46 protein-coding genes and 6 pseudogenes (2 of these 52 only partly in view) are annotated in these 57303 nt (G+C 64.0%); 24 read left to right on the forward strand and 28 right to left on the reverse strand.

Annotated features, from left to right (window positions below; all coding sequences use genetic code 11):
* The 4 genes from AB8Z38_RS36260 to AB8Z38_RS36275 all read right to left on the reverse strand — a co-directional run.
* Positions 1-741, reverse strand: the 5' portion of a protein-coding gene (locus AB8Z38_RS36260) for an ABC transporter permease (RefSeq protein WP_369722321.1). 108 nt of this gene lie to the left of the window's left edge; the window shows 741 of its 849 coding nt (coding positions 1-741); the start codon lies at positions 739-741; its stop codon lies off the left edge, out of view.
* On the reverse strand, positions 738-1547 hold the full coding sequence (locus AB8Z38_RS36265) for an ABC transporter ATP-binding protein (protein WP_369722322.1): 810 nt from the start codon (positions 1545-1547) through the stop codon (positions 738-740). Before AB8Z38_RS36265 ends, AB8Z38_RS36260 begins: the two co-directional genes overlap by 4 nt.
* Complete coding sequence (locus AB8Z38_RS36270; protein ID WP_369726698.1) at positions 1544-2503, reverse strand: YVTN family beta-propeller repeat protein; 960 nt, start codon at positions 2501-2503, stop codon at positions 1544-1546. The genes AB8Z38_RS36265 and AB8Z38_RS36270 overlap by 4 nt, the downstream gene beginning before the upstream one ends.
* Before the next feature lie 217 nt (positions 2504-2720).
* Positions 2721-3902, reverse strand: a complete 1182-nt coding sequence (locus tag AB8Z38_RS36275) for an ABC transporter substrate-binding protein (RefSeq protein WP_369722323.1) — start codon at positions 3900-3902, stop codon at positions 2721-2723.
* 58 nt (positions 3903-3960) lie between these two features.
* Between AB8Z38_RS36275 and AB8Z38_RS36280 the strand changes: the two genes are divergently transcribed.
* On the forward strand, positions 3961-4533 hold the full coding sequence (locus AB8Z38_RS36280) for a DUF3280 domain-containing protein (RefSeq protein ID WP_369722324.1): 573 nt from the start codon (positions 3961-3963) through the stop codon (positions 4531-4533).
* Between the two features lie 192 nt (positions 4534-4725).
* Here the strand turns inward: AB8Z38_RS36280 and fghA are convergent, their stop codons facing one another.
* Together fghA and AB8Z38_RS36290 are read right to left on the reverse strand one after the other, a co-directional pair.
* A complete protein-coding gene (gene fghA, locus AB8Z38_RS36285) occupies positions 4726-5571 on the reverse strand; it encodes an S-formylglutathione hydrolase (RefSeq protein ID WP_369722325.1) in 846 nt (281 codons plus the stop codon).
* Positions 5572-5659: 88 nt separating this feature from the next.
* Positions 5660-6280 carry a response regulator gene (locus AB8Z38_RS36290; protein ID WP_369722326.1) on the reverse strand — a complete coding sequence of 207 codons (621 nt, stop codon included), beginning with the start codon at positions 6278-6280 and terminating at the stop codon, positions 5660-5662.
* A gap of 192 nt (positions 6281-6472) precedes the next feature.
* On the opposite strand from AB8Z38_RS36290, the gene AB8Z38_RS36295 reads away from it, so the two are divergent.
* From AB8Z38_RS36295 to AB8Z38_RS36305, 3 genes are all read left to right on the forward strand, one after another.
* A complete protein-coding gene (locus AB8Z38_RS36295; RefSeq protein WP_369722327.1) occupies positions 6473-7831 on the forward strand; it encodes a histidine kinase in 1359 nt (452 codons plus the stop codon).
* Between the two features lie 184 nt (positions 7832-8015).
* Complete coding sequence (locus AB8Z38_RS36300) at positions 8016-10427, forward strand: TonB-dependent receptor (RefSeq protein ID WP_369726699.1); 2412 nt, start codon at positions 8016-8018, stop codon at positions 10425-10427.
* A gap of 166 nt (positions 10428-10593) precedes the next feature.
* The gene (locus AB8Z38_RS36305; protein ID WP_369726700.1) at positions 10594-12021 is read left to right on the forward strand and encodes a TAXI family TRAP transporter solute-binding subunit; all 1428 of its coding nucleotides are present in this window, start codon (positions 10594-10596) and stop codon (positions 12019-12021) included.
* 39 nt (positions 12022-12060) lie between these two features.
* Here the strand turns inward: AB8Z38_RS36305 and AB8Z38_RS36310 are convergent, their stop codons facing one another.
* From AB8Z38_RS36310 to AB8Z38_RS36320, 3 genes are all read right to left on the reverse strand, one after another.
* A complete protein-coding gene (locus tag AB8Z38_RS36310) occupies positions 12061-12189 on the reverse strand; it encodes a hypothetical protein (RefSeq protein ID WP_369722328.1) in 129 nt (42 codons plus the stop codon).
* A gap of 66 nt (positions 12190-12255) precedes the next feature.
* A complete protein-coding gene (locus AB8Z38_RS36315) occupies positions 12256-13827 on the reverse strand; it encodes an adenylate/guanylate cyclase domain-containing protein (RefSeq protein ID WP_369722329.1) in 1572 nt (523 codons plus the stop codon).
* 64 nt (positions 13828-13891) lie between these two features.
* Positions 13892-14161, reverse strand: coding sequence for a twin-arginine translocation signal domain-containing protein (locus AB8Z38_RS36320; protein ID WP_369722330.1), 270 nt, complete (start codon positions 14159-14161; stop codon positions 13892-13894).
* Between the two features lie 528 nt (positions 14162-14689).
* Here AB8Z38_RS36320 and AB8Z38_RS36325 point away from each other — a divergent pair.
* From AB8Z38_RS36325 to AB8Z38_RS36345, 5 genes are all read left to right on the forward strand, one after another.
* Positions 14690-15439 carry a carbonic anhydrase family protein gene (locus AB8Z38_RS36325; RefSeq protein WP_369722331.1) on the forward strand — a complete coding sequence of 250 codons (750 nt, stop codon included), beginning with the start codon at positions 14690-14692 and terminating at the stop codon, positions 15437-15439.
* 52 nt (positions 15440-15491) lie between these two features.
* Positions 15492-16577, forward strand: a complete 1086-nt coding sequence (locus AB8Z38_RS36330; protein ID WP_369722332.1) for a calcium:proton antiporter — start codon at positions 15492-15494, stop codon at positions 16575-16577.
* A 180-nt stretch (positions 16578-16757) separates the two neighbouring features.
* Entirely contained in the window at positions 16758-17753 is a 996-nt protein-coding gene (locus tag AB8Z38_RS36335) for an efflux RND transporter periplasmic adaptor subunit (protein ID WP_369722333.1), read from the forward strand.
* Positions 17750-19543, forward strand: coding sequence for an efflux RND transporter permease subunit (locus AB8Z38_RS36340; protein ID WP_369722335.1), 1794 nt, complete (start codon positions 17750-17752; stop codon positions 19541-19543). Before AB8Z38_RS36335 ends, AB8Z38_RS36340 begins: the two co-directional genes overlap by 4 nt.
* Before the next feature lie 64 nt (positions 19544-19607).
* A complete protein-coding gene (locus AB8Z38_RS36345; RefSeq protein WP_369722336.1) occupies positions 19608-20804 on the forward strand; it encodes an efflux RND transporter permease subunit in 1197 nt (398 codons plus the stop codon).
* 74 nt (positions 20805-20878) lie between these two features.
* Here AB8Z38_RS36345 and AB8Z38_RS36350 read toward each other — a convergent pair whose 3' ends face one another.
* From AB8Z38_RS36350 to AB8Z38_RS36365, 4 genes and pseudogenes are all read right to left on the reverse strand, one after another.
* Positions 20879-23434, reverse strand: a complete 2556-nt coding sequence (locus AB8Z38_RS36350; RefSeq protein ID WP_369722337.1) for a cation-translocating P-type ATPase — start codon at positions 23432-23434, stop codon at positions 20879-20881.
* Positions 23435-23493: 59 nt separating this feature from the next.
* Entirely contained in the window at positions 23494-23805 is a 312-nt protein-coding gene (locus AB8Z38_RS36355) for a DUF3240 family protein (protein WP_369722338.1), read from the reverse strand.
* Positions 23802-26877: pseudogene (locus tag AB8Z38_RS36360) on the reverse strand (efflux RND transporter permease subunit). Before AB8Z38_RS36360 ends, AB8Z38_RS36355 begins: the two are co-directional and overlap by 4 nt.
* Positions 26877-27974 (reverse strand): efflux RND transporter periplasmic adaptor subunit, encoded by a 1098-nt coding sequence (locus tag AB8Z38_RS36365; RefSeq protein ID WP_369722339.1) that lies wholly within the window; start codon positions 27972-27974, stop codon positions 26877-26879. The pseudogene AB8Z38_RS36360 and the gene AB8Z38_RS36365 overlap by 1 nt, the downstream one beginning before the upstream one ends.
* A gap of 192 nt (positions 27975-28166) precedes the next feature.
* Here AB8Z38_RS36365 and AB8Z38_RS36370 point away from each other — a divergent pair, with 192 nt between their 5' ends.
* The 4 genes from AB8Z38_RS36370 (at position 28167) to AB8Z38_RS36385 (ending at position 30970) form a co-directional block, all read left to right on the forward strand.
* Positions 28167-28445 (forward strand): VOC family protein, encoded by a 279-nt coding sequence (locus AB8Z38_RS36370; RefSeq protein ID WP_369722341.1) that lies wholly within the window; start codon positions 28167-28169, stop codon positions 28443-28445.
* Positions 28355-28570 (forward strand): VOC family protein, encoded by a 216-nt coding sequence (locus AB8Z38_RS36375; protein ID WP_369726808.1) that lies wholly within the window; start codon positions 28355-28357, stop codon positions 28568-28570. Before AB8Z38_RS36370 ends, AB8Z38_RS36375 begins: the two co-directional genes overlap by 91 nt.
* A gap of 84 nt (positions 28571-28654) precedes the next feature.
* Complete coding sequence (locus AB8Z38_RS36380; RefSeq protein ID WP_369722342.1) at positions 28655-30115, forward strand: GH1 family beta-glucosidase; 1461 nt, start codon at positions 28655-28657, stop codon at positions 30113-30115.
* 552 nt (positions 30116-30667) lie between these two features.
* Positions 30668-30970, forward strand: a complete 303-nt coding sequence (locus AB8Z38_RS36385; RefSeq protein WP_369722343.1) for an HU family DNA-binding protein — start codon at positions 30668-30670, stop codon at positions 30968-30970.
* Positions 30971-31200: 230 nt separating this feature from the next.
* Here the strand turns inward: AB8Z38_RS36385 and lon are convergent.
* From lon to AB8Z38_RS36420, 7 genes and pseudogenes are all read right to left on the reverse strand, one after another.
* Positions 31201-33592: pseudogene (gene lon, locus AB8Z38_RS36390) on the reverse strand (endopeptidase La).
* 8 nt (positions 33593-33600) lie between these two features.
* A complete protein-coding gene (locus AB8Z38_RS36395) occupies positions 33601-33984 on the reverse strand; it encodes an Hsp20/alpha crystallin family protein (RefSeq protein ID WP_369722344.1) in 384 nt (127 codons plus the stop codon).
* 185 nt (positions 33985-34169) lie between these two features.
* Positions 34170-34736 carry a ferritin-like domain-containing protein gene (locus AB8Z38_RS36400; RefSeq protein WP_369722346.1) on the reverse strand — a complete coding sequence of 189 codons (567 nt, stop codon included), beginning with the start codon at positions 34734-34736 and terminating at the stop codon, positions 34170-34172.
* Between the two features lie 102 nt (positions 34737-34838).
* A complete protein-coding gene (locus AB8Z38_RS36405) occupies positions 34839-35180 on the reverse strand; it encodes a hypothetical protein (protein WP_369722347.1) in 342 nt (113 codons plus the stop codon).
* Positions 35181-35240: 60 nt separating this feature from the next.
* The gene (locus tag AB8Z38_RS36410; RefSeq protein ID WP_369722348.1) at positions 35241-35621 is read right to left on the reverse strand and encodes a glutamate-cysteine ligase family protein; all 381 of its coding nucleotides are present in this window, start codon (positions 35619-35621) and stop codon (positions 35241-35243) included.
* Positions 35510-35806: a glutamate-cysteine ligase family protein gene (locus tag AB8Z38_RS36415; RefSeq protein WP_369722350.1), complete on the reverse strand. Its 297-nt coding sequence runs from the start codon at positions 35804-35806 to the stop codon at positions 35510-35512. The genes AB8Z38_RS36410 and AB8Z38_RS36415 overlap by 112 nt, the downstream gene beginning before the upstream one ends.
* Positions 35803-36546, reverse strand: a complete 744-nt coding sequence (locus AB8Z38_RS36420) for a gamma-glutamyl-gamma-aminobutyrate hydrolase family protein (RefSeq protein WP_369722351.1) — start codon at positions 36544-36546, stop codon at positions 35803-35805. Before AB8Z38_RS36420 ends, AB8Z38_RS36415 begins: the two co-directional genes overlap by 4 nt.
* Here AB8Z38_RS36420 and AB8Z38_RS36425 point away from each other — a divergent pair.
* The 9 genes and pseudogenes from AB8Z38_RS36425 to uraD form a co-directional block, all read left to right on the forward strand.
* Positions 36494-36808, forward strand: a pseudogene (locus tag AB8Z38_RS36425) (MarC family protein); the annotation flags it as partial. The gene AB8Z38_RS36420 and the pseudogene AB8Z38_RS36425 sit on opposite strands and share 53 nt — an antisense overlap.
* Positions 36809-36966: 158 nt before the next feature.
* A pseudogene (locus tag AB8Z38_RS36430) lies at positions 36967-37062 on the forward strand (class II aldolase); the annotation flags it as partial.
* 29 nt (positions 37063-37091) lie between these two features.
* Positions 37092-38879: a chloride channel protein gene (locus AB8Z38_RS36435; RefSeq protein ID WP_369722352.1), complete on the forward strand. Its 1788-nt coding sequence runs from the start codon at positions 37092-37094 to the stop codon at positions 38877-38879.
* A gap of 92 nt (positions 38880-38971) precedes the next feature.
* The gene (locus tag AB8Z38_RS36440) at positions 38972-40312 is read left to right on the forward strand and encodes an alpha/beta hydrolase (RefSeq protein WP_369722354.1); all 1341 of its coding nucleotides are present in this window, start codon (positions 38972-38974) and stop codon (positions 40310-40312) included.
* A gap of 117 nt (positions 40313-40429) precedes the next feature.
* A complete protein-coding gene (locus AB8Z38_RS36445; RefSeq protein ID WP_369722356.1) occupies positions 40430-40822 on the forward strand; it encodes a hypothetical protein in 393 nt (130 codons plus the stop codon).
* A gap of 243 nt (positions 40823-41065) precedes the next feature.
* Positions 41066-41344: a hypothetical protein gene (locus AB8Z38_RS36450; RefSeq protein ID WP_369722357.1), complete on the forward strand. Its 279-nt coding sequence runs from the start codon at positions 41066-41068 to the stop codon at positions 41342-41344.
* Positions 41345-41434: 90 nt separating this feature from the next.
* Positions 41435-41848 carry a DUF3830 family protein gene (locus tag AB8Z38_RS36455; protein WP_369722358.1) on the forward strand — a complete coding sequence of 138 codons (414 nt, stop codon included), beginning with the start codon at positions 41435-41437 and terminating at the stop codon, positions 41846-41848.
* 1 nt (position 41849) lies between these two features.
* Positions 41850-42785 carry an allantoinase PuuE gene (gene puuE, locus AB8Z38_RS36460; RefSeq protein WP_369722359.1) on the forward strand — a complete coding sequence of 312 codons (936 nt, stop codon included), beginning with the start codon at positions 41850-41852 and terminating at the stop codon, positions 42783-42785.
* A 7-nt stretch (positions 42786-42792) separates the two neighbouring features.
* On the forward strand, positions 42793-43680 hold the full coding sequence (gene uraD / locus AB8Z38_RS36465) for a 2-oxo-4-hydroxy-4-carboxy-5-ureidoimidazoline decarboxylase (protein WP_369722360.1): 888 nt from the start codon (positions 42793-42795) through the stop codon (positions 43678-43680).
* On the opposite strand, the pseudogene AB8Z38_RS36470 reads toward uraD, so the two are convergent.
* Both AB8Z38_RS36470 and AB8Z38_RS36475 read right to left on the reverse strand, forming a co-directional pair.
* A pseudogene (locus AB8Z38_RS36470) lies at positions 43677-46404 on the reverse strand (molybdopterin-dependent oxidoreductase). The gene uraD and the pseudogene AB8Z38_RS36470 sit on opposite strands and share 4 nt — an antisense overlap.
* Positions 46401-47228 (reverse strand): FAD binding domain-containing protein, encoded by an 828-nt coding sequence (locus tag AB8Z38_RS36475; protein ID WP_369722361.1) that lies wholly within the window; start codon positions 47226-47228, stop codon positions 46401-46403. Before AB8Z38_RS36475 ends, AB8Z38_RS36470 begins: the two are co-directional and overlap by 4 nt.
* A gap of 150 nt (positions 47229-47378) precedes the next feature.
* Between AB8Z38_RS36475 and AB8Z38_RS36480 the strand changes: the two genes are divergently transcribed.
* Positions 47379-48728: an 8-oxoguanine deaminase gene (locus AB8Z38_RS36480; protein ID WP_369722363.1), complete on the forward strand. Its 1350-nt coding sequence runs from the start codon at positions 47379-47381 to the stop codon at positions 48726-48728.
* Between the two features lie 106 nt (positions 48729-48834).
* Here the strand turns inward: AB8Z38_RS36480 and AB8Z38_RS36485 are convergent, their stop codons facing one another.
* From AB8Z38_RS36485 to AB8Z38_RS36500, 4 genes and pseudogenes are all read right to left on the reverse strand, one after another.
* Positions 48835-49911: a BMP family ABC transporter substrate-binding protein gene (locus AB8Z38_RS36485; protein ID WP_369722364.1), complete on the reverse strand. Its 1077-nt coding sequence runs from the start codon at positions 49909-49911 to the stop codon at positions 48835-48837.
* 77 nt (positions 49912-49988) lie between these two features.
* Positions 49989-50905, reverse strand: a pseudogene (locus AB8Z38_RS36490) (ABC transporter permease).
* The gene (locus AB8Z38_RS36495) at positions 50892-51983 is read right to left on the reverse strand and encodes an ABC transporter permease (protein ID WP_369722365.1); all 1092 of its coding nucleotides are present in this window, start codon (positions 51981-51983) and stop codon (positions 50892-50894) included. The pseudogene AB8Z38_RS36490 and the gene AB8Z38_RS36495 overlap by 14 nt, the downstream one beginning before the upstream one ends.
* Positions 51967-53538 (reverse strand): ABC transporter ATP-binding protein, encoded by a 1572-nt coding sequence (locus AB8Z38_RS36500; RefSeq protein WP_369722366.1) that lies wholly within the window; start codon positions 53536-53538, stop codon positions 51967-51969. The genes AB8Z38_RS36495 and AB8Z38_RS36500 overlap by 17 nt, the downstream gene beginning before the upstream one ends.
* 582 nt (positions 53539-54120) lie before the next feature.
* Here AB8Z38_RS36500 and AB8Z38_RS36505 point away from each other — a divergent pair.
* Positions 54121-55227 carry a hypothetical protein gene (locus AB8Z38_RS36505; protein ID WP_369722367.1) on the forward strand — a complete coding sequence of 369 codons (1107 nt, stop codon included), beginning with the start codon at positions 54121-54123 and terminating at the stop codon, positions 55225-55227.
* 172 nt (positions 55228-55399) lie between these two features.
* Here AB8Z38_RS36505 and AB8Z38_RS36510 read toward each other — a convergent pair whose 3' ends face one another.
* Positions 55400-55885, reverse strand: a complete 486-nt coding sequence (locus AB8Z38_RS36510) for a nucleoside deaminase (protein ID WP_369722368.1) — start codon at positions 55883-55885, stop codon at positions 55400-55402.
* Positions 55886-55955: 70 nt separating this feature from the next.
* A protein-coding gene (locus tag AB8Z38_RS36515) for an ABC transporter ATP-binding protein (RefSeq protein ID WP_369722369.1) crosses the window boundary here: on the reverse strand, positions 55956-57303 show its 3' portion. Its footprint extends 185 nt past the window's final position; only the last 1348 of its 1533 coding nucleotides appear in the window; its start codon lies off the right edge, out of view; the stop codon is at positions 55956-55958.

The raw sequence follows: 57303 nt of genomic DNA on the forward strand, positions 1-57303 counted from the left end.
CGAGATCCAGTTGACCTGCCCGTAGAGCGCAAACCGGATCATCTCGACCGCATGGGTGAACGGATTTGCCTCGCAAACATAATAGAGATAGGGGCTGCCCTCCTGCACCCGCCACAGCGGGTAGAGCGCGGAGGATGCGAAGAACATCGGAAAGATCACGAAGTTCATCACGCCGGCAAAACTCTCGAGCTGCTTGATGCCGGAGGAGATCAGCATGCCGAGCGAGCCCAGCATCAGCCCTGACAGGATCAGCGCCGGCAGCACCGTGAGATAGCCAATCGGCGGAGGGGTGATGTCCCAGAACCAGGCGATCAGGAGGAATGCATAGACCTGAAGCAGCGAGACTGCGGTGCCCGCGAGCAGCTTGCAGAACAGGAGAAACCCGCGCGGTAGCGGGCTCACCAGCAGCGTGCGCATGTTGCCCATCTCGCGGTCATAGACCATCGAGAGCGAGGATTGCATGCCGTTGAAGAGCTGTATCATCGCGATCAGCCCGGGCGCGATAAAGACCTCGTAGAGAATATAGGTCTCGTAGGGCGGGATAATGGAGATGCCGAGCACCTGCCGGAAGCCCGCTGCAAAGATGAACAGCCACACCAGCGGGCGCACCAGCGCGGAGACGAAGCGCTCGCGCTGATGCAGGAAGCGCAGGCCCTCGCGCCAGACGATGCCCATGAGACAGGTCATGTACTCGGCAAACGAGAATCCGCGCGGTGTGTCACGGGCGGTGATGCTGCTCATGCGCCGCCTCCCGGCATGATCTGCGCGCCCGTCAGCCGCATGAAGGCGGTGTTGACGTCCTGCGCACCGGCTTCCGCAATGACGCGGCCGACCGGGCCCTTGGCCAGCACCTTGCCCTGGTGCAGCACCACGAGGTCGTCGCCCGCATTGATCTCGTCGAACAGATGCGTGGCCCAGAGCACCCCGATGCCTTGTTCGGTGACGAGCTGGCGCACATGGCTGATGATGTCGGCGCGCGCCTTGACATCGAGGCCGACGGTCGGCTCGTCCAGCAGCAGCAGTCGCGGCCGGTGCAACAGCGCGCGCGCGATCTCCAGCCGCCGCATCTGCCCGCCGGAGAGATCGCGCACCTTGCTTGCAGCGCGCTCGCCAAGGCCGATGCGGCCGAGCAACTCGGCAGCGCGCGTGGCGGCCTCGCGGCGGCTGATGCCGTGGAGGGCGGCGTGATAGAGCAGGTTCTGCGTCAGCGACAGATCGAGATCGAGCGTGCGCGGCTGGAACACGACGCCGAGCAGCCGCAGCGCTTCGCCGGGGCTATTGCTGATGTCGTGGCCGAAAATACCGACGCGGCCGGTCTGGATGCCGAACAGGCGCGTGATCAGCGAGAACAGCGTGCTCTTGCCGGCGCCATTGAGGCCGAGCAGCGCGGTGAAGCTCGCGGGCTGGACGTTGAAGGAGACGTCGATCAGCGCCCGGCGCGGTCCGTAGGCGTGGCTGACGCCGTCGATCGACAGCGCCGGCACCGCGGCCGGATCCGGCCTCAGTGTGGTCTCGCGTGGCTCGGCGATGGGGGCGGGGCTGGTCATGGCGCGATCGTGATGCCCCAGGGCAGCTCGCCCACCTGAATGGTCTTGATCACCTTCTGCGCGGCCACGTCGATCACCGAGACATCGTTGGAGACGCCGTTGGTCACCAGCAGGTATTTTTCATCCGGCGTGAACGCCATGTGCCAGACCCGCTGGCCGACCAGCAGATATTTCGTCACCTTGCGCGTGGCAGTATCAACCACCGCGACGCGGTTGGCGGGGCCGAGCGCGACGAAGGCGGTCTTGTCGTCCTTGGTCATGCCGATGCCGACCGGCTGGATCGCCTCGCGCCGCAGGCCCGGGATGTCGAACGTCACCTTGCCGATCACCTCGTGCTTTTTGGGATCGATGATCGACACCGTACCGCCGATCTCGGACGACACCCAGAGTTCTGAAGCGTCGTGCTTGAACTCGGCGAAGCGCGGGCGCGCATCGACCAGCACATTGGCGACGATCTGGCGCGAATTGGTATCGATGAAATGCGCCATGTTGGTCGTTTCCGACGTGTTGATCAGAATCTTGCCGTCGGGACTGACGGTCATGCCTTCGGGCTCGACGCCGACCTGGATGTCGCCGAGGCGGGCGCGCTTGTCCAGGTCGATCACCGTCACCGTGTTGTCGTTCTCGTTGGCGACATAGAGCGTCTTGCCGGTTGCATCCTGCGTGAACAGCTCGGGGTCGGGTCCGGAGGGCAGGGTGTCGACGACCGCTTGCGACTTGGCGTCGATCATCTGGATGGTGTCGTCATCGCCGACCGCGACCATCACGAACTTGCCGTCGCGCGTGAATTCGATGCCGCGCGGACGCTGGCCGACCTTGATCGTCTTGGTCACCGTCCAGCTCTCGGTGTCGATCACCGACACCGAGTTGCTCTTCTCGTTCGAGACATAGGCGATGAACGCATGGGCAGGCGTTGCCGAGAGCGCCAGTGCCACGGGCAAAGCTGCCCCGAGCATGCGCAAGGCTTGTCCGCGGGGCGCCTTCACCTCCCCCGCTTGCGGGGGAGGTCGTATCGCATCGTTAGATGCGATACGGGAGAGGGCTCTTTCACCTTGGGGACTCTCGCTCGTGGACACACCCTCTCCCCAACCCTCCCTCGCAAGCGGGGGAGGGGGCGTAGCGTCGTTGTGGTCGCAGCTCGAACTCATCTCACATAGCCCACTTCAGCTTGGCTCACTTCAGCTTGCATTTGCTCTCCGGACGGTCATAGCCGAGCGTGTCGAGCTCGGAGACCTGGTGCAAGAATCCCTCTTGCGGCGACACCGACACCACCATGCGGCCATCGACCAGCAGGATCGGTTGGCGGAGCTGGAGGTTCCAGTCGCGCAGCGTCAGCTTTGTGCCCTTGAAGGCGGCCACGGAGAAGTCCGGTCCCTTGATGAAATCGGTGACTTTCTTGACGTCCCCGGAATTGGTGCGCGAGGTGCCTTCGCCGACCATGCGAACCGCGGTCCAGGCCTGCATGTCGAGCGCGGTCATCCGCCGTGAGTTCAGCTTCATGAAGCGGTTCTGCATCTGGGTTGCGCCCCATTGGTCCTGGGCCGCGTCCCAGCTGCGCGGCACCAGACCGGCCGAGCCCGCGACGGGGCGCGGATCCCAGGTCCGGTAGGGCAGGTACGCGCCGAACACCTCACTCTCGTCGGCGGCGACCATTACGTCGTAAGCGGGGGCCTGCTGGGTGAACACCGGCATCTGCCGCTGGATCAGCGTCACGCCGCTATCGGTGCGCCGCGCGCCGCCGGTGTCCTCGAAGGTGCGCTCCTGCACGATCTTGGCGCCAAATCGGGTTGCGGTACGCCGGAGCGCGTCGGCAAACAGCTTGTCCGCGTCATGCGAGCCGACCACGAGCAGCCAGCGCTTCCACTGCTTCCACACCAGATACTGGCCGAGCGCGTCGGCCAGCATCGACCGCGTCGGTGCGGTGTGGATGACATTGGCGCGGCAATCGACCTCGCGCAGCCGCTCGTCGATCGCGCCGGCGTTGAACAGCAGCGTGCCGCGATCGCGCAGGGCGTCGGCGACCTTCAGCAGCGTGTCGGCGGGCAAGTCGGCAATGATGAAGCCGTTATGCGCGGCGAGATCGGTCGCGGCCTGGACCGCATCCTCGCCCTCCTTGACCCGGCGCTCTTCCAGCGCAAAACGCTGGTTGAGAAATTTACCGGTGGTGTTGTTGTCCTCGATCGCGAGGCGTGCGCCGGCGACGCCGTCATTCTCGGCGGGCTGCTCGACCAGCGACAGCGTCGACCTGGTGCCGGCGACACCGAGATAGCCGACGCCGATCTGCACCGGGTCCGCCGCGAGCACTTGGGTCGCCGCCAGACTCAGGCCGATCAGGCCGGGCAACCATCGGATCATGCTTCCTCCGTACGTCTCCCCGGCTTGACCGCCGATGGAGAATTGTCTCCACTAAAGCATGACCGATTTGTCAGGGCATGCAACCCCGCATTTCGTCCTCGCGTGTGCGCGGACTGGAATCACGATCATGCGAGCGCTGCTTTGCTTCGCCGCTTTGCTGTTGACGCCATCGGCAGCGTTGGCCGATCCGCCGAAACTCGCGGTATTCGATTTCGAGCTGATCGACACCAGCCTGCCCGGCGAGTTCTACGGCTCAAAACCGGAGGAGGCGCGGCTCGCGCAGATCAGCGAGCAGCTGCGCAAGGAACTGGCGGACTCAGGCAGGTTCCAGCTGCTCGATATCACGCCGGTCCGAGACGCCGCGAGTCACAGCAATTTGCAGGTTTGCGGCGGCTGCGACCTCAAGCTCGCGAAGCAATTGGGCGCCGATCTCGAGATCACCGGAATGGTACAGAAGGTCTCGAACCTGATCATCAACCTCAACGTCTATCTTCGCGACGTGAAGACCGGCAGCATGATCACGGCTGCCAGCGCCGATATGCGCGGCAACACCGACGAATCCTGGTCCCGCACCATGAGCTATCTGATCCGCAACCGACTGCTGGCGCCGAATTACGGGCGGCCGGAGTAGGGCCTTCGCCTCTCCCCGCGTGCGCCGCTGCACCCTCGCCCCTTTGTGGGAGAGGGTGGCTCGCCGCGCAGCGGCGAGACGGGTGAGGGGTTCTCTCCGCGTGCGAGTCTCTCGAGAGTGGAGTTCGAGGAGGTAACCCCTCATCCGGCGCTTCGCGCCACCTTCTCCCACAAGGGGAGAAGGAACAAACCCTCACGTCTTCAATCTCTCCGCATGCCAGTGCAGATGATCACTCATGAACGTCGAGATGAAGTAATAGCTGTGGTCATATCCCGCCTGCCGCCGCAGCGTCAGCGGGATGTTGGCCTTGCTGCAGGCGGCTTGCAGCAATTCGGGCCGAAGCTGCTCGTTCAAAAAATTATCGGCATCGCCGACGTCGACGAGAAAGCCCGAGAATCTCGCGCCGTCCTCGATCAGCGCCACCGTGTCATGGCTGCGCCAGGCCTCCTTGTTGGGCCCGAGATAGCCGGTCAGCGCCTTGACGCCCCACGGCACCTGTGAGGGCGCCACGATCGGCGCGAAGGCGCTGGCTGCGCGATAGCGGTGAGGGTTGCGTAGCGCCACCGTCAGCGCGCCGTGGCCGCCCATCGAATGGCCCAGCACCGATTGGCGTTTGGGATCGACCGGAAAATTCTCCGCTACCAGCTTCGGCAGCTCGTCGGTGACGTAGCTCCACATCCGATAGTTGCGCGCGAACGGCGCTTCGGTGGCGTCGACATAGAAGCCGGCCCCCAAGCCGAAATCATAGGAATTGTTGGGATCGCCGGGCACGTCGGGCCCGCGCGGGCTGGTGTCGGGCGCGATGAAGATCAAGCCAAGCTCGGCGCAGGCGCGGCGAAATTCGCCCTTCTCGGTCACGTTGGCATGGGTGCAGGTCAGCCCGGAGAGATACCAGACCACGGGCAGCTTGGCGCCCTCCGCATGTGGCGGAACATAGACCGAGAACACCATGTCGGTTCCGGTCGCCTGGCTGGCATGGCGATAGACGCCCTGCACGCCGCCATAGGATGTGTTGGTCGAGACAGTCTGCATGGTCATGCCGTTTTGCTCCGTGGCATCTCACCACATCTCTGTTGCAACGCCTATGTGACCGAATTCGTGCCGGTGCGCCACGTGCGGCGCAAGATCAGGCCATGCCGCTGTCGATCGCCAGCCGCACCAGTTCGACCGAGGTCTTGACTCCGAGCTTCTGGCGCATGATCGAGGAGGTGTTGGCCACCGTCTTGTAGGAGGATTGCACCAGCCAGGCGATCTCGGACAGGCTCTTTCCGGCGCTGAGCAGCCGCAAGATCTCCATCTCGCGCGCGTTCAGCTTCGACAACGGGTTCTGCGCCAGCGCTGGTCCCGCGAAGGCGATGCGGCGTGCGATCGCGCTCGGCAGATAGGTGCCGCCGCCGCCCACGGTGCGGATCGCTTCGACGAGGTCATCGGGGTCGCCGGTCTTGGAAACATAACCTTTGGCGCCGCACTCGATCGCGCGGGCGGCGAAAGCGGGGTCGTCGTTCATGCTGAACATGATGATACGGGCATCAGCCGCGCGCTCGAGGATGCGGCGGGTGAGTTCGAAGCCGGAAACGGTGGGCAGGTTGATGTCGATGATGCAGAGGTCGGGGCGCTCGACGATGAAGACGCATTCGCCGCTTTCGGCGTCGGCGGCCTCCAGAATCTCGATATCGCCGTCGTCCGCCAGCACGGCTCGGCAGCCGGAGGCGACGATTGGATGATCGTCGACGATCAGAATGCGCATGGGCGTTCCCCGCGTCAGCGCCTCGGCTTGTTGTGAGCCGCATGAGCCGAACAAGACAACGGCGTGTCTCATGTCAGCTCATGCAACCCGGCCAGGATTGCTGTACGCTTTCGATTAGATATCGGGCGCTTCGGGTCTGTCAACGCTATCGGACGGGCACGAGCAGAGCTTGGCGGGGTACGGACGATACCAATGTGGCAAAATCTATCCTTGCGCGGGCGCATCAATCTGCTGCTGGCGCTGCTGCTGGCGCTGGGGCTCGCCGTCAACATCGCCAGGCAGGTGGCGGAGGCGGCGCCGCGCGTGCAGGCCGAGGACCAGAGCGTGATCCGGCTCGCGCGCGAATTCATTGAGATGATCGTGGCGGATCTCAACGACGCCCCCGATCCGGATGCCAAGCTGAACCAGATCGCGCGTGACCTCAACCGTCTCCGCCACGTCAGTATCGCGCTTCATGATTCCGGCGGGATTCCGCTGACGCCGCTGCGAACCGCGGCCGATGACGATGCGCCCGGGCCGCCGGCCTGGTTCGTCAGTCTGGTTCATCCCGAGCAGACCGCGGTCAGCGTGCCGGTCTCGGTTCATGGCAAACCGGGCTCGCTGGTGATCACCTCGCATCCCACTGACGAGATCGCCGAGATCTGGGACGCCATCGTCACGCAGCTCGAGGTCGGCTCAGTCATCGCGCTCGCGCTGTTCCTGGTGATGATGAGGGTGGTGGGCCGGGCGCTCACCCCGCTGCAGTCCCTGGCGCAAACCATGGCCGAGCTTGAAAGCGGTCGCTACGACGCGCGCGTGGCGCCGGGCGGTGCACCCGAGCTGGCCGCGATCTGCACCAAGCTCAATCATCTGGCGGCGACACTGGGGGAGGCGGTCGAGGACAAGCGCCGGCTCGCCGAGCGCGCGGTCTCGCTTCAGGACCTCGAGCGCAAGGAGATCGCGCGCGAGCTGCATGACGAGTTCGGGCCGTATCTGTTCTCGCTGCGCGCACATGCGAGCGCGCTGGCGAAGCTTGCGGACGGGCGCGCCCCGAACGCCGATGCCGTGCGAAGACACGGCAGCGCCCTGCTGGAGCAGATCAACGCGCTTCAGCAATTCACCCGCCGCGTGCTGGAGCGCTTGAGGCCGGTCGGCCTCGCCGAGCTCGGCCTGAGTCAGGCGCTCGAATCGCTGTCGCGGCTGTGGCGGGAGTCGCATCCCGACGTCGCGATCGAAACCACGATCTCGCCCGCGCTCGGGCCGGTCGGCGAGACCGCCGATCTCACCATCTACCGCGTTGTGCAGGAGGCGCTCACCAACGCGTTTCGTCATGCCGGTGCGACCTCGATCAATGTCGTGATCGAGCCGGCGGAGTCGCCGGGCAGCGATGGCCGCGGCTGCGCCCGGGTGCGCGTCAGCGACAACGGCCACGGCATGGAGCCGGGCCAGAAGCTGGGCTTCGGCCTCGTCGGCATGCGCGAGCGCATTCTGGCGTTGGGCGGCACGCTCCACGTGGCCTCGGGCGATGGCGGCGTCACCGTGGAGGCGTTGGTTCCGACGGCGGCGGCCTGATCGCGAGGAACGCCATCGGGAAAAATTCCCGATTTCGTCGGGAAAACCGGCGGCAAGAGTGCCCGATCTTTTGTGGCTGGCGCACGCATGACGGCAGACTACACTTCTCGACGCAATCGGCGACGTTCAGAACAGCCGGCGCTTGGGAATGGGACGGCAGGGGATGGGCGTGCGAAAGCTTTTGATGGCCTCGATGTCGACGGGGCTGATGCTTTGGACTGACGCCGCCACGGCGGCGCAGGACGAGGACACCAACGTCCAGAACCTCCCCGCGGTCGAGGTGGTGGCGCCGCAGCCGACCGCGCGTCGCAGCGCGCCGCGCGCGCCGACGCGCGTCGTAAGTTCCGGCAAACCCAACACCCGCATCTACGTCTACCCGACGGCGCCGGGCAATGCGAAGGGCCTTGATGTCGACAAGGTTCCCTCCAGCATCAACGCGGTCGATGCCAGCCAGATCAAGCGCGCCGGCTCGATGAACGTCACCGACGCGCTGCGTGACAATGTCGCGAGCGTCAACATCACCGAGGTGAGCGGCAATCCGTTTCAGCCGAATGTCGAGTTTCGCGGCTTCGTGGCCTCGCCGATCGTCGGCACGCCGCAAGGGCTTGCCGTCTACCAGAACGGCGTGCGCATCAACGAAGCATTCGCCGATAGCGTCAATTGGGACCTGATCCCGACCGCCGCGATCCGCTCGGTCACGGTGGTGACCAACAATCCCGCCTTCGGCCTCAACGCGCTCGGCGGCGCGGTCAACCTGCAAATGAAGGACGGATTTACCTATCAAGGCGCCGAGATCGATACGATGGGCGGCTCGTTCGGCCGCATCCAGAGCTCGGCGCAATGGGGCAAGCATGTCGACACCAATTACGCCGTCTACGCCGCGCTGGAGGGCTTGCACGACAATGGCTTCCGCAACTCCGCGCAATCGGACGTGCGACGTTTTTACGGCGATGTCGGTTACAAGGGCGGGGACAGCGAATTCCACGTCAACATGGGGCTCGCCAACAACAACTTTGGTGCTTCCGCCACCGTCCCCGCCGAGTTGTTGCAGCAATATTGGGGCGCAATTTACACCAACCCGCAGACCACCAACAATCGCGTCGGCTATGTCAACCTGACCGGCAAGGTCGAGGCGACGCCGACCTGGACCTTCGAAAGCACGGCCCATGCGCGCGTGTTCGAGCAGCGCGTTGTCGACGGCAATCCCACCAGCGTGCAGGAATGCGCTGCGCCCGGCCTGCTTTGCTTCGGCGACGACACCACGGCCGCCAATGGCCTCAACGGGGCGCAGCTCGTAAACCCCTTCGCGTCCGGCACGCTGCTCGGCGAGATCGATCGCACGACGACGCGATCGACAACGTTCGGTGTCTCCTCGCAGGCGACCAATACCGACAAGCTGTTCGAGCACGAGAATCGCTTCGTGGTCGGCGCGAGCTTTGACGCCAGCGTCACGCGTTTCAACGCCACGGCCGAGCTCGGAACCATCGGCACGGACTATCTCGTCAGCGGCCGCGGGATTTTTCTGGGACCATCCGGCACACCGGCGACCGGCGAGATGGGCCCGGTGTCGCTGCGTACCGTCAATCAATATTCCGGCCTCTATGCGCTCGACACCTTCAGCATGACCGACGCCTTTGCGATCACCGGGGGTGGTCGCTTCAATCACGCCCACGTCACGCTGGAAGACCAGCTTGGCACCGCGCTCAACGGCGATCACAGCTACGACCGCTTCAATCCGATCGTCGGCGGCACGTACAAGATCACGCCCGAGCTCACCGCCTATGCCGGTTACTCCGAGGCCAACCGCGTCCCGACGCCGCTCGAGCTCGGTTGCGCCGATCCGAACAACCCGTGCCTGATCGCATCCTTCCTGGTCTCCGATCCGCCGCTCAAGCAGGTGGTGTCCAAGACGGTCGAGGCGGGCCTGCGCGGGACGAGGGAGTTGAACATCGGCACGCTCGGCTGGAAGATCGGCGGCTTCCGGGCGACCAATTATGACGACATCATGGGCCTGCCGGTGGCGGGACGGCAGGGTTTCGGCTTCTTCCAGAACGTCGGCGCGACGCGCCGGCAGGGCATCGAGGCCGAGGTCAACCTCAAATCGGAGACGCTCCAGTTCCACGCCAGCTATGCTTTGGTGGACGCGCGCTTCCTCGATGCGCTCGAGCTCTCGTCCAACAGTCCCTTTGCCGCCGGCGGCACCATCCACGTCGTTCCCGGCAACCAGATTCCGGCCGTGCCACGCCACCGCGTCAAGGCCGGGATCGAATATGCCGTGACCGACGCCTGGAAAATCGGCGGCGATGCGTTGTTCGTGTCGAGCCAATATCTGGTCGGAGACGAGTCCAATCAGGCCTCGAAGCTGCCTTCCTACACCGTGTTCAACCTGCACACCTCCTACCAGCTCAGCAAGAACGTCCAGCTCTACGGCAAGATCGACAACATCTTCGACAATCGCTACGCGACCTACGGCACCTTCTTCGACACCACCGCGGTGCCCAACTTCGGCAACGGCGGCAATCCCTTCACCGACCCACGCTCGCTGAGCCCGGCAAGGCCGCGCGCATTCTACGCGGGCGCGCGCGTGACGTTCTAGAGCCGGATGAATCCTCGTTGCATCAGTCCTCGCATAGGTCGCTTGTGGCCTGAATGTGGTCACCGGCGCTGCAGCTGTTGCAACCAAGGTCGCTGCTGGGACGTTGCCTCGGGAATGTGGTATGCCTGCAAAGCAGCAGGCTTTTGCGCTCCGACCGGCGGCAGATATGTCCTCGACCGATGGTACAGGTGCAACCAGTGACGTAGCCCGCCGGCGGCGGAGAAGGGGCAACACGTTATTGCTGATCCTGGGAGTCGGATTCCTCATTTTTGCTGGCGCAGCGGGCGCGCTGTATTACGCGTTGCAGCCGGTCACGCTCCGGATTGCGGTCGGACCGGCGGGAAGCGACGATCACAAGGTTGTTCAGGCTGCGGCCGAGGCCTTCGCCAGCGAAAGCAGGACAGTCAGGTTGTCCGTGATCACGACTGACGGCGCGGTCGAAGCGCTCGGCCTGCTCGGTGCCCGCAAGGCCCAGCTTGCGGTGGGCCGCGCCGACCTGGACATGCCGGCCGATGCGCAGACCGTGGTCACCTTGCGCAAGAACTTCGTTGTGTTGTGGTCGCCTTCCGGGCTTGCGGGCAAGAGCTCCAGGAGAAAGCCCGCGGCGAAAATCAAGGAGATCGCCGATCTTGCCGGCCACAGGGTCGGCGTGATCGGCCGGACCCCGGCAAACGTCGCGTTGCTGCGGGTCATCCTGAGCGCTTGCGGGGTCGAGGCTGACAAGGTCGCGGTTACCCAATTCGGCACGGATCAACTCGAGCAGCTGGCGAGTGACAAGACCCTTGATGCATTCATGACGGTCGGTCCGCTCGACAGCAAAATCACCTCGCAGGCCATCGCAGCAACGGCTCGGGCCCGAGGCGAGCCCAAGTTTCTCGCGATCGACGCGTCAGAGGCGATCGCGCTGAAAGACCCGCGTTATGAATCCGAAGAAATTCCCCCCAGCGTCTTCAATGCCAATCCGGCCTGGCCGGACGACAAGGTCGAGACGGTCAGCGTCAGCCATCTGATCGTGGCGCAGCGAGCCTTGTCCGAAACGACAGTAGCGGCCTTCTTCCGGCAATTGTTCGCCGTCCGTCAGGTGATTGCCCGGCGCGTGCCCGGCGTTGCGCACATCGCCAAGCCGGACACCGACAAGGACGCCGAGTTGCCGGTGCATCGCGGAGCGGCAGCTGTCATCGACGGCACCGAACGTACCTTTCTCGACCGGTACGGCGACTACTTCTGGTTTGCCCTCCTGCTTCTCTCCGGAATCGGTTCGGTCGGGGCCTGGCTGCGCCACTATTTGAATCGGGATGAAAGGGACGAAAACACCGGTCATCGCAACCGAATCCTGGCCATGGTCTCCGGGGTGCGGACTGCGGAAACGAACCAGCAACTCCTGGCGATGCAGCGCGAGGTCGACGACATCATCGGTGAAACGCTCGAATGCTATGATGACGGCGCCATCGAGGAAGAGGAGCTGGCGGCCTTTGGCCTGGTGCTCGACCTGTTCAATCACGCCATCATCGAGCGGCGCGCCACATTGCAAGCGGACGCGCCCGAACCGGTCCGCGGCGCGGCAGCAGGCCGTGGTTTCACGTCGCCACGATGAGATAGCCACGTCAAAGATCACCCGCGATCTCGCCGCTGGTCACTCCGGCAGGCGCGTCGATCGCAGCGCTCCCGCCCATTTGGCGAAGTCCTCCGGCCTGCGCAGCGGGAGCAGATCCCCGAGACCGGAAACGCGCAGAGTGGGATCCATCTCGGTTACGCGATCCATGAACCTTTTTGGCCTCCTTGGGCCGCCCTGCAAGCGCATGGCTGACAGCGGCCATGCGCACCGCGGTCAGCCAGGTGGGGCGCGCACGCACGGCTCTCTCCGCCCAGGTGCTGGCCTCGTCGTAGTTGCCTGCAAAGAAATGAGCATAGGCCATTCCGGCCTGCATCCGGAAAAGCAATGGATCACGCGGACTGAGACGCATGGCGGTTTGCAAGCGCTCGATCGCCTGCTCCGGCTCCCCGCGTAGACCAGCAGCCAACCGCTTACGTACCAAGCGGCGGCCAGATTTGGATTGAGGTCCATCGCGCGATCCAGGCAAAGGATGCCCTCGTCGAGCTCGAGCGCGAGATAGGCGATCGCAAAGCCGCCCCAACACAGCGCCGCCGCATCGTCGTTGCCGAGTTCAAGAGCCCGCCTCGCCAAGCGGGCGCCCTCTGCGGTCTCCGCTTCGCGGTCGACCATCCAGCCGTTCGACTTGCGGGTTACGAAAATCCAGGACGCCCAGTCATAGGCCACGGCAAGGTCGGGATCGAGTTCGGTGGCACGATAGAATAGCCCCAACGCTTGATCGTCGCCTTCCCGCGTGTATGCCACCGCGCTGGCGACGGCGCGCAGGTAGCTATCGTAGGCGTCGAGGCTTTCGGTCGGCTTGTTTTTCACGCGATCGATCTCGACCTGCTCCAGCTTCGGCACCAGCGCGGTGACGACGCTCGTGGTCACCTTGTCCTGCAGTTGAAACGCGTCTTCCAGCGCGCCATCAAAGCGGTCGGCCCAAAGATGGCCGCCGGTTCTGGCGTCGATGAGCTGGCCGGTGATGCGGACGGTGGTGCCCGCCTTGCGAACGCTGTCCTCCAGAACGTAGCGGACGCCCAGTTCGCGGCCGACCTGCTTCAGGTCCACGGCGCGGCCCTTGTAGGTGAAGCTCGAGTTTCTGGCGATGACGAACAGCTGCTTGAAACGGCTGAGCGCCGTGAGGATGTCCTCGACCATGCCGTCGGCGAAATACTCCTGCTCGGGGTCGCCGCTCATATTCTGAAACGGCAATACTGCGATGGACGGCTTGTCCGGCAGAGCGAGCGGACGGTCCGCCGCGGAGAAGCTGGCTGTTCCGTCGGCGGGCCGGGCTCGCCAGGCGCGCATCGGCTCCGAAATGTTCTTCAGCGATTGGTGGCCTATGTCGTCATAGGCGATCTCGGTCTTGCCTCTGATCTGGCGATAAGCGTCGTCCGAAATACAGATGCCGCCCGGCTCCGCGATCCCTTCCAGACGGGCCGCAATGTTGACGCCTTCTCCGAAGATGTCGTCGCCATCGATGATGATATCGCCGACGTGGATGCCGATGCGAAACTCGATACGCTTGCCGTCGGGCACATCGACATTGCCGCTCGCCATTCCGCGCTGGATCTCGATCGCGCAACGAACCGCGTCGACCGCGCTTGCGAACTCGACGAGCACGCCGTCCCCGGTCGTTTTGACGATGCGGCCTCGGTGCTCCTCGATTTTGGGATCCATCAGCGCCCGACGACAGGCCTTCAGCCGCTCGAGCGTGCCTTCTTCGTCTTCGCCCATGAGGCGGCTGTAGCCCGCGACATCCGCGGCCAATACCGCCTCGAGTCGGCGCTCAATGCGCTTGGTCAACAAGGCGTCCCCATCTCAGGTTCTGCATATCAGCTTAAAGGCTCTGAAATGAGGGCGCCAGCGATTACCGACAGACCCAGACGCCGTTGACCATCACGCGGTGACACCCCACCGCCGCTCCGCCCACGGCGGCACCTCCGACGACGGCCCGTCGTGTGGTTCGACGGGCGACGCCGGCGTAGCTCATCGGCGTCAAGGGGCGGCCGACCCGGGCCTCCGCGCTGGTGATGGAGAACGACAAACCGTCGGTTTTGGACCAGGCGAGTGAACCTGAAATCCCGCACAGTACAACGCTTGCAGCAAGGAATCCTCTTCCCAATGCCTTCGTGTTCATAGTCGGCTCCTTTACTGACGATCTTAGCCTTCTTCAGGTGCTCATGCCCGACCGCCGAAGGCCGGATCGTCGTCGAGCATGTCGTCCATTCTGCCGAGTGGACCGCCGCATCCACCCTCACATCAGCCGCCGGGCCACGATGGGGCGGACATCGCGGCCGCTAACGGGCGGACCGAGAGCGTCAGCCCGGAGCGCCCCAGGCCAGGATTTGTAGCAATCGTGGGATAACAAGCCGCTTCATGATCGCTCTCCTGAAAGGAGGGGATGCCTTACCGATCAACACGCAGAAGGACATTTCATCACTGCGACGAGCGCTAGGCAAGTTACTTCTTTGGCGCCAGCCAGCTCAAACAACCTGAGGTAAATACCACTTTTTTGCCGAGCGCCGTGCTCACGGCAATGCCAACGAACACGCGCAAGTTCGACCGATCGACGCGAAGCCACCGGCGGACTTGTCAGGTACATGCGTAAAAACTACCATCATAGTAACTGCGCCGTCCGAAGCGCACCCGTCGGAGGAGGATCGCCTTGCATCACCGAACCGAACATCCAACACATTGCGATTGCCTCGCGCGTCGCAAATTCCTGAAGATGGCCAGCGCCGCAACCGCCGTGGGCCTGGCAGGTAGCGGTCTCTTTCTCGCCGATGACGCCCGCGCGGACGCTCTCACCAGAGAGATGCGCGACAAGCTGAGCCCCGACCAGATCATCCAGGCCATGAAGAAAGGAAACGGGCGTTTCCGGAAGGGCGAGAGGAAAGACCGCAACTATCTGCGCGAACAGAAGGCGAGCGCCTCTGGGCAATATCCGGCCGCCGCGCTGCTCAGCTGCATCGATTCGCGCGCTCCCGCCGAGGTCATCATGGACCTTGGGATCGGCGACATCTTCAACTGCCGTATCGCCGGCAACATCGAAAACGCCGACATTCTCGGCAGCCTCGAGTTCGCCTGCAAGCTCGCCGGAGCCAAGGTCGTGCTCGTCATGGGCCATACCGCCTGCGGCGCGATCAAAGGGGCCATCGACAACGCGGAGCTCGGCAACCTCACCGGGCTGCTCGCCAGGATCAAGCCCGCGGTCGAAGCGACGACCTACTCCGGCGACCGGTCGGCCAAGAACTACGCCTTCGTCGATGCCGTCGCACGCAAGAACGTAGAGATGACCGTCGCAACTATCCGGAAGGACAGCCCGGTCCTCGCCGAACTGGAATCGAAGGGCAGTATCAAGATTGCCGGGGCGATGTACAACGTCGGAAGCGGCGCGGTGGAGTTCTTCGGCTGAACTGGATATGGGATTCCAACGCTCGAAAAATTTCAATCGATAATCGCGGGGGATGGGCATGGCTGTAGCAGGCACAGCTCGGTGGACGTGGCTTTGGCCGGCGCTCGCGTGGGCCGTCTTGTTGGTCACGATCGTGCTCGGCGGAAACGGGATTCTTTACGCCGCGGCCGGAGCCGCTCTGTTCGGCACCGTGTTTGCTGCGGTGTATCATGCCGAGGTGGTCGCCCACCGCGTAGGCGAGCCGTTCGGCACACTGATCCTCGCCCTGGCGGTGACGGTGATCGAGACGGCGCTCATCGTCTCGGTCATGATCGCAGCGCCCGCCGAGAAGGCGGGACTGGCCCGCGACACGGTTTTCGCGGCGGTCATGATCGTCTGCAACGGCATAGTTGGCGCCTGCTTGTTGTGGGGCGGCGTCCGCCACCACGAGCAGGGCTTCCAGGCGCAAGGCGCGAGCGCCGCTCTGGCCGTGCTCGTCGCGCTGACCAGTCTGACGATGGTCCTTCCGAACCTTGCGGCGCAAGAACTCGGGCCGCTGTACAACACGCCGCAACTCGTCTTTGCCGCGCTTGCTTCTCTGGTTCTCTATCTCGCGTTCGTGTTCATCCAAACGGTAAGGCACCGTGATTATTTCCTTGCCGCAAAGGGTGGCACGGCCGACGATCATTCGCCACCTCCGGACAACGGAACGACGACCCTCAGCGCCGTTCTCCTCGTCCTCTCCCTTGTGGCCGTGGTGGGGCTTGCCAAGGTCCTGACGCCGACCGTCGAGGGAGCGATAGACTTCCTCCAGGTACCCAAAGCCGTGGTCGGCACCATCATCGCCGCCCTGGTTCTTCTTCCGGAGGCGGTGGCGGCCATCAAGGCCGCTCAAAGCGACCGGCTGCAGACCAGCCTCAACCTTGCGCTCGGCTCGGCGCTGGCGACGATCGGTCTGACCATCCCCGCAGTGGCCGGGGTGTCGATCGCTCTCGGCTACCGGCTCGAACTCGGGTTGGACGTCAAGGAGTTGGGGCTGCTGCTGGTCACGCTGCTGTTGAGTGTCATCACGCTCGGCACCGGCCGGACGACGGTGCTGCAGGGTGTCGTTCACCTGGTGATCTTCGCCGGGTTTCTGTTTTTTGCGGTGGTGCCGTGAGTTGTCGGTTCGATACGGCTGGTCGAAGCCCTCTCCGGACAGACCAAGGGGAATGCCGGCAATGATCGGACGAATACCGCGATTGGCGGCCCTTGCCCTGCTCGTCGTCGGCCTGCAGGGCTGCGGCGAAAAAAGAAGGAAGCGAACGAACAGCCGGTCCGCGGTCTGCGCGCCTACAAAGTGGCTGCAACCGCGGAGAGCCGCGTGCGCCGGTTTCCGAGCGTTCTGCAGCCCGCCGATGTCAGCGCTTTGTCGTTCGAGATCGGTGGCCAGTTGAAAGCCGTCGGCCTCACCGTCGGCGAGAGGGTGCAACTCGGAGACGTTCTTGCCGAAATCGATCCGAGATCGCTGCAGAGCCAGGTGGACCAGGCCAGCGCCGGCGTGCAGCAGGCGCAGGCGCAGCTCGACAACGCGCAGTCCGACTTCCAGCGCAAGGAAGAACTCCTCAAGCGCGGCGTTGCCACCCAGGCCGCTTTCGAACAGTCGAACGCGACCCTGCTCAGTTCGAGAGCCCAACTCGACCAAGCGCGCCGGCAGCTCGAGTTGGCCAACCACAACCTCGACCGGAGCAAGCTGCTGGCCCCCTTCGCCGGTACCATCGCCCGCGTGGAGGTCAAATCCTTCGCCCAGGTCGCTGCGGGACAGCCGGTCGCCACACTCTACAGCGACGACAGCTTCGAAATGAGCTTTCTGGTCCCGGCTGCGACCTTCCAGAGCCTCAAGGTCGGACAGAAGGTCGAAGTGAAAGTCGCCGACAAACCCGACCTTCCGCTCAAAGGCGAGATCAAAGAGCTCGGGTCCAAAGCCGAGCAAGTATCGGCCTTCCCGGTCGTGGTCAGGCTCGACAACAACGCCCCTGGTCTGAACGCGGGCATGTCGGTCGAAGTGACGATCGAAGAACCGCTGGTCGTGGGTCGCAGAGGGTTTCTCGTCCCGCTGAGCGTCCTTGTGCCCGAAGGCGGAAAGGTGCTGCAGAACACCGGCACCGTGTTCCGCTATGACGAAGCAAGTTCGACGGTGAAGAAGCGCGTCATCACGGTCGGCGGGATCCGCGAGAATCGTCTGGTCGTCGTGGATGGCGTCGCGCCGGGCGACATCCTGGCCTCCGCAGGCGTGTCCTATCTCTCGGACGGAGAGCAAGTGAAGCTGCTGCCGTTGGAGCAGGAGGCACCGTGAACCTCCTCACCCGCTTCGGTCTTGCGCGATCCCGATTCACCATCGCGGCCATGATCGGGCTGCTGATCGCCGGCATCGGCCTCTATCCGAACTTCCCGAAGCGCGAAGATCCAGTCATCGTCATCCGGACGGCCGTCGTGTCGGCGCTCTTCCCGGGCATGGCGCCCGAGCGGATGGAGAACCTCGTCGCCGTTCCCATCGAGCGAAAGATCCGCGAGCTCGCCGAGGTCAAGGACATCAGAACGCTTGCGGGTGAAGGATCCCTGACGATCTACGTCGACCTGAAGGACGAGATCGCCAATGTCAACGCCACTTGGCAGCGGCTGCGCGACAAGATGGCCGACGCCAAGGTCGAACTGCCCGACGGGGTTGTCGGGCCATTCGTGAACAGCGACTTCGGCGATGTCGCGATCGCGACCATCGCCATCACCGGCGAAGGCTTTTCGCCGCGCGAACTGAAGGACACCGCCGAGGACTTCCGGAAGAAGCTCTATCAGATCGTCGGCATCTCCAAGGTCGAGCTTCACGGTGTGCAGGACGAGCGGGTATGGCTGGAACTGGATACACGGAAACTGGCCGCCATCGGCGTTCAAGTGAACGCCCTGATCAAGGACCTTCAGGGTCAGAACGTGGTGCTGCCCTCTGGCAACATCAACGCGGACGGCACGCGTCTTCTGCTTGAAACCTCCGGAGATTTTCCGAACGTTCGGGCGATCGAGACGATGCTGACCCGGGTCGGGACCACCGAGAGCCTGGTGCGGCTCGCCGATATCGTCACGGTCCGCCGCGACTACGTCTCCCCCAAGGTCAAGCCGATCTATTTCAACGGCCGTCCCGCCGTCGTGCTCAGCGTCATCATGCAGCCGGACCAGGACGTCACACAGCTCGGCGGGAAGCTCCGCGAAGCCGCAAGCGAGTACGAGCAACGCCTTCCGATCGGCTACGCCGTCGCCTTCGCGACCTACCAGGCCGATCAGGTCAGCGCCTCCGTCAATTCCGCCCTGTCCAGCGTGGCGCAGACCTTCGTCGTCGTGGCCGTGCTGGTGATCGTTTTCCTTGGCCTGCGGGCGGGCACTATCGCCGCCATGATCGTGCCATTCGCCGTGATGTTTTCCTTGATCGGCATGCGGGCGCTGGGGATCGCGCTGGAGCAGGTCTCGATCGCGGCGATCATCATCGCGCTCGGGCTGCTGGTCGACAATGGGGTCGTGATGGTCGAGGACATCGTCAGCCGGATCGGCCGCGGAATGCCTCCCGAGGAGGCCGGGCTGGCGTCGGGAGAGCAGTATGCGCTGCCGCTCCTGATCTCCTCGATCACCACCATCGCGGCGTTCTTGCCGCTCATGCTGCTGTCGGGGGCGTCCGGCGAGTATGCGTTCTCGCTGGCAGCCGTGGTGGCGCTCACGCTGGGAGGCTCCTGGATCACGGCGCTGTACATTCTTCCAGCCCTGACCGTTTGGCTGATCAGGCCGCGGGGTAGGGCCGGCCATGAGGACGCGCCGCCGTCCCGGCTGCAGCGGCTCTATGCGTCCGCACTCGGTTCGGCTTTGCGCTTCTCGCCCCTTGTGCTGGTGGGATGTGTCGCGCTGGTGGTGATCGCGCTCACTCAGTTCGGCCGCATTCCCAAGGAGATGTTTCCGCTCAGCGAACGGAGCCAGTTCCTGGTCTACATGAACATGCCTGACGGCACCGATATCTCGCAAACCGAAGCTCGCGCGCGAGATCGAGCAATGGCTCGGCGACAAGACGGCCAATCCGGAAATATCCGGGGAGATCCTTTATGTGGGTGACGGCGGTCCGCGGTTCTATCTCACCTTGACCCCCGTTCCGCCAGACTCGGCATCTGCGTTTTTCTTGGTCAGCACGAACGACTACCAGGGCGCGATCCGTGCCGCCGATCGCGCCTGGAAATATCTGTACGCCAATCACCCCGAAGCAAGCTTCAAGATCAAGCGGCTGGCCATGGGAGCCGTCGAATCCGGCGTCGTGGAGCTGGAGATATCGGGGCCCGATGGAGACCGGCTACTCGCCTTCAGCGAACGGGTACGATCCCTGTTGCAGCGGGCGCCGAACGTCCGTGAGAACGACGACGACTGGGGCAACAAGATCGTCAAGGTGGTCGTCGAGATCGACCAGGACCGGGCGCGCCAGCTTGGGGTGACCTCCGAGGAAGTCACTCGGCTGCTGAACACCTATTTCAGCGGCACCGCGGTGTCGATCTACCGGGAAGGCGACAACTCGATCCCGATCGTGTTGCGCGCCGGCGCCTACACGTCGCAGAGCCTGGAAGGCCTCACCAGCGCGACGTTCGCGAAGAACGGCGGCCTCATCTCGTTGGCCCAGGTCGCGAGGCTGAAGCCCGGGTTCGACTTCGCGCGGATCCGCCGCAAGAACCAGGAACGGACCATCACGGTGACGGCCCGCAGCACCTCGCTGACCGCCGGGCAGCTGCTGGAAACCATCCAGCCCGGGCTCAACGAGATGGACACGACCGGGGGTTATCACGTGGCCATCGGTGGCGAAATCCAGAAAAGCGCGGAGACCAACCAGAAGCTCGCCGCCGGCTTTCCGATCGCACTTGCCGTCATGGTGCTGGCCATCATCCTGCAGTTCAACTCCTTTCGGCGCACGCTCCTGACCTTCATGAGCATACCGCTGATCTTGATCGGCATCCCGTCCGGGCTGCTGGCAACGGGACAACCGCTGTCGTTCTTCGGGACCTTGGGCATCATCAGCCTATCGGGGATCATCATCAACAACGCCATCGTGCTGATCGACCAGATCGATATCGAGCGGCAGAGACTCCCGCTGCGCCAAGCGGTCGTGGCCGCATCGGAGAAGCGGTTGCGTCCGATCCTGCTGACCTCGGCGACGACGGTTCTAGGGTTGGCTCCGATGGCCATCGCCGGCGGCGCCTTGTGGCAGCCGATGGCGGTGCTCATGATGTCGGGGCTTGCAATTGCTTCGCTGCTGACGCTGTTCTTCGTTCCAGCCGGATACGTCCTGCTATTCTGGTTCGATAAGGAGCTGCTTCTGGCAGATCAGCGCTAGCCCTGAATGCGTTAGTGCCCCACCTACCCATTTTTGCCGGTTTGCGCTGTGATGGCAACAGGGCTGCATTCAGCTCAAACGCGAAGGCGTGCGCGCCAAATCGGCTTGAGAGCCTCGAGAACCAGTAGCACGGCTGCCGCTGCAGCCATGGTGACGAGGAGGTCGTCGCCATGCAGCGGGTCGAAGCGAAACAGCAAGGAGGCTGCGGGCCAGTACAGGACCGCCGCAAGGACCGCCGCGATCGTCAGGAGGATCCAAACAAGCGCGGCGTTCGGGCGGCGGAAGGCAACGATCAGCGAGGAGCTGAAAGAGCGGTTGACCAGTACAAGGCTGAAGATCGTCAGCACGAGCGCGAAAAACCCGAGCGCGCGGGCTTCGTTTTCCGGCATGCCGCGGCGCAGCCCAACGATATAGACGAGCGCGACGACGGCGAAAGCAAGCGCTCCCTGGACAATGCTCCATACGATCAGGGACCATGAGAACAGCGGCGCGTCGGGCGGGCGTGGCGGCCGGTTCATGATGTCGCGCTCGTCGGTTTCCGCCTCGAAAACCAGCGAGCACACGGGATCGATCACCATCTCCAGAAAGGCAATGTGGATCGGGCTGAAAAAGATCGGCAGGCCCAGGACCAGCGGCAGCAGCGCCATGCCCGCGATGGGGACGTGCACCGCGAAAATAAAGCTCATGGCCTTGCGTAGATTGTCGTAGATGCGCCGCCCGAGGCGGATTGCGGTCACGATCGAGCCGAAGTCGTCATCGAGCAGCACGATCGAGGACGCCTCTCGCGCGACGTCCGTGCCGCGCCCACCCATGGCGACGCCGATATGAGCGGCCTTGAGCGAGGGAGCATCGTTGACCCCGTCGCCAGTCATCGCGACGACCTCACCGTTCGTCTTCAATGCCTGGACGATCCGCAACTTCTGCTCCGGCACGATGCGCGCGAAGACATTGACCATTTCGACACGTCGCGCGAGCGCGGTGTCGTCGACCTGCCGGAGTGCGTCCCCACTCAGAACATCGGACGTCTTGATGCCGGCTTGCCGGGCGATGGCCTGCGCCGTGGCCGGATAGTCCCCGGTGATCATCACGACGCGGATGCCCGCCATGAGACATTCCCGCACGGCATCCGGCACGCTCGAGCGAAGCGGATCGGCAAGGCCAACCAGCCCAACAAGGCGGAGAGCGAATTCGGTCTGGGACTCTGGGAGCGTCGCCCCATCGTATGAAGCGCCGGCCACGCCCAGCACGCGCAAGCCGTCGGCGGCCATGGCATCGGTCGCCTCGCGCAAGGCGATCATCTCCGGCTCTGCGAGCCCGCAAAGACGCGCGATGGCCTCGGGAGCTCCCTTGCTCGCGACCAGGAGCTGCGTCGCACCGGGCCGTTGCCAGACCTGGGTCATGGCAAGAAGATCGGGGCGCAGACCATAGCTGCGTACGAGGCGCCAGCCATTGCCCGGGACATCGAGGCGCGTAGCTGGCGCCTGCTGGACGAAGCTGTAAAAAGCCTTTTCCATGGGATCGAATGGCTCCGGCGTACTCGCGAGCAGGCCATGAACGGCGATCCGGGCGAACTCCGCCGGGAGGTGCGGCAACAAGAGCGCGGAGTTGCGCAGCGCGCTGCCGTCCGGACGGCGCAGCTCGGCAATCGTCATGCGGTTCTCGGTGAGCGTACCGGTCTTGTCCGTGCACAGGACCGTTGCCGAGCCCAGGGTTTCGATCGAGGCGGCACGGCGGGTCAGCACCCGGGCCTTGGAGATACGCCAGGCGCCCATCGCCATGAAGACCGTCAGCACGACCGGAAATTCCTCCGGCAGCATGGACATGCCGATCGCGATGCCCGCCAGAAACGCTTCAAGCCAGCCGCCCCGGAGCGTTCCATAAAGCACGACCGCCAATACACTGACCAACACGCCTCCGAGTGCGCACCAGCGCACGAGCGCGGAAGTCTGTTGCTGAAGCCGCGGCGGCTCGCTATCGAGGCTTTGCAGCGACTGGCCGATCTTTCCGATTTCGCTGCGCGGCCCGGTCGCGATCACTTCGGCAATCCCGGTACCTCGTACGACCAGCGAGCCTGAATAGACGTAAGGCTGGTCGTCGCCGCCGGGACGGGGATGGTCAACGGCAACGCGATCGGCTGCGACCTTGCGCACGGGCACGGATTCGCCGGTGAGCAGGGACTCGTCCGTCTGCAGGTCTGAGGCTTCACACAGCGATCCATCAGCGGGAACGCGGTCTCCTTCGGCGAGCACGATGAGGTCACCTCGAGCGACGTCGCGCCCGGCAATGCGCCGCCGTTCGCCGTCCCGGATCACCAGCGCCCTGGGGCTGGTCAAATCCCGCAACGCCTCGAGCACACGCTCGGTGCGGGTCTCCTGGATCACGGTGATGACGACCGACATAAGCCCGAAAGCCAGCAGGATCAGCGCTTCCTTGAGGTCCCCCAGTAAGAGATAGACCAGCCCTGCGCCAACCAGCAGCGCCAGCATCGGTTCGCGCAACACCTCCAGGACGATGCGAAGCGGCGTCCGCCGAGCCTGTCGTGGCAGCTCATTGTAGCCTTCGGCTTCGAGCCGGGTCCGGGCTTGCTGTTCCGTCAGGCCCGTGACTGCGGGTGTTGAGCTGGCGGTCATCGCGGCGGACCTGAACGTTTCATTGTGAATTGCATCGCGTGACAGGCACGGTGCGGCGGTCAGGCAATGGTGCCGAAATCAGTCACCGGCGTTACCCAATATACGATGTTGGTGCCGGCGAATGAAACGCGAACCCGCTCGAGCAAACGTTCGGCACTGGCGCGTTGCAGGATAATCCGGACCAGCACCTGGTCCGCGTGTCCCTTGACGCGTTCGCTGGGGGTTTGCAGCAACACGTTGGCCCCGTGTCCGGCAGCCTCCGAAGCATTGAAGCCGGACACCAGATCTCCCTGTTCGCTCAGATAGTCGAACAGTTCGTCGCGAAGATTGCGCGCAGCGATCAGGGTGAGGCAAACCGTGTCGTTTTTCATTTCGCCACCTTCGCGGCGCCGCCGAACCGCTGGTAGAGGATCGGCAGCAGGATCAGGGTCAGCACCGTCGATGATAGCAAGCCACCGATCACCACAATGGCGAGCGGGCGCTGGATCTCGGATCCGGGCCCGGAAGCAAACAGCAGTGGGATCAGTCCCAGCGCGGTGATGCTGGCTGTCATCAGCACTGGCCGGAGCCGCCGCTTGGCACCCTCGACAACGATACGCTCCTCGGCAAGGCCATGCGCGCGCAACTGATTGAAGTAAGAGACCAGCACTACGCCGTTCAGGACCGCGATCCCGAGGAGAGCAATGAAACCAACGGAAGCCGGGACCGACAGGTATTCCCCGGTCGACACCAGGGCGAATACGCCACCGATCAAGGCGAAAGGGATGTTCACAAGCACCAACAAAGCCTGCCGCACGGAACCGAACGTGGTGAACAGCAGCACGAAGATCAGGCCAATCGCGATGGGCACCACGATCGACAGCCGGGCGGCGGCACGCTGCTGGTTCTCGAACTGTCCGCCCCAGCTCAACCGATAGCCTTTCGGCAGCGGAAGCTCGGTCGCGACCTTCTGTTGGGCCGCCTGGACAAACCCGACCATATCGCGGCCGCGGACGTTGGCCCTGACGACGCTCATCCGGTTGCCGTCCTCGCGGTCGATCTTCACGGGACCGTCGACGCGCTGGATCTCGGGCGACCTGCGACAGCGCAACATGTTGCCCGGACGACAACGTCAGCGGCAGGCTTGCAAGCAGCGTCGGAGCCTCCCGTGTCGTCTCGCCGCCGCGGACCAGGATCGGCGTACGGCGACCATCCTCGAGCGCGGTGCCGATGGTTCGTCCCTCGATCTGGGTACGGAGCGTGTTGGCAATGGAATCCACCGTCAGGCCAAGTCGGCCGGCCTCCATCCGGTTCACGGCCACAGTGTAGTATTGGGCGCCCTCGTTGAGCGTCGTGTACACATCTTCGGCCCCCTCAATGCCCGAGACAATGGCGGACAATTTTGCCGCAATCTCGTTAAGCTGGCCAATGTCAGTGCCGAAGATCTTGACCGCGACGTCGCCGCGCACGCCACTGATCATCTCCTGCACGCGCATGTCGATCGGCTGCGTGAAGCTGAGCGACAAGCCAGGAAAATCTGCGAGCACATCGCGCAGCTCTTGCAGAAGGGCCGAGCGGTCTCGGGCTTGCCTCTGCTCGACAGGCTTGAGCACCAGGAACGTATCGGTCTGGTTCGGACCCATCGGATCAAGACCGAGCTCATCAGAACCGGTTCGGGCGACTATTCCAGTGACGTCCGGCACCTTCATAAGGGCCGACTGGAGTCTGGCGTTGACGGCAATGGAATCGTCGAGATTGACAGAGGGCAGAGTTTCCACGCTGACGATGACGTCGCCTTCATCCATGGTCGGCATGAACGTCTTGCCAAGCTGCGTATAGGCGTAACCGGCGGCGGCGAGCCCCAGCACAGCCGCGACAACGACCTTGCGCTCGTTCCTCAGTGACCAATCGAGGGCGGGCTCATAGACCCTTAGCGCGATGCGGATGAGTAGCGGATCGCCATGGGCCGTAGATTTGAGCAAAAACGAGGTCGCAACCGGAATGACCGTGAGCGCCAGCAGCAACGAGCTGGCGAGCGCAAAGATGATGGCGAGCGCGACAGGGATGAAAAGCTTTCCCTCAAGTCCTTGTAGCGTCAGCAGAGGCACGAACACGATGATGATGATCAGGACACCGGACGCGACCGGTTGCAGCACCTCGCAAACGGATCGGAACACAATGTGGATCAGTGGAGTTGTTTTTCCCGGCTCGTGCTTGGCGAGATTGCCGACGATATTTTCGACCACGACCACGAGAGCGTCGATGAGCATGCCGATCGCGATCGCGAGCCCGCCGAGGCTCATCAGATTGGCCGACATGCCAACGGCGCGCATGACGAGGAGCGCCATCACGATCGCTAGCGGCAGGCTGAGCGCGATGACGAGGGAGGCGCGCCAATTGCCGAGGAACAGCAACAGGAGGACGACGACGAGCACGGTGGCTTCGCCGAGTGCACGTACGACGGTCCCGACGGCACGTCCGACCAGCCGGCTCCGGTCATAGAACACATTGATCGAGACGCTCTTCGGCAGAGAGGGCTGTAGTGCCTCAAGTCGCAGGCGGACATCGCGGACGAGTTGGCCGGCATTGGCGCCGCGCAGCCCGAGCACGAGCCCCTCGACCGTTTCGCCACGGCCGTCGGAGGTGACCGCGCCGTAGCGGCTCAGGGCGCCGACCTTGACCCGGGCGACGTCGTTCACACGGATCGGAACGCCGTCGCGCGTGTCGACGACGATGGCCCTGATGTCATCAATTGTACGGATGCTGCCTTCGATCCGCACCAGCGAGCTGTCCTCCCCCTGGTTCACGCGTCCGGCACCATCGTTGCGGCTGTTGGCCTCGATGGCGCGACGAAATAGCTCGGAGGAGATCCCGCGGGCCGCAAGCGCGGCGTCGCGGGGGACAATCTCGAAGGCTCGGACATAGCCGCCGAGCGCGTTGACGTCGGCAACGCCGGGGACCGTACGCAGCGCGGGGCGGATCACCCAATCGAGCAAGGTTCGCCGCTCCGCGAGCGAGAGTTCCGGGCTGTCGATCGTGAACATGAACATCTCACCGAGCGGGCTCGTGATCGGCGCCAATCCGCCGCTCACCCCGTCGGGAAAATCGCGCGAAACATTCGAAAGTCGCTCCGACACTTGACTGCGCGCCCAGTAGATGTCGGTGCCGTCCTCGAAATCCACGGTCACATCGGCCAGGGCATATTTGGTCGTGGTGCGAAGAATCTTCTTGTTGGGCAGTCCAAGCAATTCCAGTTCGATCGGAACTGTAATGCGCTGCTCGACCTCCTCAGGGGTGAGGCCAGGTGCCTTCATGATGATCTTCACCTGGACCGGAGAAACGTCGGGAAAGGCGTCGATCGGCAGGCTTGGAAGAAAAGCCGCGGCCGCGCCGACCAGCAAGAGCACGCTCAAGGCGACGAACAACCGCTGTGACAACGCAAATGCGACCAGCCGTGGCAGCATTACTGTCCCGCCCCGAGCCGCAAGAGAATGCCCCGAAGCGCAGAGATGCCGGCGATTGCGATCTGATCCTTCTCGGCGATCGGCCCGGAGATCACGACGTGGTCCTGATCTTCCGCGAGCAACGTCACGGGCACCAGACGAAAGCCGCCATCGATGGCGACGAAAACAGACGTCTGCTCGCCGCGGCGAACGAGTCCGCTATAGGGAATTTCCCAGGCGCTCTCGTCCGCGGAGAGAAAGCTGACGCGCGCCGCCGCAGTCTGACCGGGACGCAAGCCGCCATTCTCATTCGGGATCTCCGCGCGCACGAGAATAGTCTGCGTTGTCGCGTCGGCCGTCTCGGATACCAGGATCACGCGGCCTGACGCATCGTAACCCTCGACGTCGACCTTGGCGCCGGGCCGAATGGCTCGGATACTGGATGCCGGGATCGCAATCTCGGCCCATAGCGGTGACAGCCGCGCAAGTTTTACCAGAGACGCGGCCTGCTCCAGGCGCTGACCGGGCGAAACAGCGATATCGACGACGGATGCGGCCTGTGGCGCGCTGACGGTGAGCGTTGCGCTGATCGCTGCATCGTTGATTAGACGAGAGATCCCGTCGTCCGACATGCCGCTCAGATGAAGCATTTGTCGTCGTTCGGCGAGGATGGTGCCGGCTTGGCGAGCCTCCGTCTGACTGGCCTCCAGCACGCGTTGCGGTACTGCCTTGCCGTCGAACAAGTCGGCGTTCCGCTTGAGCTGCTGATTGGCAAGAACCTCCTGAGCGATTGCCTGCAGGTAGTCGCGTTGCAATGTGACAAAGCTTGGGCTCTGCAGGGTCACGAGCGGTTGACCCGCGGTGACTCGATCGCCGCGCGCCGCCGCCAGATTGGTGACCATGCCGGCGACCGGAGCGCTCACGACCCACAATTGCGCCGTCGGAATGACGATCTGTGCTGGATAGGGCAGTGTTTGATCGGTCCGGCTCGAGATCGGATGGGCCATGCGGACGCCCAGGTTCTGAGCCTGTGTCGCCGTGAGCTTGACGTCCTCATCGGCCGTCGCAACGTTGGGCAGGACGGCAAGCGAGAGCACAAGCAAAATTGGACGCAGCATCCGCATTTGGTGCGGAGAGCGCTTCATCCTTGAGACGAGCATCACTACCAACTGATTTGAGCCAAGAATCTTTCATACTCCGGATCGCTCCACTGGTATTGACCCACGTCAATCGGAACTGCCATGCGTTAATCGGCCTCGGATAATCGCAGCGGAACGGACCGAGATTGAGACCAGGAAAGGAGTGACGGCATGCTAGCGAACGCGAAAGTGGCAACCCGGCTTCCAGCAAAAGACCTTGATCGGGCGAGGGCGTTCTATTCCGAGAAACTCGGGCTCGAGCCGGTCGAGCACGCGAGGGTGGGCTCCGCTACGTCTGTGCCGCTGGCGAGTTTGCGATCTTCGTCTCGGCCGGAACGCAATCCGGGACGCACACGCAGATGGGTTGGGAAGTCGAGGACATCGAGGCCACCGTGCGCGAGCTTCGCCTACGAGGGGTCGCGTTCGAGGAATATGACTTCCCCGGCTTGAAGACCGTTGACGGGATTGCGGAGATTGCCGGCAATTACGCCAGCAAAGGTATCGGCGAGCGGGGCGCGTGGTTCCGCGACAGCGAAGGTAATCTGCTGGGAATCGGGCAACCGGTTCGATCTTGAAGCTGGCTCCGTCGTCCGCGCTTTTCAAATCGCTTGTGACCCGCCATTGTGCGACCGCAACAGCGCACAAGCGGAGCAGCATCAATGTCGGACAAGGTCTCGCGGCGCCAGTTCGCGAAGCTCGCGGGGCTGTCGGCTGCCGGGATGGCAAGTCCGCTGGAGGTCAGGGCCCAGCCGGCTTCGACGCCGGGCCGTGCCGGTAGCTTTCCGCCAGGTTTTCTCTGGGGCACCGCCACCTCGTCCTACCAGGTCGAGGGCGCGGTCAACGAGGACGGGCGTGGCGCCTCGATCTGGGACAAATTCGTCCGCATCCCCGGCAAGATCGAGGACGGCACCAATGGCGATCGCGCCAACGAGCACTATCACCGCTACGGAGAGGACATCGCGCTCATCAAGGAGCTCGGCTGCAAGGCCTATCGCTTCTCGGTGGCCTGGCCGCGCGTGTTTCCGGACGGCGACGGCAAGCCGAATCCGAAGGGGCTTGATTTCTACAACCGCCTCATCGACGAACTCCTGAAGAACGGCATCGAGCCGTGGCTGACGCTCTACCATTGGGACCTCCCGCAATCGCTCCAGGACCGTTTTGGCGGCTGGCGCTCCACCGAGACCTGCAAGATTTTTGGCGACTACGCGGCCTATGTTGCCGAGCACCTGACCGACCGCGTCAGGAACGTGTTCACGCTGAACGAGAGCGGCCGCTTCGTCTATTTCGGCTATGGCATCGGCATCGACGCGCCGGGCCTGATGTTGCCGCAGGCCGAGGTCAACCAGGTCAGGCACAACAGCGCGCTTGCGCACGGGCTCGCGGTGCAGGCCGTGCGTGCCCATGGCCGCCAAGGCACCCGCGTCGGCCCGGCCGAGAACATCGATGCCTGCATTCCCGCGATCGATACGCCCGACCATGTCCGCGCCGCCGCAATCGCGCTGCGCGAGCTGAATGCGGGATATCTCAACGTCATCATGGAGGGTCGCTATACCGACGCCTTCCTGAAGTTCGCCGGCCGCGACGCGCCGAAATACACCGACGCGGAATTGAAGATCATCTCCTCCCCGGTCGATTTCCTCGGCCTCAACATCTACGCGCCGCAGCACTACATCCTGCCGTCCGACCAGGGCGCGGGTTTTGCGCCGCTGCCGATCCCGAAATCATTTCCGCACATGAATTCGGACTGGCTGCGCGTCGGCCCCGAGACGATCTATTGGGTGCCGAAGCTCGCCGCAAATATCTGGAAGACGGACGCGATCTATATCAGCGAGAACGGCACCTCCGGCGAGGACCAGGTCACGCCCGACGGCAAGATCTACGACACCGATCGCATCATGTACCTGCGCAATTATCTCGCCCAGCTCCAGCGCGCCACCGTCGAAGGCGTTCCGGTGCGCGGCTACTTCCTCTGGAGTCTGATGGACAATTTCGAGTGGGTGTTCGGGCTCAACAAGCGCTTCGGGCTCTATCACGTCAATTTCGAAACGCAGGTGCGCACGGCAAAACTCAGCGCCAGCTTTTATCGCAACGTGATCGCGAACAACGCGGCGGGAGCTTAGCTCTCCCTCGCAGCATTCTTACGGGAGAGGGCGGGGTGAGGAGCTCTATCCACCAGTCCGTCTGTCACCGCTCTCGCGGACGAACCGGGCCATGATCAACTACTGCTCCTGTTTTGCCCGACGAGTCAATCGCTTCGCAGGCGGGCGAGGCGCCATCCCGGGGCCTGCATTTCTACTGTGCATGGGGTTGTTTTCGAGTTTTTTGCAAAGAGGGTGCCGCATCAGGGCGTCTGCGCCGACGCCGCAGCGATCCTTATCGAGCGGATCCAGGCCTTATTTTTCAGGGTGAATCGCGACCGACCTTGCACAAAGAGGCCGGTCGTCGCTTGTCGAAAGCAGCGAATCAGCTTTAGCAAGGCTGCTTGCGGGCCTTTGAAACAAGGCAAAAACCGCTGCCGGAGGCTCTTTCCGCCCAGGAAGCGGCTAAAATGCAGGGTTTTTTGCCGGAGGGGGCCAGAAAAGCCCGTAAAACGCGACAAAACTGTGCAGAAGGCAGTAGAGCCTTCAACGGTTGGTCTAGTATGCAACCGGCAACGAATCAGAGGAGACACGATGCCAACCCAAATGTCCAAATCGCAGCTGATCGAAAAGATTTCGACCGTCACCGAGCTTTCCAAGCGCGACGTCAAGAGCGTCATGGAGACGCTGACCGACGTCGGCCACAAGGAGCTCAAGAAGAACGGCCTGTTCCTGGTGCCGGGCTTCGCCAAGTTCGTGGTCATCAAGAAGCCCGCGACCAAGGCGCGCAAGGGCACCAACCCGTTCACGGGTGAAGAGATGATGTTCAAGGCCAAGCCGGCCCGGAAGATCGTCCGCGCCCGCCCGGTCAAGGCCGCCAAGGACGCTGTGGCCTGATAAAGCAAAGGCCCCCTCGGGAAGAGGGGGCCTTTTTGTGTTGTGACCGCAAGGGCTGATGCTGAGGGGATCAGCCGTTGCGGCGCTTCACCCGCACGGGAATCGGCCGAAGCCGCGGCCCAGGTGCCGCCAGCGCCTCGCGAACCCGATCGATCGCGCGATCGAGCAACTGCCGTAGCCGCTGCGCTCTCCGCGATTTCGTCGCTCGTTCCAACAATCCGCTCATTGCCTTACTCCGCCGCTTCGACCTTGGCCTCGGCTGGCTCGAGCACCGCGGCGATGGCCTCGTCGACGCGCTCGAGCCAGATGAATTCGAGGTCGTCCCGCGCGCTCTTCGGGATGTCGTCGTAATCCCGCCTGTTGCGCGCAGGCAGCATCACGCGCTTCAGTCCGGCGGCGGCAGCCGCCACCACTTTCTCCTTGATGCCGCCGACCGGCAGCACCAGCCCGCGCAGCGAGATCTCGCCGGTCATCGCGGTGTCGCTGCGCACCGTGCGATTGGTGAGCAGTGAGGTCAGCGCCGTGAACATCGCTACCCCGGCGCTCGGCCCGTCCTTGGGGGTTGCGCCCGCCGGCACGTGAACGTGGATGTCGCTCTTCTCGAACAGCGACGGTTCGATGCCGATCTGCGAGGCTCTGCTCTTCACCAGCGTCAGTGCCGCCTGCACGCTCTCGCGCATGACGTCGCCGAGCTGGCCGGTCAGGATCAAATTGCCCCTGCCGGGCACCCGCGTTGCCTCGATGAACAGGATGTCGCCGCCGACCGGCGTCCAGGCAAGGCCGGTGGCCACGCCGGGAACGCTGGTGCGCTGCGCGATCTCGCCCTCGAAGCGCGGCTGGCCGAGCACGGTGGCGATGTCCTTCGGGCCGACCACGACCTTCGTGGCCGTGCCCTCCGCGACCTGCACCGCTGCGTGCCGGAACAGTTTTCCGATCTCACGCTCCAGGTTACGCACCCCGGCTTCCCTTGTGTAGCCCTTCGCGACCAGCTTCAGTGCTTCCGGTTCGATCTCGGCTTGCTCGGCGCTCAGGCCGTTGGCCTCGAGCTGCCGGCGCACCAGATAGCGTTGCGCGATCTCGAGCTTCTCCTCCTGAGTGTAGCCGGCCAGGCTGATCAGCTCCATGCGATCCAACAGCGGACCGGGAATCTGGTCCAGCATGTTGGCGGTCGCGATGAACACCACGCGCGACAGGTCGAAGGGCACGCCGAGGTAATTGTCCCGGAACGTCCCGTTCTGCTCGGGGTCGAGCACCTCCAGCATCGCAGCCGAGGGATCGCCCTGCACGCCGCGACCCATCTTGTCGATCTCGTCCAGCATCATCACGCAGTTCCGCGCGCCTGCCTTCTTGATGCCCTGGATGATGTTGCCGGGCAGCGCGCCGATATAGGTGCGCCGGTGACCGCGGATCTCAGCCTCGTCATGCAGGCCGCCCAGGCTGACACGCACGAAGGGGCGATCCATCGCGCGGGCGATGGATTGTCCGAGCGAGGTCTTGCCGACGCCGGGCGGACCGACGAAGCACAGGATCGGCGCCTTGCCCTGCGGGGCGAGCTTGCGCACCGCCAGATATTCGATGATCCGGCTCTTGATCTTCTCCAGGCCGAAATGGTCGGCATCCAGGATGCGGCGCGCCTCCTTGATGTCGATCGGCTTCTCCTCGGGCAGGGCCCAGGGCAGCTCGATCAGCCAGTCGAGATAAGTGCGGACCATGCCCGCTTCGCCAGCAGCCTCCGGCATGCGCTCGTAGCGGCGCAGCTCCTTTTCGCATGCGCGTCCGCCTCCGGCGGCATGTTGGCCTGGGCGATGGCGGCGGTCAGCTCGGCGACCTCGGCTGCCTTGCCGTCGCTTTCGCCGAGCTGGCGCTGGATTGTCGCCATCTGCTCGCGCAGGATCGCCTCGCGCTGCCGCTCGTCGAAGCTGGCGCGGGTCTGCTGGCCGATCTCGTTGGAGATGCGCAGCACCTCCAGCCGCTCGGCCAGATGCTTCGACACCTTCTCGACGCGCAGGGAGAGGTCGATGGTCTCCAGGACCTCCTGCTTGTCCTGCGGCTTGATGTCCATGAACGAGGTCGCCAGATCCGCCAGCGCGCCGGGCGCACTGGTGCTCTGGAACATCGCGACCAACTCGGGTGGCGCCTGCGGCAGCAGCTCGACCGCCTCGATCGCCTGGCGCTGCAAATTCAGAGCGCGCGCCTCGATCTCGGGCGAGATCGTGGTCGGCTCCGAATCTGCTGAATCCGCGCGGCCGCGAACGGCGTCCCGGGCAGGAAGTCGAGGATGCGGGCACGCTGCACGCCCTGGCAGACGATGTGATGGGTGCCATCGGGTGCAGTGATATAGCGCACGATGTTGGCGATGGTTGCGACCCGATAAAGATCGTCGGGCCCCGGCTCTTCGGTCGCGGCGCTGCGTTGCAGCACGATGCCGACCGGCCGCTGCTCGCGCAGTGCCTGCTGTGCGGCGGCGACCGACTTCGGCCGCGCGATCGCGATTGGCGCGATGGCGCCGGGGAATAGCACCATCTCGCGCACGGGGATGATGATCAGCGCGTCTTCGGGAATCTTCACGTCGGAGCTGTTTTGGGAATTGGTCTGGGCGGTGTTCATCTGTTCGGTGGCCATGATCGACCTCAGGATTTGGCGAGGCGCAGTGCGACGCAGCCGTCCATCACGAAGCGGCTGATGGCGTAGCGCCCAAGGGGCAATGCAATGCGGCGCTCAAAACGCCCCTGCGGTAGCTCCAGCCGGTGGATGCGGGCATTGCGAAGCTCCGGCGGAAGCGTGCGCTGGCCGGAGATCACGAGCACGCCGTCATGGATCACCGTCTCGACGTTGTCGGGATTGACGCCTGGCAGCGCGACGAGAATCAAAAGCTCATGCTCGGTCTCGAGCACGTCGATCGGAGGCTCCCAGCAGGATTCCTGGCGGCCGAACTGCTGGCGCATCCGTTCGGCGCGGGTCAGCGAGTCCAGGGCTTCTGACAGCATCCAGTCGAGGGGATTTTTGGGTTGCATGGCATAACTCGGGGAGGGCGCTGCGATTGGAAAAAAGGCATATGGGGATGGTTCCCCGGAAATCCAGCAGCGCGCGTTTGGAGCATGGCTGACCCAACTGCCGGCGGGCGCCCCTTGTCATCAGACGTTTCGGCGCCACGGAGTGTCCGTGGCGCCGTTGGTAACCAATTCGGCCGCGCGGTGGCTCAGGCCGCTTCGCGGTATTCCTCTTCCGCTTCGAGGTTGATCACCGAGGTAGCGAGCTCGGTCAGGGTGTGATCGGTCGCTTCTTCCTCGTCCAGCGTTGCCTGGAGCAGCCTTGCGGCGTCCGGCATGCCGAGCTCCTCGGCCCAGGTGCGCAGAGTGCCGTACCGGGAGATCTCGTAGTGCTCGACGGCCTGGGCCGCCGCGAGCAGGCCGGCGTCGAGGGCAGGGGCGTTCTTGAAGTCCTTCATGATCTCAGCACCCTCATCGGTGATGCCGTTGATCGCTTCGCAGGGCTTGCCGCGGGCCGGCTTGCCCAGCATCTTGAATATCTGGTCCAGCCGTTTGACCTGGCCCTGCGTCTCGCGCACGTGCTTGTTGAAGGCCGCCGCAAGATCCTTCGACTGCGCGGCCTTGGCCATCTTCGGCAGCGTCTTGATGATCTTGTTCTCGGCGAAATAGATGTCCTTCAGCGTTTCCAGAAACAGGTCGCTCAGCAGCTTCGGCGCCTGACGCGTGCGGCGTCCTGCGCTCTTCTTTGTGGTGCGTTTCTTTGCTCGTTTGGCCATGGATCCTCCTGTCGAGGTGAACGGGAAGGCCCGGCCTTCCCTCGGGCGATCAAGACTTGGCGAGGCCAATGGTTCCCATTTTGCAACAGGGCCGCCGGCCAGCTAACCGTTCGTCGTGTCTTCCTGGTCCTGCCGTTCTCTTGTGACGCGATCGGAAGCGCACGCTCGCTTCGACGCATGTGGCTGCAACAGCCCAGATCTGGCAGGGGCGGCCGACGGCGTGCCCTTCGGCTCGGCGGCCCGGGCGGCGAAATCGCCGGCCTCGGTCGAGGTGCGCAGCCACTTCGTCCCGTCACCGATCGCCTCACGCGGCGAGCGGCCGAACTTTCTCAGGCCCCGGAAATACTCGAGCTGAAGATGCGCCGAAGTGCCGCGTTTCGGGATGGCCTTGAGGTGCTGAACATCGTCCTCGATGCCGAGATGCGCGATGTCGGGCGCAAGCATCGCGATCACCGCCTCAAGCTAGCTCCTGAACGAGACCGGCTCGAACGACGCCAGATCGATCTACGTTCCGTCCGTCCCGTAACGCTGGGCGCGCCAGCGGTTTTCCTCGATCAGCGCGCGGTGCACGGCCGAATAGGTGGCGTTCAGATCCGGGTGGTGCACGACGTGTCTGACCAGCGCGCGATACACCGCCGCGATCGCCACCGTGTCGGCGATCGACGTGCAGCAGTCGGTGATACGAAGCTCGAGGGTCGGATGCTGGAGCGAAGGCCGCAGCGCCCACCAGACATAGGTGGCGTTGGGAACGATGCCCGCGTCGACCAATGTCCTCACATAGGTCTCGTATTCAGCAAGGTTGCGAAACATCTCCGGGAAGCCGGTCCGCGGCAGGGCGTCGTTCGCGGCGTTGCGGTAGCCCAGCAATCCGGTTGGTAACCGCACCAGAACGGCGACGAAGTCGACCGCGCCAGCAGCAGCGGCAGGAACGGCACCAGGCGGTGCATGATCTCGACGCGCTGGTCTGGCTCGGGCACCTCGACGTGAACGTGCAGGCCGCTGATGGGATTGCCGAGCCCGACCATTCCGAGGTCGCTGATGACCTTGCTGTAGCGGCGCTTGCGCGTCATGCGCTGCTGCTGGGCTCCTGCAGTCCGCGGCAGACGAACAGGGTGGGGATGCCGCGCGCCAGCGCGCGCGGAATCAGGCGAAGAGCGACCTCGTCGCGGAATTCATCAAACGGGCCGTCGAGCGCCTGGTCGGCCATTTGGCCATAGCGGGACGGGTGAACATTGGTCTGCCCGCCGCCGACAAAGAGGCCGTCAAGACCGTCGAGATAGGCCTCCAGATCTGCTTCGGGAGCCGCGGGCAGGACCCGCGGAACGGCACCTGTGACCAGGCCGATGGCGTTGACGCAAATCATGGCAACGGACGAGAGCAGCTCGCCGCACGCAATCATTGAATCGGAGAGAAGCCCAACCTGCGGCGCGCCGCTGCGAGCTTTCCACTGACCATGGGAGGAGTTGAGCCGCCACTGTTGAAGTCCGTAGGCCACGGCATCCGCCGCGTTGCCGATTTGATGAATCGCGGCCTTGAGTTCTCTGACGTTTGTTCCTAATCGAAGCGCCCAGCGGCTGCCGGCAATGGGATCGTGCGCATCAATTCTGGGACGGAGCTCGTGCAATTGTCTCGTCTGCTTCTGTTGATGCCGCTGCCGAGTGAAACGGCAGTGTGCGGGAATGGTTGCTTCAATGTTGAGCTGCTTGGGTTTTTTCCGACCGCGGACCTTAATTTTGTTGTGGTATCCAAGTTGGACCAACAAGACGACCTCGGAGCATGCCTCCGATGTCGCGGTGTTTCCGCTGGCCATACCGATGATGGCCAGCCCCGGCGCGATCGCGACCACGCTGCTGCTGACAGGTGATGCCGGTTATGGGGCAAGGCTCGCGATCATCATCTTGGTCGTTGTTTTCGTGTGCCTGCTCTGCTTTGTCTCTGCGGGCCTGATCGCGCGCACGCTCGGGCGCACCGGCAATGCGGTGCTGTCGCGCGTGCTCGGGATGCTGCTCGCTGCCTATTCCGTGCATCTCGTAATCAACGGAATTGCTGCTGTCCGGACAAGCCTCTCATAAGGCTGCGACAATCTGTTAATTTGTCGATTTTACGGTATATCTCGTGATCTGGTGGTGCCGCCGCCGATGCGGGTGCGCGATCCGGTCCGCTTTCTCTTGCGCTGCCATATTGCTTTGACGTACTCCCGCTCTCACAAGGCCCATCGCCGGGAAATCGAATGTCGACGACAGCTGACGAACTCGACAAGAGACAGGCCATCATCGACGCCTGCCACCGCATGAATGCGCTCGGCATCAACCAGCGCATGGCCGGCTACGGCATGTCGGAAGGTTAGGGCAGGCGGTGTTCGCGCGGATCAGACATATCGCCGATCGCAAGGGATCCAACCGCCTCATGGTTCGGCTGCGTGCGCTGTTGCGCAGCAACGAGTTCTACCTGATCCCGCTGGCGCTGGTGATCGGCACGCTGGCCGGCGCCATCGTGACCCTGATGGCCGAGATCGCGCAGATTGCTCATATGGTGATCTACGGCATTCCCGTCGACGTCCGCCTGTCCGCCAACGCACGTGTCAGTCCTTGGGCGGCGCTGCTTGCACCCGCGCTCGGCGGGTTGGCACTCGGCATCATGGAATGGTGGCGGCGGCGGCTGAAGATATCCAGCGCCGTCGACCCGATCGAGGCCAATGCGCTGCGCGGCGGCAATCTCTCCATGCGCGACAGCGTCGTGGTGTCGAGCCAGACGCTGATCTCGAACGGCTGTGGCGCCTCGGTCGGTCTCGAGGCTGGGTACACCCAGATCGGCTCCGGCATCGCCTCACTGCTCGGCAAGTTCTTCAATCTGCGCCGCAACGATCTTCGCCTGATCGTCGGCTGCGGCGCTGCTGCGGCGATTGCGGCAGCGTTCGGCGCGCCGATCACCGGCGCTTTCTACGCCTGCGAACTCATCGTCGGCGTCTATTCGGTCGGCAGCGCCGCGCCGATCCTGGCGGCTTCGCTCGCCGGCGCGCTGACCGCGCAATGGCTCGGCGGCGCGCCGTACTCCATTGAAATACCCAAGGTGAGCGCGGTCGGCATCGAGCAATATCTGGCGCTGATCGGGCTTGCGCTTGTCACCAGCGGCGTCGGCATCGCCGTGATGCGCTCGTCTTCGACCTTCGAGCGCCTGTTCGCCTGGTTGCCGGTCTGGCTGCGACCGGTGATCGGCGGCCTCGTCGTCGGCGGCTTTGCCATCGTCACGCCGCAGGTGCTCGCGGCCGGCCACGGCGCCATGGTGCTCGATCTGTTTCACGAGATGACCATCGGGCTGATCGCAATCATCATTGCCCTGAAGGTGACGGCCTGCCTGATCTCGCTCGCTTCCGGCTTTCGCGGCGGTCTGTTCTTTGCCTCGCTGTTCGTCGGCAGCCTGATCGGGAAGTTCTTTGCCGCCGTCCTTCTGCTTATCAGCCCCAACTTCGTGATCGATCCGCTGGTCGCGATGCTGACCGGCATGGCGACGCTGGGCGTCGCCATCGTCGGCGGTCCCTTGACCATGTCGTTCCTCGTGCTCGAAATGACCCGCAATGTCGACGTCACCGCCGTGGTGCTCGCCGGCTGCATCGTCACCTCGATCTGCGTCCGCTTCATGTTCGGACATTCGTTCTCGACCTGGCGCCTGCATCTGCGCGGCGAGACCATCCGCAGCGCCAACGATGTCGGTTGGCTGCGCAACCTCACCGTCGAGCGGCTGATGCGCTCCGACGTCGGCAAGGTGCCGTCGACCACGACGATTGCCGCCGTCCGGAACGAATTTCCGCTGGGATCGCGGCCCGGCATCGTCATCGTCAACAATGCGGACGAATATGTCGGCCTCGTCTTGCTGCCCGACCTGTTCACCAGCGATCTCGATAGCATCGCCGACGAGATCCAGGTCATCGAGCTCGCGCGCCTGACGGACATCGTGCTCATCCCGGAAATGAACGTAAAGTCGGCCATGGCGGTGTTCGACGAAGCGGAGGCCGAGATGCTGGCCGTGGTGGATTCCACCGACAGCCGCAAGGTCGTCGGTTTCCTGACCGAGACCACCGCCCGCCGCCGCTATGTCGAGGAGATCGACAAGGCCACGCGCGGCGTGCTGGGGGCGCTGTCGTAAAGGGGCGGACCGGCAAAGCGAGGCTTGCACGCGCGACGGCCTTGTCGCATCATCCACAACCTCTAGGCTAGAGAGACGAACGGGCGGCCGATTTGGCCACCCTCAGCGACAAGGGCCGTGCGATGTCCGACACGCTTCGCCTGTTGCTTGCCTTGCTCGAGCTCGGGCCGCAAATGGAGCATTTGCTCGGCGGCAGATGGCCGCCCTATCGCGACGAATTGTTGGAGCTCGCCGGGCGCGCCAACGATGGCGATGATCCCAACGAGCTCCGCCGCGCGCTCGACGCACTGGTTCAGCGGCTGCTTGCCGAAGAGCCGGCCGCAGAACTCGTTCGGCGCACCCTGCCGGAACCGGCTCCCGCCCGGGAATTCGTCGTCCGCCGTGGCCGCGCGTCCCCGCCCTTGGTCTCGGAGATCGTTCGGCCGAGCGCGGACGAGGCGACCGGCATCGTCACGATCCCCGTTTTCTACGGCACCGATCGCGCCCGGGGCGACGACACGCCGGCGAACTATTTTCGAGGGGAGCGTGGCGGGCTTGCATTCGGGATCGCGGAGGTCAGCGTGCCCACGCGCGGACGCGACCTCGGCGAACTAACCGGGCCGAGCTGGTGGCATCTTGAATTTACCGCCGATCCGGCAAGGCATGTGATCCTCAAGAGCGTCGGAGTGCTTGGCCGGGATGTCTTCATCACGAGCCTCGCGGACTCGCTCGCCGCTGCGGACGGGCGCGACGTCCTGATCTTCGTGCACGGCTATAACGTCGCGTTCGAGGATGCGGCGCGGCGGGCCGCGCAGATCTCCGTCGACCTGAAATTTGCCGGGAGGACGCTTCTCTACAGCTGGGCTTCTGCGGCGGATACGAAGAAGTACACCGTAGACGAGAGCACGATCGAATGGTCGCGCGACCATTTTGAGGCGTTTCTCCAGCTTGCGCTGAGCGAAATCGGCGCCCGTGAGGTTCACGTCATCGCCCACAGCATGGGCAACCGCGCCGTGATCAATACGCTCGAACGCGTCACCTCCTGGCAGCTACCGGCCGGCGCCGCCAAGCTGGGCCAGGTTATCTTTGCCGCGCCCGACATCGATCGCGACCGCTTCATCCAGCTCGCTGCGAAGTTCAACGGTTGCGCTGCGCGCTTCACGCTCTATGCCTCGTCGCGCGACGTCGCGCTGCTGGCGTCGAAATTCATGCACGGCTATCCAAGGGCGGGGGAGGCTGGCGAAGCGTTGCTGGTCGTCGACGGTGTCGATACGATCGATGCATCGCTGGTCGACACCAGCCTGGTCGGCTTGCGCCATTCCTATTTCGGCGACAAGCGCTCGATCCTCAACGACATGTTCAACCTGATCACGCAGCAACTCGCGCCGGACAAGCGCTTTGATCTCGATGCCGTGGGCGATGCGCTCAGGAGATATTGGAGCTACCGCGCCTAAGGGTCTGAAAGCGAGACGGCGTGCGCCGCCGTCCGTGCCGGTTGAGACCATTTCCGCGGTTTGCGCATCGCATGCTGTTGCATATCTCTACTTTGGGCAAGAACAGAGGACGTCAAGATGAGTGATAGACATGTGAATTCGAGGATCGGCCGCAGTAGCCTGCTGGCTGTATTCGCAAGCCTCGCCCTGGCGGCGGCCCCCGTGTCCCCCTCGGCTGCCGCGTCATCGGTGCCCGAGACGCCCCCCGCAAAGATAGCTATGGCGGGCCAGCGCTCATCCGACGTCACCGATTTCAGCGCGGCCCGACGTCGCCACTATTATCGACGCGGGCCGAATGCCGCGGGCTTCGCCTTCATGGGCCTGGCGGCAGGTTTGATCGGAGGTGCGATCGCGGAGAGCCGGCGCCAGGAATACTACGACAACAACTATTACTATGGCGGCCCGCCCACCTATTACGATCCCGGTTATGGCTATAGCGGTGGTCCGCGCCACTACTACAGGCCATACTGATTGTTGCGCGCTGATCACTCTTGAAGAGTGCTGAGTGTACCCTGTGATGACACCCAGTGGCGGGACGCCAACGCATCCCGCCACTTATGCTACCGTGCCGCCGGTGCCGACAGAGCCTCACGATGGGGCGAGCCAATTGTTTGATCTCGGCTAAGTATTCGGCAACCGCCCTCGCTGGTCCGATGGACTTGCCCCGCGCAATCCGGTTGAATGGGACCAATTGAGGTTCTTTGGGCGACAATGATGTCGAAATATCTGCTGGTCCTTCTGCTGATCGTCTCGCCGGCCGCGGCGCAGGTCAAGTTGACTCCAAAAACCTCGGCGGCGCATCCCGACCTCTGTGCGCCGATCGGGCGCACCGCGGATGGCAAGCTGGTCTACTCCATGAGGTGTGAGACCCTGCCGGCGCCGCCCGCGCCACCGCCCCAGGCGGAACTGAAGGAGGCGCCTCAGCCCGCCGCCGAGCCGGAGCCGGAAGTGCGCCGTAGCGGCATTCTGGGCTGGTCCTACGACCGCAGGTAATGAGCCGCGCCACTTGCGCGAAGCGCTCTGGAATGCTCTTTGCTTGAAAGTTCCCCGTGGGGCCCACCGCCCCCGATCCAGAGAGATGAGATGAGCAAACTCGTTATCCGCACCGGCGACTACACCTTCGATGCCCGCTTTGAGGAGCAGCTTGCACCCAAGACTGTCGCTGCGTTCCGCAAGGCGCTGCCGTTCGAGAGCCACATCATCCATGTGCGCTGGAGTGGCGAGGGTGTGTGGATGCCGCTCGGCGATCTCGACTTCGGGGTCGGCTACGAGAACCACACCAGCTATCCCGCGCCCGGCCAGATCATCCTCTATCCCGGCGGCATCAGCGAGACCGAGATTTTGCTCGCCTATGGCGGCGTGCATTTCGCAAGCAAGATGGGCCAGCTTGCCGGGAACCACTTCATCACGCTGACCTCGGGCCTGGAGAATCTGGCGACGCTCGGCAAGAGTGTGCTTTGGAAGGGCGCGCTCCCGATCCGCTTCGAGGAAGTCTGATTTGCAGGACGCCCGCTATCCGCGCGACCTCCGCGGCTACGGCCGTAACCCGCCGCATCCGCGGTGGCCCGACAATGCGCGGGTCGCGGTGCAGTTCGTCATCAACTTCGAAGAGGGCGGCGAGAACAACATTTTGCACGGCGACCGTGCGTCGGAAGCATTCCTGTCCGACGTGCTCGGCGCGCAGCCCTGGCCGGGCCAGCGCCATGCCAACATCGAATCGATGTTCGAATATGGCTCGCGCGCCGGCTTCTGGCGGCTGTGGCGGCTGTTCAGCGAGCGGAAGTGGCCGACCACCGTGTTCGGCGTCGCGACTGCGCTGAAGCGCAATCCGGAAATCGTCGCGGCGATGAAGGAGGCGGGCTGGGACATCGCGAGCCATAGCCTGAGATGGATCGAGCACAAGGATATGACCGAGGCGCAGGAGCGCGACGAGATTGCGCAAGCGATCCACGTTCACACCGAGGCCACCGGATCGCGACCGCTCGGATGGTACACCGGGCGCTCCTCGATCAACACCAACCGTCTCCTGATGGAGGAGGGCGGCTTCCGCTATCTCTGCGACTCCTATGCCGACGATCTGCCCTATTGGGTCAAGGGCGGGAACGGCAAGCAGCTGATCATCCCCTATACGCTTGATGCCAACGACATGCGTTTCATCAATCCGCAGGGCTTTGCCGAGGGCGAACAATTCTTCACCTATCTGAAGGATGCCTTCGACGTGCTCTATGCCGAAGGCGAGACCGCGCCGAAGATGATGTCGGTGGGGCTGCATTGCCGTCTCGCCGGGCGGCCCGGCCGCGCTGCGGGGCTGATCCGTTTTCTGGATTACATCGGCAAGCACGAGCGCGTTTGGGTGCCGACGCGGTTGCAAATCGCACAGCACTGGCACGACAAACTCGCGCATCTTGCGACCGATGCGTTCGAGATCGAGTGAGCCGATCATGTCGCAGATTTCGCTCGCCGATCTCAACGCCGCGGATAAGGCCAGTTTCGTCGCCGCGCTTGCCAATGTGGTCGAATACTCGCCGTGGATCGCCGACCGGCTCGCCGAACAGCGGCCGTTCGCTGGCCTCCATCAATTGCATGCCGCGCTGATCGCTGCGATCCAGAGTGCCGACCCCGATCTCCAGCTGGCGCTGATCCGGGCGCATCCCGATCTCGCCAACAAGACCCAGCGCGCCGCGGGCCTCACCGCGGAATCGACCGATGAGCAGAACAGCGCCGGCCTCGACCGGCTGTCCGACGCCGAATACGCCGCATTCGAGCGCGTCAACAATGCCTATCGTGAGAAGTTCGGCATCCCCTATATCGTCTGCGTGCGCCGTCACACCAAGGATTCCGTGCTGCGCGATTTCGAAACGCGGTTGCGCAATATCGCCAAGACCGAGACGCGCCGCGCGATCGAGGAGATCGGCCGCATCTCGGCTCTGCGGCTCGATCAGCTCGTCGTCGCCGAGGATAGGCTGAAGGTACATGGCCGGCTCTCGACACATGTGCTCGACAATCACGCCGGCAAGCCGGCGCCGGGCATCGCCGTCGAGCTCGTCGAGCTCGCCACTCTCGGCGAGAACCGCGTCATCGCCCGCACCGTGACCAACGCGGATGGCCGCACGGACCAGCCGTTGATCGGCGGCCGGCCGCTGCCGATCGGTCGTTACGAGCTCAAATTCAGCGTCGCCAGATATTACGCCGAGCGCAACGTGCAGCTCACCGACCCGCCGTTCCTGGACGAGATCCCGCTGCGCTTTGCGATCAGCGAGCCGGAAAGCCACTATCACGTGCCGCTTCTGGTCACGCCCTGGAGCTATTCGACCTATCGCGGCAGTTAGGATCCGAACTTATCGTGCAGGGCCGGAAACAACCGATCCGGCTTGAAGGGCGGTGCGGTGAAGCGGATGCCGGTGGCATCGGCAATCGCGTTGGCGAGCGCGGCGGCGACCGGATTGTACGGGCTCTCGCTCATCGACTTCGCGCCGAGCGGCCCGATCGTGTCTGATGTTTCGGCGAAGAACACTTCGGTGCGCGGCACGTCTGCGTACGACGGCAGGTGGTAGTCGCGGAATTTCGGGTTGGTGACGCGGCCGGTCGCGTCGATCACCATCTCCTCGTAGAGCGCCGCGCCAAGCGCCTGCGCCACGCCGCCTTCGACCTGGCCGCGGCACTGCATGGGATTGGCGACGACGCCTGCATCAGCGGCCTGCACGCTCCTGGAGAATCTTGATCTCGCCGGTGGCTTTGTTCACCGCGACGCGAAAGCCCTGGACGTTGAAGCCGACCGATCGCGGCGTTCCGCTGGAGTTGCCGCTGACTGCGAGCGGTTGGCCCTGCTCGCGCGCGAGCTTTGCCAATTCCGCGAACGGCATCCGCCGCACGCCGCTCACCACCGAGTCGCCATCAAGCACGCAGGTTTCCACATCGCACAGCCAGGCGCCGGCGGCGCTGGTCCGCAATTTGGTCGCAAGCTGCATGGCCGCTTCGTGCGTCGCCTTGCCGGCAACGAAAGTGCCCGCGCTGCCATAGGCGCCGGTATCGTGGCCACCATGGGCGGTGTCGGATTGGCGCAGGCGGATTCTGTCAACCGTGGTTGCCAACGTCGTCGCCGCGATCTGCCGGTGCACGGTGCTGGTGCCGTTGCCGAACTCCGCGGTGCCGACGGTGAGGTCGAAGCCGCCATCGTCGCGCAACGCGATCGTCGCATCGGCGAAATGGCCGGCCGGCGGCACCGTATCGATCATGGTCAGCGCCACGCCCTCGCCGATCAGCCACTCCGGCGACAGGGCTGGCTGCGGCGCGTCGGCCTGCATCGCGCGCTCGACCAGGTCGAGGCACTGGTCGAGGCCGTAGGAGCCATAAAGCACGTCGTGATATTCGGACGGCGGCGGCGCCAGCATGGGATCCCCGGGCTTGACGATGTTGCGGCGACGGATGTCGTAGGGGCTGATGCCAAGCTGCTTCGCCAATTCGTCGATCGCGGCCTCCACTGCGATCAGGGTCTGCGGCAGACCGTAGCCGCGAAACGCGCCCGCGGGCACCGTGTTGGTGTAGACCGCGACGCCATCCACCTTCTTGTTCGGGCAATTATAGACGCTGATGGACTCAGACAACGCGTGGAACATCACGGAGCCGGCGTGATTGCCATAGGCGCCGGTGTTGGAGAGCACGTCGAGCTGCAGCGCGGTGAGCTTGCCGTCCGCATCGGCGCCGGCCTTGATGTGGAGCCGCATCGGGTGCCGCGTCGAGGTCGCGATGAACTGCTCCTCGCGCGTGAACTCCAGCTTGACCGGGCGCCCGGTCTTGAGTGCAGCGAGTGTCAGGATGTCTTCGACGAACATCTCCTGCTTGCCGCCGAAGCCGCCGCCGACGCGCTCGCAGAACACGCGGACCTTGTCCATGGGAAGCGCGAAAATGTTCGACAGCGCGCGCCGGGTCAGGAACGGCACCTGCGTGGAGCAGCGGACATTGAGCACGCCAGTATCATCGAGCCAGGCCAGGCCGCCATGGGTCTCCAGCGCGGCGTGCTGCACGCGATGGCTGTGGAAGATGCCCTTAAAGGTGACAGCGGATGTGGCGAGCGCGGCCGCGACATCGCCGAACTCCCCGTGAGTCTCCGCGACGAGGTTACGCCGGGCGTCGGCGACGCGATTCTCGGTGGTCCGGTCGGGATGAATGATGGGCGCACCCGGCGCCATCGCCTGCTCGGGATCGACCAGAGCGGGCAGGACCTCGTACTCGACTTTTAGCCGCCGGCACGCCTCCTCGGCGGCGCATTCGCTCTCGGCGACGACAGCCGCGACCTTTTGACCGATGAAGCGGACCACGTCGTCGAGGACGCGGGTGTCTTCCGGGTCCATCCAGTCCTTCTCATGCCGCGCGGTCGAGAACAGCATCGACGGTGCGTCCTCATGCGTCAGCACCGCGTGCACGCCGGGAACGGCCAGCGCCGCCGACTTGTCGATCCCGACAACTTTCGCGTGGGCGTGCGGTGAGCGGAGCAGCTTGATGTGCAGCAGACCGTCCATTGCGGTGTCGAACGTGTACTGCGCCTTGCCGCGCACGATGTCGGGGCCTGCGGGTGCCGGCAAACTGCGGCCGAACGCTGCGCCGGCCTCGACGCTCTCCTCGACATTGGTCTTGCCGAGGATCGCGTCCTCGATCGAACGATAGCCGGTGCAGCGGCAGATGTTGCCCTTCAGCGCTCCGCCAAGATCGGTGCGTTGCGCCTGGTTGAGCGAGGCCGAGGTGAGGATCATGCCTGCAGTACAGAAGCCGCACTGAAAGCCCTGCGCGTCGAGGAAGGCCTGCTGCATTGGATGCGCGCCGCTATCTCCGCCAAGTCCTTCGATCGTGGTGACCGTGCGGCCTTCGGCGCGGAAGGCTGGGATGAGGCAGCTGTGCACGGGCTCGCCGTCGAGCAGCACGGTACAGGCGCCGCAATCCCCGGCGTCGCAGCCCTTCTTCACGCCGAAATGGCCGAGTTCGCGCAGGAACGTACGCAGGCACTGGCCCGCGCGCGGCTCTTGCCAAAACCGCTTGCCGTTGATCTCGAAGCTCATGGCTGAACAATCCCCAGCAATTCGCCGCGGATCTCCTCGGCGAGCCGCTGCGTCATGTGCTTGCGCCAGAGCGGCTTGCCGTGAATGTCGGTGTGATACAGATCGTCCGTGATCTGCTCCGAGAGCGCGGCGCGAAGCGCGCTCGCATCGGGCGGCTCGGGAAACGACAGTTGGATCGGGCGCACCGTCGATGCGGTGATTGTCAGCGTCTGCGCGCCGGCGGCATCGAGGCTGCCGATCAGAAGCGCCGCAGAGCGGCCGACCGGCGTGAGCGAGATCTGGCGAAACGCCGAGCGTCGCCTCAGTGCTGAAACTGGAATATCGATCTGCCGCAACAGGTCGCCGGACATCAGTCGGTTTCGCTGGTTACCGGTGACGAAGTCGACGACGGAAATCTTCTGTTCGCCGCCGCTGGCCTTCCAGATGGTGCAGACGCCGTCGAGCGCGGACATCAGCGAGATCATCGGTCCCGCGGGCAGCGACATGCAGAGATTGCCGCCAACGGTCGCCGTCTTCCAGATCTTGAAGGAGGCGAGGAAGGCGCGGCAGCACTGGCTGATCAGTGGTGCCGCGAGCCAGTCGGCCGGGCAGGCCAGCGCATCAAGTTGAGAAATCGTGCAGGTGGCGGCGATGGTGAGGTGGTTTTCCGTCATCGTTAACGCCGGCCATTTCAGATCGGTAAGATCGATGAGCCGTGTCAGGTGGACTTGTGGCTCCGAGAACAGCCAGGTGCCGCCCGCGAGCCAAGCATCGCCTGGCGTCCAAACGGGCAGCTGCGCACGCGTTTGCGGATGGGCGACTGCTGTGATGGTATTCAAGTCCATGGCTGCGCCAACGCTTCCACCAAGTGATTTGCTTACGGAAAGTCTTGCAAGACCAGCGCCAAGTGGCAACAACAAGTCGTAACGATATCGCTCTCGGGCTGGCCTCCGCCTTGCAGGCCTGTCGTCAGCGATGTGGGGAGAAGCAGGATCATGAGCGACGCAAAGCCGATCTGGATCAGGGATCCGCTCGCCATCCTCGCCAGCGGCGCCGAGCGCGGGGTCGTGGCGAAAGACGGCCGGATCATCGAGCTTGTTCCGGCCGGCGGAGCGCCCGCGACTGCGGATGCGGCCGTGTTCGATGCGAGCGAGCATGTCGTGCTGCCGGGCCTCATCAACACGCATCATCATTTCTACCAGACGCTGACGCGCGCGCTGCCGGCGGCGATGGACCGCGAGCTGTTTCCATGGCTTCAGGCGCTCTATCCGGTGTGGGCGAGGATGACGCCGGAATCACTGGAGCTCGGCGTCACCGTGGCGATGTCCGAGCTGCTGCTCTCGGGCTGCACCACGACGACGGATCACCACTATGTATTTCCGGCAGGGCTTGAGCAGTCCGTCGATATCGAAGTCGGGGTCGCGAAACGGCTCGGCATGCGCGTGCTGCTGACGCGCGGCTCGATGAACCTGTCGCAGCGTGATGGCGGCCTGCCGCCGGATAGCGTCGTGCAGGACGAGGATACCATTCTCGCCGACAGCACGCGGGTGGTCGCAAAGCACCATCAGCGCGGAGCGGACGCGATGGTGCAGATCGCTCTCGCACCTTGCTCGCCCTTTTCGGTGACGACATCGCTGATGCGCGCCACCGCCGATCTCGCCGACAAGCTCGACGTGCGCCTGCATACCCATCTCGCCGAGACCGAAGACGAGAACAGGTTCTGCCAGCAGATGTACGGCTGCCGCCCGCTCGACTATCTTGAGCAATGCGGCTGGCTCAATGACCGCACCTGGCTTGCCCACGGAATCTTCTTCAATGCCGACGAGATGAAACGGCTCGGAAAAGCCAAGACCACCATCAGCCATTGCGCCTGTAGCAACCAGCTGCTGGCCTCCGGCTGCTGCCCGGTGTGCGACATGGAAGACGCCGGCGTCGGCATCGGTATCGGCGTGGACGGCTCGGCGTCGAACGACGGATCGAACCTGATGCAGGAGGTTCGCTCTGCCTTCCTGCTGCAGCGGGCGCGCTACGGGGTGAGGAAGGTCAGCCACAAGGACGCATTGCGCTGGGCCACCAAGGGGTCGGCAGCGTGCGTAGGTCGGCCGGAGCTTGGGGAGATCGCCGTCGGCAAGGCTGCCGACCTTGCGCTGTTCAAGCTGGACGAGCTGCGCTTCTCAGGCCACGGCGATCCGCTGGCCGCGCTGGTGCTGTGCGGGGCGCATCAGGCCGACCGGGTGATGGTGGCGGGAAGATGGGCCGTTATCGACGGCGCCGTTCCGGGGCTGGACGTGGCGGATCTCGTCCGTCGCCACAGTTCCGCGGCGCGAGCGATGCAGGCCGGATAGCACCGGAACAAAAAGAGGGGGCGACCACAAGTGCCGGGTGCTTCTGGCCACCCCCTCCGAACCTCCTCCGGGAGGAGCAGGTCGTCAAATCAATGCAAGAAGCGTGCTACTTGCCTGGCAGCTTGTCGTCGATGCCCTTGACGTAGAAATTCATGCCGAGGATCTGGCCGTCAGCGAGATTGGCGCCGCCCTTGCACTCGATCTCCTTGCCGTCCTGCCCAATGACCGGGCACTTGAACGGATGCAGCTTGCCGGCGGCGATCGCGGCCTGGGCATCCTCGGCGATCTTCTTCACGTCATCAGGCATGTTGGTGTAGGGCGCCATCGCGAACATGTGGCTGTCGAGACCACCCCAGGTGTCCTCCGATTTCCAGCTGCCATCGAGTTCCGCCTTCACGCGGGCGATGTAGTAGGGCGCCCAGGTGTCGAGGATCGAGGTCAGCTGCGTCTTGGGCCCGAACTTGATCATCTCGGAATCCTGGCCGAAGGCGAGCTTGCCGCGTTCGCTGGCGATCTGCATCGCCGCGGGCGAATCGGTGTGCTGCATGATGATGTCGGCGCCCTGGTCGATCAGCGCCTTGGCGGCGTCGGCTTCCTTGCCCGGGTCGAACCAGGTGTTGGCCCAGATGATCTTGACCTTGATGTTCGGGTTGATGGTCTGCGCCGCAAGGATCGTCGCGTTGATGCCGGAGACAACCTCGGGGATTGGGAACGAGCCGATATAGCCGAGCACGCCGGACTTCGACATCTTGGCCGCGATCAGGCCCTGGATGTAGCGGCCCTGATACCATTTGGCCGAATAGGTCGACATGTTCTTGTCGCGCTTGTAGCCTGTGGAATGCTCGAAATGCACATTCGGATACTTCTTCGCGACCTTCAGTGTCGGATCCATGTAACCGAATGAAGTGGTGAAGATCAGCTTGTTGCCGGCGCGCACGAGCTGCTCGATGGCGCGCTCGGCGTCCGGACCTTCGGGAACGTTCTCGAGATAAGTCGTCTCGATCTTGTCGCCGAGCTCCTTCACCAGCGCTTGGCGGGCGAGCTCATGCTGATAGGTCCAGCCGAGATCGCCGACCGGGCCGAGGTAAATAAAGCCCACCTTCAACTTGTCGTCGGCAGAGGCTGCACTGACGCTCCCGGCAAGCAAGAGTCCGGCAGCCAGCGCAAGAAGTGATTTCCTCATCATCAATCTCCAAACAGTCGGGGAAACTACGATCCGCAACACGCGCGCCCCATCGCACATGCCGCGGAATGAAAACCCTAGCGGTCGGGTACGAATACGGTGCCGAGCGCGGCCGGCGCGGTCGAGCCGCCGGTGCGCGCGCGGGAGAGCAGGACCAGGACGATCACGGTCGCAAGATAAGGCAGCGCCGACATGAACTGCGAGGGAATACCGACGCCCCAGCCCTGCGCGTGCAGTTGCAGGATCGTCACCGCGCCGAACAGGTAAGCGCCGACGACGAGCCGGCCCGGCCGCCAGGACGCGAACACCACCAGCGCCAGCGCGATCCAGCCGCGGCCCGCGGTCATGCCGGGAATGAAGAAGGGCGTATAGGCGAGCGGCAGGTAAGCGCCGGCAAGCCCAGCGCAGGCGCCGCCGAACATCACGGCGAAGGTGCGGATGCGCAGCACGGGATAGCCGAGCGCATGTGCGGAGATGTGGTTGTCGCCGCAGCGCGCAGGATCAATCCCGCCCGCGTGCGGTACAGGAACCACCAGACGGCCACGATCAGTGCGATGGAGAAATAGACGAAAGCGTCCTCGCCGAACAGCACGCGGCCGATCAGCGGGATATCGGTGAGACCCGGAATGTAAAGATGCACAGCCGGCGCGATGCGTTCGCCGACGAAGCCCGCGCCGATCAGGCCGGACAGTCCGATCCCGAGAATGGTCAGCGCCAAGCCCGTCGCGACCTGGTTGACGGCAAGCCCGAGCGCCATCAGTGCGAAGATCAGCGACATCAGCATTCCGGCGACCATGCCAAAGAGTGCGCCGATGAAGATCGAGCCGGTCAGCCACGCGCCGCCAAAACCGCAGGCCGCGCCGACGATCATCATGCCCTCGACGCCGAGGTTGAGCACGCCGGAGCGCTCGGTCACGAGCTCGCCGCTCGCTGCGATCAGGAGCGGTGTCGATGCGGCGAGCACCGCTAGGATGATGGCTTCAACCAGCTCCACGGGTCACCTGACGGCTCGGGAAAACCAGCTTGAAGCGGTAGAGGATGAGGGAGTCGCAGGCGAGCACGTAGAACAGCAGGATGCCCTGAAAAACCTTGGTGACATCCAACGGGATCTTCATTGCGATCTGCGCCTGCTCGCCGCCGATAAAGGTCAATGCGAGAAAAAGGCCTGCAATTAATATTCCAAGCGGGTTCAGCCGGCCGAGGAAGGCGACGATGATCGCGGTAAAACCGTAGCCCGGTGAGATGCCGGGCTGGAGATGCCCGACGGGACCTGCGACCTCGATGATGCCGGCGAGGCCCGCCAGCGCGCCGGAGACCGCGAAGGTGAGGATGATCAGCTGGTTGGCGTTGAAGCCGCCAAACCGTGCCGCACGCGGCGCGGCACCGACCACGCGGATCTCGAAACCCTTGATGGTCCGTCCAAGCAATATGGCTGCAGCCGCGACAACCAGCAGCGCGATGATGGAGCCGAGATGCAGCCGGCCGCCTTCGATCAGGAGCGGGACAGTGGCGACCGGATCGAACTCGGCCGTGGTAGGGAAGTTGAAGCCTTGCGGATCGCGCCAGGGGCCGCGCACCAGGTAGTCCAGAAAGAGATCCGCGACATAGACCAGCATTAGGCTGGTTAGGATTTCACTGGCGCCGAACTTCACCTTGCAGATCGCCGGGATCAGCGCATAGAGCGCGCCCCCGGCTGCAGCGAGCACGAACATCGCCGGCAGCACCCAGACACCGGCGTCGGTGCCTTGCGTCTTCACCGCGATCCAGCTTCCGGCGACGGCGCCGATCAGGAATTGCCCCTCGGCGCCGATGTTCCAGGCATTGGCGAGATAGCAGAGCGACAGGCCGATCGCGATCATCACCAGCGGCGTCGCCTTCACCGCGATCTCCTGGAGCGAATAGCTGTCCGTGAGCGGTGCGATAAAATAGGCTTGCAGCGCGAGGAGCGGGTTCTTGCCGAGGATCGCGAACAAGACGGTCATAGTGACGATCGTCAAGCCGATCGCGATCAGTGGTGAGACCAGTGCGATCGTGTTGGAACGCTCGGCGCGCTTCTCAAGCACCAACTGCATGCGCGGCCTCCTTCGGCTCGATGCTGCTGCCACCCATCAACAGGCCGAGTTTTTCGCGTGTTGCGTCGCGCGTGGCGAGCGGCTCCGACAAATGGCCGTGGAACATCACGGCGATACGATCGGCGATTTCGGCGAGCTCGTCGAGATCCTGGCTGGTGACGAGCACGGCCGCACCGGCGGTTGCCAGATCGAGCAGCGCCTGGCGGATCACCGCGGCGGCACCGGCGTCGACGCCCCAGGTCGGCTGGCTCACCACCAGCACCGCCGGATTGCGCAAGATCTCGCGGCCGACAATGAATTTTTGCAGATTGCCGCCGGAGAGGCTGGCGGCTTCCGGGTCGCGTTTCGCTTTGCGGACGTCAAAGGTTTCGGTGGCACGGTCGACCGTCTTGAGCGTGGCGGCGGTGTCGATGAAGCCGCGATGGACCATGCCGCTCGCCGCATGCCCGGTGAGTAGCGCGTTCTCCGAGAGCTTCATCCGCGGCGCGGTGCCGTGCCCGAGCCGCTCCTCGGGCACGAAGGCCGCGCCGAGCTTGCGCCGCTTGGTGATCGAAAGCTGGCCGGCGGCGATGCCCTCGATCACCACCGTGCCGGGGTCTTTCGACAGGCGCTCGCCGGACAGCGCGGCGAACAACTCGTCCTGGCCGTTCCCTGCCACGCCGGCGATGCCGAGGATTTCGCCGCCCTTGAGCTCGAACGAGATGTGCTCGAGCCGTACGCCGTGGGCCTCGTCCGGCGCGAGTGAGAGATCGTTCACGACCAGCCGTGGTATCGTGGTCTGCCGGCCAGCTGCAGCTTTCACTTCCTTGATCTCGCCGCCGACCATCATGCGCGCGAGCGAGGCCGCGGTCTCGAGCCGCGGGTTGCAGGTCTGGATTTTCTTGCCACCGCGCAAGATCGTGGCGGTGTCGCAGAGCCGCTTCACCTCCTCGAGCTTGTGGCTGATGTAGAGGATGGCGCGGCCTTCGGCCTTGAGCCGTTCCAGGACGACAAACAGTTGGTCGGCTTCCTGCGGCGTCAGCACCGCGGTGGGCTCGTCCAGGATCAGGAATTTCGGATCCTGCATCAGCGCGCGCACGATCTCGATGCGCTGGCGCTCGCCGACGGATAATTGCCAGACCTCGCGCCTGGGATCGAGCGGCAGGCCATAGGTCTTCGACACCTGCTCCAGCCGCGCCGACATGTCCTTAAAGGATTCCCTTCCATCGAGGCCAAGTGCGACGTTCTCGGCGACGGTGAGGTTGTCGAACAGCGAAAAGTGCTGGAACACCATGGCGATGCCGCGGCTGCGCGCTTCCGAGGGACCAGACAGCACGATCGGTTCGCCTTGCCAGCAGATCTCGCCGGCACTGGGCTGGATCAGCCCGTAGATTGCCTTGACCAGCGTCGACTTGCCGGCGCCGTTCTCACCGAGCAGCGCGTGGATTTCCGTCGGCCAGATGTCGAGGTCAATGGAATCGTTGGCGAGGAAATCCCCATAGCCTTTGGTGAGCCCGATCGCTCTCAGCAGCGGGGACTCGCCGGAATGCAGGCCGTTAGCCGTCGGATCTAACATTCGCTGATACGCTTGCATGCGATGAAGTGCCTCAATACTGGGCTAGTTTGAACCGCCGCGTAAGGTGTGAAAAAACGTCATCCCTTGCTCAACGCTTCGGCAGGCGACGGGCGTCGCGAGTCGCGGCTCCCGCCGCGCGACGATCGCCTCCAATCGCGCCTCGGATAGCGGACGCGGCCGCGTCCTGCGAGCAACGGTTGTTGCCAATTTGTGACGGTTCGAACCAAATCGGAACCCGCTATGCAGGGTTGACGCGAAGTTGAGCATTGTCGTGTCGCCACACGTATGCATTGCCGCGGAGCAATGATGAACGTGTTCGCGGCCCCATGTCCACGCTTCGCGCAGGACGCAAAAGCCGAGCAGAATCAAACGGGAATATTTGGCAATCGCGGGGAATTGTCGTGCCGCTTACAGGGAAGTGCGAGGCGCACAAGCCTCGAGAATCCATCGTGAAATGCCACTCGCTGCCGAAACAAGCGGCATGCCTTGGAACAAGTTGAGGCTTCTCACTCCGGGAGATCGGCGCAAGTGTCGCATCCAGGGACGTTCATTTTTACGTGTCCAAATTTGGGGGTATTCAGGATGTCGTTTCGTTTGAAAGCAGTTGCAGCCGCGGCGCTGTCACTTGCTACGCTTGCCACGGGGGGCCTGGCGCAGGCAGCGGATTTGCCGGTCAAGGCAGTCAAGAAGGCCGCGGACCTGCCGTTTTTCCTGGTGATCGATGACCGTGTGTCGTTCTCCTGGATGCCCAAGGGTACCGATCCCGGCATGTGGAGCACTCGTCCCGATGGCAGCATCAACGGTACCACCGCCAAGCAGGTCTACTCCTTCACTCACTTCGACCTCTGGGCCTACGGCACCAACTTCTTCACCATCTCGATGTTCAAGTCGGGCCACAACGATCCGGCTTCGCCCTGTACCGCGCCGGGCGTGACCATCACCGGCGGTGTCGGCGATTGCGCAGGCGCAACCGAGATCTACGGCCTGTTCCGCTCGACCTTCGGCTGGAACGAGCTGTTCAATACCAAGACCTTCACCATGGGTCCGCTGCACAACATCTCGTTCGAAGTCGGTATGGATGCGAACACCGAGAACAACTTCCTGGCGCCGGCCAAGCGCGACGTCGTCGCCGGTCTCCAGTTCGCCTTCGACCTTCCCTATAAAGGCTACGTCAACGTCTCTCCATTGATGTACTGGGAGTTCTTGAACCACAATGCCTTCACGCAGTGCGGCATATTCGGTGCCGGCGTGGCCGGCGTGACCTGTAACTCCGACGGCAATGTGAGCTACCGTCCGACCTGGGCCGTCGAAATCAACTACTACATGGACCTCGGCTTCCTGCCGCCGAACATGCAGTTCTGGTCGATCAGCGGCCGCGCCGGCTGGTACGGGCCGAAGGGCGACTCGAATGGTCTTCCTGCGCTCTCGGGCATCGGCCGCTTCTCGACCGCGTCCAAGACCGAGCTGAACAGCGAACCGATCCGCCTGACCTTCGACGCTTCGAAGGCGGCCTGGGGTGACAAGTACTCGCATTTCGTCGATCTCTGGGTTGCCTATCGTTACTGGCAGAACAAGTTCGGCCTCGACCACAACGCCATGGCGGGCGTCTGCACGATCGCAGCGACCGGCCAGAGCACAAAGAGCTGCACGGAGTCCACGGTTTATGGTGGCGTGACTGTGAAGTTCTGATCGGCTGGAGGTCTTCAGGTTCCAACGGCGTCGCGCAGGAGTGCGCGGCGCCATTGGTGCTTCGAGGGGGCAACCTAGGGTGTGTTAGCCGAAGGGTGTAACCCACGTTTTTGTTTTTCGCGTTGGGAGAGAAGTGGTGGGTTACGCTGCGCCAACCCACCCTACAAGCTCTCTACTTCGCCCACACGCCGTCGTGCAGCGCTTCGGCTTCGTCCTCGAGCAACGGGCCCACGACCTCCGTCGGCCGCTGGCCGGCGGCAAAGATGTCGCGGCAAGGCAGATCGAGCGTCGGGTTCTCCGGGTGGTTGCCGGTAAGACCGCGCAGGCGGTGCTCGCCGAGGCCATAGACCACGCGGCCGATGCCTGCCCAGTAGATTGCGCCGGCACACATCGCGCAGGGTTCCGCGGAGGAATAGAGTGTGGCCTTCGCCAGGATCGCACGAGTTAGCGTGCGGCAAGCCTGCGTGGCCGCGAGGCGCTCGGCATGCGCGGTGCTGTCGTGATCCGGCATGTAGCCGTTTTCGGTTTCCATCAGCACATGGCCGTCCGCATCGACGACGATGCAGCCGAAGGGATGGTTGCCATGGGTGAGGGAACGGCGGGCGACCGCAAAGGACAGGCGCAGAAAGTGTTCGTCGCGTTCGGCTGCGCCGCTCATCGCTGCTCCTCGAGCATGATCCGGAAAAGTGTGCAGCGGTTTTCCGAAAAGACCATGCTCAAACCATTTGTCAGTGCCCCGCCATATGCCGGCCGATCACGGTAAGGTCGGCCTCGCTGGTCCGTGCTTCATACACGAATTCGCCGTGGAACATCACCACCAGGCGATCGGAGAGCTCGAGCAGTTCGTCGAGGTCCTCGCTGACCAGCAACACCGCCGCGCCGCGATTGCGCGCGGCCATGATCTCGGCATGGATCTGCGCCACCGCGGCAAAGTCGAGGCCGAAGCAGGGATTGGCCGCAATCAGCACCTCGACGTCATCGCCGAGTTCACGTGCCAGCACGGCGCGCTGCACATTGCCGCCCGACAGCGCTGAGATCGGCGTATCCGGAGACCGGGTCTTGATTTTGTACTGCCCGATCTTCTTCTTCGCGTCGTCCCGGAAGGCGCCGCGATTGAGCCACCAGCCGAGGCTGGCAAAGGGCGCACGGTCGAACTCGCGGAAGGCGATGTTGTCGGCGACGCTCATGCCGCCGACGCAGGCGTTCTTCAGCGGTTCCTCCGGCAGGAGCGACATCTTGTGCCGCCGCATCTCCTCACGGCTGGCGTGATAGGGGTCGCCGGCAACGCGGATTTCGCCGCTCTCGGATTCGCGCTGGCCCGCCAGCACTTCGACGAGCTGGCGCTGGCCGTTCCCGGAGACACCCGCGATGCCGACGATCTCGCCGGCGCGCACTGTGAGCGAGACGTCCTGCACGGCGATGGCGCCGGCATCGTCGAGGGCGCGAATCTTGCTCAGTGTCAGCTTCGCCGCGCCCGCTTCGCCGGTGCGCGGCGGCTGCACGGTCAACTCTTCGGCGCCAATCATGGTCCGCGCCATCGCATCGGGCGTGAGCTCGGCGACCTTGCCGGCACCTGCGAGCTTGCCGCGGCGCAGGATCGTGACGTCGTCGGCAAACGCCATGACCTCGCGGAATTTGTGGGTGATCATCAGGATGGTCAGCTCGCCTTTGACCACCATGTCGCGGAGCATCCCGAGCACCTCGTCGGCTTCCGCTGGCGTCAGCACCGAGGTCGGTTCGTCCAGGATCAGGAAACGCCGCTTGAGATAGAGCTGCTTGAGGATCTCGCATTTCTGCCGCTCGCCGGCGGAGATATCCGAGACCTTCGCGCCGAGTGGGACCTTGAAGGGCATCCGCGCCAAAAACGCCTCGAGCTCCTTCATCTCCTTGGCCCAGTCCACGATTGCCGGCACGTTGTCGCGCGCCAGCACGAGATTTTCCGCGACCGTCATCGCCGGCACCAGCGTGAAATGCTGGTAGACCATGCCGAGCCCGAGCGCGTGAGCGTCCTTCGGGTTGGCGATCGCCTGCTCGTGATCGCCAATGATGATGTCGCCTTCGGTCGCGTGGTAGTAG

This window comes from Bradyrhizobium sp. LLZ17 (assembly GCF_041200145.1).
GTDB lineage: Bacteria > Pseudomonadota > Alphaproteobacteria > Rhizobiales > Xanthobacteraceae > Bradyrhizobium.

What these genes read in the sequence shown, in the direction of transcription:
- fghA (WP_369722325.1), bottom strand. Translation starts at nt 5,571, where the DNA reads ATGACCATGCAGACTGTCTCGACCAACACATCCTATGGCGGCGTGCAG.
- AB8Z38_RS36505 (WP_369722367.1), top strand. Translation starts at nt 54,121, where the DNA reads ATGTCGTTTCGTTTGAAAGCAGTTGCAGCCGCGGCGCTGTCACTTGCT.
- AB8Z38_RS36420 (WP_369722351.1), bottom strand. Translation starts at nt 36,546, where the DNA reads ATGGCCAGCGGAAACACCGCGACATCGGAGGCATGCTCCGAGGTCGTC.
- AB8Z38_RS36400 (WP_369722346.1), bottom strand. Translation starts at nt 34,736, where the DNA reads ATGGCCAAACGAGCAAAGAAACGCACCACAAAGAAGAGCGCAGGACGC.
- AB8Z38_RS36355 (WP_369722338.1), bottom strand. Translation starts at nt 23,805, where the DNA reads ATGAAAAACGACACGGTTTGCCTCACCCTGATCGCTGCGCGCAATCTT.
- AB8Z38_RS36350 (WP_369722337.1), bottom strand. Translation starts at nt 23,434, where the DNA reads ATGACCGCCAGCTCAACACCCGCAGTCACGGGCCTGACGGAACAGCAA.
- AB8Z38_RS36265 (WP_369722322.1), bottom strand. Translation starts at nt 1,547, where the DNA reads ATGACCAGCCCCGCCCCCATCGCCGAGCCACGCGAGACCACACTGAGG.
- AB8Z38_RS36510 (WP_369722368.1), bottom strand. Translation starts at nt 55,885, where the DNA reads ATGAGCGGCGCAGCCGAACGCGACGAACACTTTCTGCGCCTGTCCTTT.
- AB8Z38_RS36300 (WP_369726699.1), top strand. Translation starts at nt 8,016, where the DNA reads ATGGCCTCGATGTCGACGGGGCTGATGCTTTGGACTGACGCCGCCACG.
- AB8Z38_RS36480 (WP_369722363.1), top strand. Translation starts at nt 47,379, where the DNA reads ATGAGCGACGCAAAGCCGATCTGGATCAGGGATCCGCTCGCCATCCTC.
- AB8Z38_RS36450 (WP_369722357.1), top strand. Translation starts at nt 41,066, where the DNA reads ATGTCGAAATATCTGCTGGTCCTTCTGCTGATCGTCTCGCCGGCCGCG.
- AB8Z38_RS36495 (WP_369722365.1), bottom strand. Translation starts at nt 51,983, where the DNA reads ATGCAGTTGGTGCTTGAGAAGCGCGCCGAGCGTTCCAACACGATCGCA.
- AB8Z38_RS36485 (WP_369722364.1), bottom strand. Translation starts at nt 49,911, where the DNA reads ATGAGGAAATCACTTCTTGCGCTGGCTGCCGGACTCTTGCTTGCCGGG.
- AB8Z38_RS36475 (WP_369722361.1), bottom strand. Translation starts at nt 47,228, where the DNA reads ATGGACTTGAATACCATCACAGCAGTCGCCCATCCGCAAACGCGTGCG.
- AB8Z38_RS36405 (WP_369722347.1), bottom strand. Translation starts at nt 35,180, where the DNA reads ATGCTTGCGCCCGACATCGCGCATCTCGGCATCGAGGACGATGTTCAG.
- AB8Z38_RS36415 (WP_369722350.1), bottom strand. Translation starts at nt 35,806, where the DNA reads ATGACGCGCAAGCGCCGCTACAGCAAGGTCATCAGCGACCTCGGAATG.
- AB8Z38_RS36305 (WP_369726700.1), top strand. Translation starts at nt 10,594, where the DNA reads ATGTCCTCGACCGATGGTACAGGTGCAACCAGTGACGTAGCCCGCCGG.
- AB8Z38_RS36445 (WP_369722356.1), top strand. Translation starts at nt 40,430, where the DNA reads ATGAGTGATAGACATGTGAATTCGAGGATCGGCCGCAGTAGCCTGCTG.
- AB8Z38_RS36280 (WP_369722324.1), top strand. Translation starts at nt 3,961, where the DNA reads ATGACCGATTTGTCAGGGCATGCAACCCCGCATTTCGTCCTCGCGTGT.
- AB8Z38_RS36395 (WP_369722344.1), bottom strand. Translation starts at nt 33,984, where the DNA reads ATGCAACCCAAAAATCCCCTCGACTGGATGCTGTCAGAAGCCCTGGAC.
- AB8Z38_RS36375 (WP_369726808.1), top strand. Translation starts at nt 28,355, where the DNA reads ATGGGTTGGGAAGTCGAGGACATCGAGGCCACCGTGCGCGAGCTTCGC.
- AB8Z38_RS36455 (WP_369722358.1), top strand. Translation starts at nt 41,435, where the DNA reads ATGAGCAAACTCGTTATCCGCACCGGCGACTACACCTTCGATGCCCGC.
- AB8Z38_RS36295 (WP_369722327.1), top strand. Translation starts at nt 6,473, where the DNA reads ATGTGGCAAAATCTATCCTTGCGCGGGCGCATCAATCTGCTGCTGGCG.
- AB8Z38_RS36380 (WP_369722342.1), top strand. Translation starts at nt 28,655, where the DNA reads ATGTCGGACAAGGTCTCGCGGCGCCAGTTCGCGAAGCTCGCGGGGCTG.
- uraD (WP_369722360.1), top strand. Translation starts at nt 42,793, where the DNA reads ATGTCGCAGATTTCGCTCGCCGATCTCAACGCCGCGGATAAGGCCAGT.
- AB8Z38_RS36365 (WP_369722339.1), bottom strand. Translation starts at nt 27,974, where the DNA reads ATGCTGCGTCCAATTTTGCTTGTGCTCTCGCTTGCCGTCCTGCCCAAC.
- AB8Z38_RS36330 (WP_369722332.1), top strand. Translation starts at nt 15,492, where the DNA reads ATGGGCATGGCTGTAGCAGGCACAGCTCGGTGGACGTGGCTTTGGCCG.
- AB8Z38_RS36275 (WP_369722323.1), bottom strand. Translation starts at nt 3,902, where the DNA reads ATGATCCGATGGTTGCCCGGCCTGATCGGCCTGAGTCTGGCGGCGACC.
- AB8Z38_RS36370 (WP_369722341.1), top strand. Translation starts at nt 28,167, where the DNA reads ATGCTAGCGAACGCGAAAGTGGCAACCCGGCTTCCAGCAAAAGACCTT.
- AB8Z38_RS36500 (WP_369722366.1), bottom strand. Translation starts at nt 53,538, where the DNA reads ATGTTAGATCCGACGGCTAACGGCCTGCATTCCGGCGAGTCCCCGCTG.
- AB8Z38_RS36270 (WP_369726698.1), bottom strand. Translation starts at nt 2,503, where the DNA reads ATGCTCGGGGCAGCTTTGCCCGTGGCACTGGCGCTCTCGGCAACGCCT.
- AB8Z38_RS36385 (WP_369722343.1), top strand. Translation starts at nt 30,668, where the DNA reads ATGCCAACCCAAATGTCCAAATCGCAGCTGATCGAAAAGATTTCGACC.
- AB8Z38_RS36310 (WP_369722328.1), bottom strand. Translation starts at nt 12,189, where the DNA reads ATGGATCGCGTAACCGAGATGGATCCCACTCTGCGCGTTTCCGGTCTC.
- AB8Z38_RS36320 (WP_369722330.1), bottom strand. Translation starts at nt 14,161, where the DNA reads ATGAACACGAAGGCATTGGGAAGAGGATTCCTTGCTGCAAGCGTTGTA.
- AB8Z38_RS36290 (WP_369722326.1), bottom strand. Translation starts at nt 6,280, where the DNA reads ATGCGCATTCTGATCGTCGACGATCATCCAATCGTCGCCTCCGGCTGC.